General features: G+C 69.8%; 48 protein-coding genes and 2 tRNA genes (1 of these 50 running past the window's edge). 30 read left to right on the forward strand and 20 right to left on the reverse strand.

What is annotated here, in order from left to right:
* Positions 1-950 precede the first annotated feature (950 nt).
* Entirely contained in the window at positions 951-1,670 is a 720-nt protein-coding gene (locus HKK72_RS11250; RefSeq protein ID WP_187234254.1) for a zinc ribbon domain-containing protein, read from the forward strand.
* On the opposite strand, the gene HKK72_RS11255 is transcribed toward HKK72_RS11250, so the two are convergent.
* A tRNA-Leu gene (locus tag HKK72_RS11255) sits at positions 1,652-1,737 on the reverse strand. The genes HKK72_RS11250 and HKK72_RS11255 overlap by 19 nt on opposite strands.
* Positions 1,738-1,871: 134 nt before the next feature.
* Between HKK72_RS11255 and HKK72_RS11260 the strand changes: the two genes are divergently transcribed.
* The 3 genes from HKK72_RS11260 to HKK72_RS11270 all read left to right on the forward strand — a co-directional run bounded on the left by HKK72_RS11260 (position 1,872) and on the right by HKK72_RS11270 (position 6,065).
* Positions 1,872-3,179 (forward strand): M20/M25/M40 family metallo-hydrolase, encoded by a 1,308-nt coding sequence (locus HKK72_RS11260; RefSeq protein ID WP_410050295.1) that lies wholly within the window; start codon positions 1,872-1,874, stop codon positions 3,177-3,179.
* 254 nt (positions 3,180-3,433) lie between these two features.
* A complete protein-coding gene (locus tag HKK72_RS11265; RefSeq protein WP_187234256.1) occupies positions 3,434-4,279 on the forward strand; it encodes a hypothetical protein in 846 nt (281 codons plus the stop codon).
* 136 nt (positions 4,280-4,415) lie between these two features.
* Entirely contained in the window at positions 4,416-6,065 is a 1,650-nt protein-coding gene (locus HKK72_RS11270; RefSeq protein WP_187234257.1) for a chaplin family protein, read from the forward strand.
* Between the two features lie 296 nt (positions 6,066-6,361).
* Here the strand turns inward: HKK72_RS11270 and HKK72_RS39805 are convergent, their stop codons facing one another.
* A complete protein-coding gene (locus HKK72_RS39805) occupies positions 6,362-6,547 on the reverse strand; it encodes a DUF5703 family protein (protein ID WP_222720580.1) in 186 nt (61 codons plus the stop codon).
* 216 nt (positions 6,548-6,763) lie between these two features.
* Between HKK72_RS39805 and topA the strand changes: the two genes are divergently transcribed.
* From topA to HKK72_RS11310, 8 genes are all read left to right on the forward strand, one after another.
* Positions 6,764-9,466, forward strand: a complete 2,703-nt coding sequence (topA, locus tag HKK72_RS11275; protein WP_187234258.1) for a type I DNA topoisomerase — start codon at positions 6,764-6,766, stop codon at positions 9,464-9,466.
* Between the two features lie 27 nt (positions 9,467-9,493).
* A complete protein-coding gene (tmk, locus tag HKK72_RS11280; protein ID WP_187234259.1) occupies positions 9,494-11,539 on the forward strand; it encodes a dTMP kinase in 2,046 nt (681 codons plus the stop codon).
* A 250-nt stretch (positions 11,540-11,789) separates the two neighbouring features.
* Positions 11,790-12,956: a DNA polymerase III subunit delta' gene (locus tag HKK72_RS11285; RefSeq protein WP_187234260.1), complete on the forward strand. Its 1,167-nt coding sequence runs from the start codon at positions 11,790-11,792 to the stop codon at positions 12,954-12,956.
* A gap of 204 nt (positions 12,957-13,160) precedes the next feature.
* Complete coding sequence (locus tag HKK72_RS11290; protein ID WP_187234261.1) at positions 13,161-14,876, forward strand: S8 family peptidase; 1,716 nt, start codon at positions 13,161-13,163, stop codon at positions 14,874-14,876.
* 175 nt (positions 14,877-15,051) lie between these two features.
* Positions 15,052-15,546: a low molecular weight protein-tyrosine-phosphatase gene (locus tag HKK72_RS11295; protein ID WP_187234262.1), complete on the forward strand. Its 495-nt coding sequence runs from the start codon at positions 15,052-15,054 to the stop codon at positions 15,544-15,546.
* The gene (locus tag HKK72_RS11300; RefSeq protein WP_261986721.1) at positions 15,543-16,400 is read left to right on the forward strand and encodes a fructosamine kinase family protein; all 858 of its coding nucleotides are present in this window, start codon (positions 15,543-15,545) and stop codon (positions 16,398-16,400) included. Before HKK72_RS11295 ends, HKK72_RS11300 begins: the two co-directional genes overlap by 4 nt.
* Before the next feature lie 153 nt (positions 16,401-16,553).
* Positions 16,554-17,597, forward strand: a complete 1,044-nt coding sequence (locus tag HKK72_RS11305; protein WP_187234263.1) for a hypothetical protein — start codon at positions 16,554-16,556, stop codon at positions 17,595-17,597.
* A gap of 80 nt (positions 17,598-17,677) precedes the next feature.
* On the forward strand, positions 17,678-18,511 hold the full coding sequence (locus tag HKK72_RS11310; protein ID WP_187234295.1) for a stage 0 sporulation family protein: 834 nt from the start codon (positions 17,678-17,680) through the stop codon (positions 18,509-18,511).
* 88 nt (positions 18,512-18,599) lie between these two features.
* Here the strand turns inward: HKK72_RS11310 and HKK72_RS11315 are convergent, their stop codons facing one another.
* Positions 18,600-19,499 (reverse strand): LysR family transcriptional regulator, encoded by a 900-nt coding sequence (locus tag HKK72_RS11315; protein ID WP_187234264.1) that lies wholly within the window; start codon positions 19,497-19,499, stop codon positions 18,600-18,602.
* A 76-nt stretch (positions 19,500-19,575) separates the two neighbouring features.
* Here HKK72_RS11315 and HKK72_RS11320 point away from each other — a divergent pair, with 76 nt between their 5' ends.
* Positions 19,576-20,865: an aspartate aminotransferase family protein gene (locus HKK72_RS11320; RefSeq protein ID WP_187234265.1), complete on the forward strand. Its 1,290-nt coding sequence runs from the start codon at positions 19,576-19,578 to the stop codon at positions 20,863-20,865.
* Positions 20,866-21,047: 182 nt separating this feature from the next.
* Positions 21,048-21,617 carry a hypothetical protein gene (locus tag HKK72_RS11325; RefSeq protein ID WP_187234266.1) on the forward strand — a complete coding sequence of 190 codons (570 nt, stop codon included), beginning with the start codon at positions 21,048-21,050 and terminating at the stop codon, positions 21,615-21,617.
* A gap of 11 nt (positions 21,618-21,628) precedes the next feature.
* Here the strand turns inward: HKK72_RS11325 and HKK72_RS11330 are convergent, their stop codons facing one another.
* The gene (locus tag HKK72_RS11330; RefSeq protein ID WP_187234267.1) at positions 21,629-22,405 is read right to left on the reverse strand and encodes an alpha/beta fold hydrolase; all 777 of its coding nucleotides are present in this window, start codon (positions 22,403-22,405) and stop codon (positions 21,629-21,631) included.
* Positions 22,406-22,557: 152 nt separating this feature from the next.
* Here HKK72_RS11330 and kynU point away from each other — a divergent pair, with 152 nt between their 5' ends.
* Both kynU and HKK72_RS11340 read left to right on the forward strand, forming a co-directional pair.
* The gene (gene kynU, locus HKK72_RS11335; protein WP_187234268.1) at positions 22,558-23,766 is read left to right on the forward strand and encodes a kynureninase; all 1,209 of its coding nucleotides are present in this window, start codon (positions 22,558-22,560) and stop codon (positions 23,764-23,766) included.
* On the forward strand, positions 23,763-24,506 hold the full coding sequence (locus HKK72_RS11340; protein WP_187234269.1) for an SDR family NAD(P)-dependent oxidoreductase: 744 nt from the start codon (positions 23,763-23,765) through the stop codon (positions 24,504-24,506). Before kynU ends, HKK72_RS11340 begins: the two co-directional genes overlap by 4 nt.
* 34 nt (positions 24,507-24,540) lie before the next feature.
* Here HKK72_RS11340 and HKK72_RS11345 read toward each other — a convergent pair whose 3' ends face one another.
* The gene (locus HKK72_RS11345) at positions 24,541-25,314 is read right to left on the reverse strand and encodes a hypothetical protein (RefSeq protein ID WP_187234270.1); all 774 of its coding nucleotides are present in this window, start codon (positions 25,312-25,314) and stop codon (positions 24,541-24,543) included.
* A complete protein-coding gene (locus HKK72_RS42100; RefSeq protein WP_187234271.1) occupies positions 25,311-25,994 on the reverse strand; it encodes a SigE family RNA polymerase sigma factor in 684 nt (227 codons plus the stop codon). Before HKK72_RS42100 ends, HKK72_RS11345 begins: the two co-directional genes overlap by 4 nt.
* A gap of 555 nt (positions 25,995-26,549) precedes the next feature.
* Here HKK72_RS42100 and HKK72_RS11355 point away from each other — a divergent pair.
* From HKK72_RS11355 to HKK72_RS42105, 5 genes are all read left to right on the forward strand, one after another.
* Positions 26,550-27,320 carry a GH12 family glycosyl hydrolase domain-containing protein gene (locus HKK72_RS11355; protein ID WP_187234272.1) on the forward strand — a complete coding sequence of 257 codons (771 nt, stop codon included), beginning with the start codon at positions 26,550-26,552 and terminating at the stop codon, positions 27,318-27,320.
* 120 nt (positions 27,321-27,440) lie between these two features.
* Positions 27,441-28,640: an efflux RND transporter periplasmic adaptor subunit gene (locus HKK72_RS11360; protein WP_187234273.1), complete on the forward strand. Its 1,200-nt coding sequence runs from the start codon at positions 27,441-27,443 to the stop codon at positions 28,638-28,640.
* On the forward strand, positions 28,637-29,383 hold the full coding sequence (locus HKK72_RS11365) for an ABC transporter ATP-binding protein (RefSeq protein WP_187234274.1): 747 nt from the start codon (positions 28,637-28,639) through the stop codon (positions 29,381-29,383). The genes HKK72_RS11360 and HKK72_RS11365 overlap by 4 nt, the downstream gene beginning before the upstream one ends.
* Entirely contained in the window at positions 29,380-30,687 is a 1,308-nt protein-coding gene (locus tag HKK72_RS11370; protein ID WP_187234275.1) for an ABC transporter permease, read from the forward strand. The genes HKK72_RS11365 and HKK72_RS11370 overlap by 4 nt, the downstream gene beginning before the upstream one ends.
* A gap of 129 nt (positions 30,688-30,816) precedes the next feature.
* Positions 30,817-31,515: a DUF5666 domain-containing protein gene (locus HKK72_RS42105; protein WP_187234276.1), complete on the forward strand. Its 699-nt coding sequence runs from the start codon at positions 30,817-30,819 to the stop codon at positions 31,513-31,515.
* 39 nt (positions 31,516-31,554) lie between these two features.
* Here the strand turns inward: HKK72_RS42105 and HKK72_RS11380 are convergent, their stop codons facing one another.
* Entirely contained in the window at positions 31,555-32,937 is a 1,383-nt protein-coding gene (locus tag HKK72_RS11380) for a sensor histidine kinase (RefSeq protein WP_187234277.1), read from the reverse strand.
* Entirely contained in the window at positions 32,934-33,686 is a 753-nt protein-coding gene (locus tag HKK72_RS11385; RefSeq protein WP_187234278.1) for a response regulator transcription factor, read from the reverse strand. Before HKK72_RS11385 ends, HKK72_RS11380 begins: the two co-directional genes overlap by 4 nt.
* 268 nt (positions 33,687-33,954) lie before the next feature.
* Here HKK72_RS11385 and HKK72_RS11390 point away from each other — a divergent pair, with 268 nt between their 5' ends.
* Positions 33,955-35,469: an alpha/beta hydrolase gene (locus HKK72_RS11390; protein WP_315987187.1), complete on the forward strand. Its 1,515-nt coding sequence runs from the start codon at positions 33,955-33,957 to the stop codon at positions 35,467-35,469.
* A gap of 59 nt (positions 35,470-35,528) precedes the next feature.
* Positions 35,529-35,601, forward strand: a tRNA-Thr gene (locus HKK72_RS11395).
* A 71-nt stretch (positions 35,602-35,672) separates the two neighbouring features.
* Here the strand turns inward: HKK72_RS11395 and HKK72_RS11400 are convergent.
* The 3 genes from HKK72_RS11400 to HKK72_RS39815 all read right to left on the reverse strand — a co-directional run bounded on the left by HKK72_RS11400 (position 35,673) and on the right by HKK72_RS39815 (position 37,724).
* Positions 35,673-36,257, reverse strand: coding sequence for a site-specific integrase (locus HKK72_RS11400; protein ID WP_187234279.1), 585 nt, complete (start codon positions 36,255-36,257; stop codon positions 35,673-35,675).
* A gap of 291 nt (positions 36,258-36,548) precedes the next feature.
* Positions 36,549-37,304 (reverse strand): hypothetical protein, encoded by a 756-nt coding sequence (locus tag HKK72_RS11405; protein ID WP_187234280.1) that lies wholly within the window; start codon positions 37,302-37,304, stop codon positions 36,549-36,551.
* Positions 37,305-37,595: 291 nt separating this feature from the next.
* The gene (locus tag HKK72_RS39815; protein ID WP_222720583.1) at positions 37,596-37,724 is read right to left on the reverse strand and encodes a DUF4259 domain-containing protein; all 129 of its coding nucleotides are present in this window, start codon (positions 37,722-37,724) and stop codon (positions 37,596-37,598) included.
* A gap of 663 nt (positions 37,725-38,387) precedes the next feature.
* On the opposite strand from HKK72_RS39815, the gene HKK72_RS11415 reads away from it, so the two are divergent.
* Positions 38,388-38,966 (forward strand): dihydrofolate reductase family protein, encoded by a 579-nt coding sequence (locus HKK72_RS11415; protein WP_187234281.1) that lies wholly within the window; start codon positions 38,388-38,390, stop codon positions 38,964-38,966.
* A 350-nt stretch (positions 38,967-39,316) separates the two neighbouring features.
* Here the strand turns inward: HKK72_RS11415 and HKK72_RS11420 are convergent, their stop codons facing one another.
* A complete protein-coding gene (locus tag HKK72_RS11420; protein ID WP_187234282.1) occupies positions 39,317-40,177 on the reverse strand; it encodes a hypothetical protein in 861 nt (286 codons plus the stop codon).
* 510 nt (positions 40,178-40,687) lie between these two features.
* On the opposite strand from HKK72_RS11420, the gene HKK72_RS11425 reads away from it, so the two are divergent.
* Positions 40,688-41,386: a hypothetical protein gene (locus tag HKK72_RS11425; RefSeq protein WP_187234283.1), complete on the forward strand. Its 699-nt coding sequence runs from the start codon at positions 40,688-40,690 to the stop codon at positions 41,384-41,386.
* 141 nt (positions 41,387-41,527) lie between these two features.
* Here the strand turns inward: HKK72_RS11425 and HKK72_RS11430 are convergent, their stop codons facing one another.
* Positions 41,528-41,992, reverse strand: a complete 465-nt coding sequence (locus tag HKK72_RS11430) for a MerR family transcriptional regulator (protein WP_315987188.1) — start codon at positions 41,990-41,992, stop codon at positions 41,528-41,530.
* Positions 41,993-42,017: 25 nt separating this feature from the next.
* On the opposite strand from HKK72_RS11430, the gene HKK72_RS11435 reads away from it, so the two are divergent.
* Positions 42,018-43,502 carry an MFS transporter gene (locus HKK72_RS11435; RefSeq protein ID WP_187234284.1) on the forward strand — a complete coding sequence of 495 codons (1,485 nt, stop codon included), beginning with the start codon at positions 42,018-42,020 and terminating at the stop codon, positions 43,500-43,502.
* Positions 43,503-43,554: 52 nt separating this feature from the next.
* On the opposite strand, the gene HKK72_RS11440 is transcribed toward HKK72_RS11435, so the two are convergent.
* The 3 genes from HKK72_RS11440 to HKK72_RS11450 all read right to left on the reverse strand — a co-directional run bounded on the left by HKK72_RS11440 (position 43,555) and on the right by HKK72_RS11450 (position 47,704).
* Entirely contained in the window at positions 43,555-44,631 is a 1,077-nt protein-coding gene (locus HKK72_RS11440) for a WxL protein peptidoglycan domain-containing protein (protein WP_187234285.1), read from the reverse strand.
* A gap of 146 nt (positions 44,632-44,777) precedes the next feature.
* On the reverse strand, positions 44,778-46,289 hold the full coding sequence (locus HKK72_RS11445; protein WP_222720584.1) for a purple acid phosphatase family protein: 1,512 nt from the start codon (positions 46,287-46,289) through the stop codon (positions 44,778-44,780).
* Between the two features lie 194 nt (positions 46,290-46,483).
* Positions 46,484-47,704 (reverse strand): HupE/UreJ family protein, encoded by a 1,221-nt coding sequence (locus HKK72_RS11450; protein ID WP_187234287.1) that lies wholly within the window; start codon positions 47,702-47,704, stop codon positions 46,484-46,486.
* 175 nt (positions 47,705-47,879) lie between these two features.
* Between HKK72_RS11450 and HKK72_RS11455 the strand changes: the two genes are divergently transcribed.
* Positions 47,880-48,554, forward strand: a complete 675-nt coding sequence (locus HKK72_RS11455; RefSeq protein ID WP_222720585.1) for a hypothetical protein — start codon at positions 47,880-47,882, stop codon at positions 48,552-48,554.
* 101 nt (positions 48,555-48,655) lie between these two features.
* Here HKK72_RS11455 and HKK72_RS11460 read toward each other — a convergent pair whose 3' ends face one another.
* Positions 48,656-51,997, reverse strand: coding sequence for a hypothetical protein (locus HKK72_RS11460; RefSeq protein ID WP_187234288.1), 3,342 nt, complete (start codon positions 51,995-51,997; stop codon positions 48,656-48,658).
* Positions 51,998-52,100: 103 nt separating this feature from the next.
* Between HKK72_RS11460 and HKK72_RS11465 the strand changes: the two genes are divergently transcribed.
* From HKK72_RS11465 to HKK72_RS11475, 3 genes are all read left to right on the forward strand, one after another.
* A complete protein-coding gene (locus HKK72_RS11465) occupies positions 52,101-52,694 on the forward strand; it encodes a dihydrofolate reductase family protein (protein ID WP_187234289.1) in 594 nt (197 codons plus the stop codon).
* A 234-nt stretch (positions 52,695-52,928) separates the two neighbouring features.
* Positions 52,929-54,086 (forward strand): hypothetical protein, encoded by a 1,158-nt coding sequence (locus HKK72_RS11470; protein ID WP_187234290.1) that lies wholly within the window; start codon positions 52,929-52,931, stop codon positions 54,084-54,086.
* Between the two features lie 370 nt (positions 54,087-54,456).
* Positions 54,457-55,659: a PQQ-dependent sugar dehydrogenase gene (locus HKK72_RS11475; protein ID WP_187234291.1), complete on the forward strand. Its 1,203-nt coding sequence runs from the start codon at positions 54,457-54,459 to the stop codon at positions 55,657-55,659.
* Positions 55,660-55,723: 64 nt separating this feature from the next.
* Here the strand turns inward: HKK72_RS11475 and HKK72_RS11480 are convergent, their stop codons facing one another.
* The 3 genes from HKK72_RS11480 to HKK72_RS11490 all read right to left on the reverse strand — a co-directional run.
* A complete protein-coding gene (locus HKK72_RS11480) occupies positions 55,724-56,071 on the reverse strand; it encodes a hypothetical protein (RefSeq protein ID WP_187234292.1) in 348 nt (115 codons plus the stop codon).
* Positions 56,072-56,172: 101 nt separating this feature from the next.
* The gene (locus HKK72_RS11485; protein WP_187234293.1) at positions 56,173-56,541 is read right to left on the reverse strand and encodes a hypothetical protein; all 369 of its coding nucleotides are present in this window, start codon (positions 56,539-56,541) and stop codon (positions 56,173-56,175) included.
* A 164-nt stretch (positions 56,542-56,705) separates the two neighbouring features.
* Positions 56,706-57,671 carry the end of a VIT domain-containing protein gene (locus HKK72_RS11490; protein WP_315987189.1) on the reverse strand. It continues 1,485 nt past the right edge of the window, so the window shows 966 of its 2,451 coding nt (coding positions 1,486-2,451); the start codon falls outside the window, past its right edge; the stop codon is at positions 56,706-56,708.

Below are 57,671 nucleotides of genomic sequence, written 5' to 3' on the forward strand. Positions count from 1 at the left end.
GGCGCGTTAATGAGCAGCAGTCCTCCTCCTGTTATCAAGGCCAGACCGAGTCCCATGGCGAGCTTGAGCTGGTTAGGCAGGCGCAGCGAGCCGGGCACCGATTCCGCGATGACCGCACATCATGGTTCGAGTTCTGATGCCAAAGCGGCTTTCGCGCCCCGGCTCAACATCGCAGGAGGCGTCTGGAAGGGAAGCCCGTCGGACTGATTTTCTCCTTGGCGGCCGTGGTAGAGCGATGTCGCGAACGAGAAGGCCAGACGGTACAAAGGCAGGGCGATTTCAAGGTCACCCGTCTGAGGTATTCGTCGCCTGATGTCCGGATCGATCGTGACTACGTAGCGTGATGTCGAAACGGAGATGACCTTCCGTCCGTGATCACGTAGTTTCTACGCTGCACGATCACGAACGAGAAGGTCATCGGTGCCAGTTTCGCATGCCCAGGTTGAGGCCACGTCGTTGCTGGAGATGCTGGCGGGCGTCACTGATCCGCGTGACCCGCGGGGGGGGTCCGGCATCGGTTGCTGACGGTGCTGAGAGTCGCGGGTGGTGGCGACGTTGGCCGGGGCGGCCAACTACCGGGAGCTGGGGTCGGTCGCGGCCGATCTGCCGCAGCGGCTGCTACGCATACTGGGAGCCCGCTGGGATCAGGCCTGCCGTGGGTTCACGGCACCGAGCGCGGGAACGCTGCGGCGGGTGCTGATCGGGCTGGAGGCCGACGAACTGGACGCGGCGGTGGGGGCATGGCTAGCCCGGTCACGTGCACGCCGAACGCGGCCACGGACGGATCAACCGCTGGGCCGCTTGGGCCGCCGACACCGATGCCGGCCTCGGCCTGCCGCACGCGGCACGGCTCGTGATCGCGACAACGCGATCACCGCTCCGCGTCGGCCTTGAACTCCTCGGCGTAGACCTTCATCGCCACACAGGACCCCTCTCACCCCCAGATCTCCATGATCCAGGGAGCTCAGGGTGTCCACACCTCGGGGGGAGGGGCCCGCCACCGCCACCCGTACGTGCTGCGCGGGATTCTCTACTGCGGGATCTGCCACCGTCGGATACAGGGCCAGCGCAACCACGGAGCCGCCTACTACCGGTGCCGGTTTCCCGAGGAGTACGCCCTGGCCAACCGGGTTCATCATCCCCGCAACGTCTACCTGCGCGAGGACGCGCTGCTGCCTGCTTTGGACCGCTGGGTGGGCCGCAACTTCGCCCCGCATCGCCGGGCCGACACCATCGCGGCCATCGCCGCCGCCCAAGGCGGAGACGGCGAGGACACCGTTGCGGTCCTGGCACGCCACACCATCGCCGAATGCGACCGTAAACTCGCCCGCTACCGCGCCGCTCTGGAAGCCCTGGACGAGGACACCGACCCGGCCGCCATAGCTGGATGGATCATCGGAATCCAACAGCAGCGTGCCGGTGCTGAAGCCCAACTACGCCAAACCCCTCGGCACGTCCACATGACCCACGATCAGATCGCGAATCTGGTCGACCAATTCGGCGACCACGCACAAGCCATCGCCGCCGCCGACCCCTCCCGTAAGGCCGACCTGTACGCCAAGCTCGGCCTGCGCCTGACCTACCACCCCGGAAACGAGACAGTGCGGGCCGAGGCCCACCTCGATACCCGCACTGCGTGGGAAATGGTTCGTGTCCGAGGGGGGACTTGAACCCCCATGCCCCGTGAAGGGCACTAGCACCTCAAGCTAGCGCGTCTGCCTATTCCGCCACCCGGACTCGGCCGCGGGCGCCTCAGCGCGTCGCGGCCGCATCACCATACCAAAGCTCCCGACTCGCGGCGAAGTCGAGCGCGCGGCACGATGGGGTTCATACACACCCACGTTAACCCGCAGGCGCAGGGGGAGATAGTGATCGTTCAGCCCGCCGCAGAGGACGAGGTCGTCCAGCTGTGCCAAGAGCTCATCCGCATCGATACCAGCAACCCTGGTGATCACTCTGGCCCCGGTGAGCGCGCCGCCGCCGAGTACGTCGCCGAGAAGCTCGCCGACGTCGGCCTGGAACCGCGGATCCTGGAGTCCCATCCCAAGCGCACGAGCGTCGTCGCGCGGGTCGAGGGCGAGGACTCCTCGCGCGACACACTGCTCTTGCACGGCCACCTCGACGTCGTACCGGCGCAGAAGAGCGACTGGACGCGCGACCCGTTCGCCGGAGAGATCGCCGACGACTGCGTGTGGGGGCGGGGCGCCGTCGACATGAAGGACATGGACGCGATGATCCTCGCCGTCGTACGGCAGCGGCTGCGGGAGGGCCGCAGGCCGCCGCGCGACGTGGTCCTGGCATTCACCGCCGATGAGGAGGCCGGCGGCGCGTGGGGCGCCCAGTGGCTCGTGAACGAGCATCCGGAGCTGTTCGAGGGATGCACCGAGGCGGTGGGCGAGGTCGGCGGCTTCAGCCTCACGGTCCCCGGCGACCGGCGGCTGTACCTGATCGAGACCGCGGAGAAGGGCATCGCCTGGATGCGGCTCTCCGCTCGGGGCACGGCGGGCCACGGCTCGATGGTCCATCGCGACAACGCGATCACCGCTCTGTCGGCGGCCGTCGGCCGGCTGGGTGCGCACGAGTTCCCGATCCGCCTCACCAAGACCGTACGGGCCTTCCTCGAGCGGGCGTGCGCGGCGTACGGGGTCGACTTCGACCCGGATGATCCGGAGAAGTCGCTCGTGGAACTCGGCCCATTGGCGCGGATGATCGGGGCCACGCTCAGAAACACCCTCAATCCGACGATGTTGGACGCCGGTTACAAGGTGAACGTCATTCCGCAAGAGGCGAGGGCACAGGTCGACGGCAGATTCCTGCCGGGACACGAGCAGGAGTTCCTCGCGACGGTGGACGAACTGCTCGGCCCGGACGTCGTACGGGACTTCGTGCACCACGACGACGCCATCGAGACCGACTATGAGGGCGCTCTCGTCACGGCCATGGAGGAGGCGCTGATCTCGCAGGATCCCGGGGCGCTGCCGGTGCCCTACTGCCTGTCCGCGGGGACCGATGCCAAGGCGTTCGCCCGGCTGGGCATGCGCTGTTTCGGGTTCGCGCCGCTGCGGCTTCCCGCGGAGTTGGACTTTTCCGGAATGTTCCATGGCATCGACGAACGGGTGCCGGTAGACGGATTGCGGTTCGGCGTCCGGGTTCTCGACGAATTCCTTGATCGCGCCTAGCCGGTCCATTCCTAGATCGCTTATTTGATTTTGCCTCGGCGTTCGGTGAATTGCCGACGCGGCTGCGAAGCGTGGTGCTACGGTCACCATCCGTAGGGAGCGGCTTTACGCTCCCGCAGGCCGGATGAACGGACGCTGAAGCCGTCCACAGGGCCTGTGCGGAAGATGACGACGGCCGAGGAGGGCTCGTGGCGCGCGACCGGAGGCGGATACGGACGGTAGTCGTTCGGCTGCGCCGCGTCGTGCTTCGAGTCGTGTCCGCGAGTGCCCGTGGCCCGATCGCGCGCCGCCTGCTGGTGGTCGCCGGTATCGCGGCGGCCGGGTGGCTTCTCGGCGCCGCCGGGCCGGCCCACGCCGACACCTCGGCCGGACCTGCGGGCATGGCGCCGGGCATGGAGCGGCCGGTGCTCGGCACGGTGTCGGATGTCGCCGCGACGACCCCCGCCCCGGCCGTCGAGCGCCCGGAGGCCGGGTCTTCCGGCCGCCGTTTCGGTACGACCCCGGACCTCATCCTCGTACCGGCTCTCGAGACCGGGGCGCCGTTCGCCCCGGCGACCGCGGAGGCCTCGGTGCCGGGTGCGTCTTCGCTGCGCAAGGTGAGCGGCGGTCTCGCGGGATCTCTGCGCGAGGCAGAGCGAGCTCTGCCCGTCCACCCCTCGACGGTTCTCGACGCGCCGGGCCTCGCCCGGGCGGTCGATATCGACCTCGCGTCGATCGGACCGTGGCCAGGTAGTGCGGGCGCCGATCTCTCTTGGACTCCACGGCATCGCCATGGTGCGAAGGCCGGAACTGGCGATCGGACCGGGGTGCGCACGCCCGGACCGCTTGCCGTGTCGGGGGCGTCCAAGGGCGGTCGAGCGACCTTCGGCGCGGCGTTCTCGTACCCGGCACCCATCCCCGGTGCGGAGCTTCCACAGCCCCTGGCGGCCCCGGCGCACGTGCGGCCGTCGGTCGGCCCGACCCTGACGGGTGCGGGGATCGCCCATCTCGCCGGACCCGGGGCCTTGGCACGGCCGTCGCGCGTGCCCGCGCCACCGTCGTGCGTCGTCGCTCCGGCCGTCCACTCGGCTGCGGATGAGCCGTCCTGCTCGCCTGACTGATCAAAGCCTCGGCCCTGGAGAAGGCCGGGGCTGGGACGCGCCGTCGAGCGGCGGCACGTCATACGCGGAACATTACAAAACACCCTTCAAGCATCTATTTCGTACGAAAACCTTCCATTCCGACTCAGGAGCATCCATGCGTACGTGGACCAAGGGCACCACACGTGCCGCGCTGTTCACCGCAAGCTTCGTCGCTGTGGGCGCAGGCGCCATCTCCTCCCCCCTCGGAGCCTCCGCCGACACCACGAGCGGCGACTACAGCGTGCTCGGCGGCAACCAGATCAACGCACCCGTCTCACTGCCGATCAATGTGAGCGGCAACTCGGTCGCCGTCGTCGGCGACGCCGTCTCGCACTCCAAGGGCGGTGCGAGCGTGATCGACAGCGGACCCCGTGGTGGCTCACGAGGGCAGCGGACGTCCGGCCACGAGAGCGTGGGCGGCGGCAACCAGATCAACGCGCCGGTCAAGGCGCCGATCAATGTCTGCGGCAACGCCGTCGCGGTCGTCGGCGAGGCCCTGGCGAACTGCAAGGGCGGCGCAAAGGTCGCCGACGGCCGGGGCCAGGGGAACGGCGGTCAGCGGACCTCCGGCCGCCGCTCGATACTCGGCGGCAACCAGGTGTTCGCGCCGATCAGCCTCCCGGTGAACGTCTGCGGCAACGCGATCGCCATCCTCGGAGGCGCCCTGGCCGGGTGCGAGGGTGGCGCGAAGGTCGCCGATGGCGGGGACCAGGGGCGCGACGGCGGTCAGCGGACCTCCGGGCGGGGCTCGATACTGGGCGGCAACCAGGTGTTCGCGCCGATCAGTGTGCCGGTGAACGTCTGCGGCAACGCTGTGGGCAACGCCGTGGCCGGGTGCAGGGGAGGCGCTTCCGTCAAGACCCCTCGGCCCCGCCGCGGGGCCGCTGACAGCACCTCCGGGTGGCACAGCGTGGGCGGTGGCAACCAGATCCACCTCCCGATCAAGGCGCCGGTGAACGTCTGCGGCAACGCCGCTGCGGTGCTCGGTGACGCGATCGCGGGTTGCGCGGGCGGTGCGGGAGGCCATGCCGGCCACGGCGGATACGAGCACGGTGGCGGGTACGGGCACGGGCACGGCTACCGGACCTCGCACGGCCCGGTTCACAGCGCGGCGGTGACTCGAACGCTGCCGACGCTGCCGAACCAGACCAGGGCGCTTCCGCTGAGCCCCGGCGCCGCGCTGCCCACCCTGCCCGAGCTGCCCACGCAGGTGCCCGCCGGTGCCCCGGCCACCTACTCCGCCGCCCAGAGCACCCTGCCCATCGACGATCCCACGGTGCCGCCGAACCTGCCGGTACGGCCACCGGCGCTGCCCGACCTGCCCGTCATGGCACCGGACGGCCTTTCGCGGCTCCCCGTACAGACCGAGCAACTCACGACGGCACTGCCGTCGTCGGGGACGCGCAGGGCCGCAGTCGCCAAGGACGACACCATCCCGGGACTCCTGCCGGCCAAGCCGAAGCTGCCCGTTCGGCCGCCGGTCGTGCCCGGCGACGCACGCTCCAAGGCTCTGCCGATCCCGGCTGGCGACCTGCCCGAACTGCCGGCCGTCGACAAGGTCGACGCCCCGCGGGTCGGCGGCGTGCACGATCAGCTCGGCACGGCGCGCAAGCCGGTGACCGGACTCGTCCCGATGGCGGCCAGCGACCTGCTCACCGGTGGGGTGACCGGTGGATCTGCCTATGTCCTGGTCGTCGGGGCGCTGCTGGCGGCCGCCGCCGCGGTGATGTCCCTCACCCGCCGTGTCCGCCTCGGTCGTCGGTAGGCGCAGGCCGACGACCGGTTAGACGCTTTGCCCGTGTTTGGGTGGTGTGCGGCGTTCGGGCCGCTCGGCACCTTCCACCGGTGAAGATGAGACGCTTTGCCCGTGTTTGGGTGGTGTGCGGCGTTCGGGCCACTCGGCACCTTCCACCGGTGAAGATGAGACGCTTTGCCCGTCCCGGGGGCGCGGCCTGGGGCGGGCAAAGCCCTGTTCAGGGAACAAGAAGTACGCTCGTGGGTGCGGCATTTCGATGTCGCGCCGCATTGGCTTGAGCATTCAACTATTCAACGCGGCGGAGATCACAGTGTCCTGGTTTGTCGGATGACTTTTCGCCGAAGTTGGATTCTGCGGCTACCGTCGGGGTAGAGCCGCAGACGGTCGAGTTCCCATCCGCCGTACTCTGCGTGCTCGGTCATCAACCGCCGGGCGGCGTCTCTCGAGGTACCACGCGGCAGGCGCAGGATGAGATAGGTGTACTCCACCATTACCGACATTATGACTTGGGGGAACGTGATGGGGGGAGTCTCGCACAAGGTCCCGTTCCACAGCGGTCCCGGCGGCATGTCATCCTGTCGTGGGTCTGCGGCGACGGGAACTCTCGGCTACAGGAGTACCGTCATTCCACGTTGAGAGGACCGGACGGGGCCGAAGCGTCCGGTAAGCGACGAAGTGCGAAACAGGACAGCGAGGTTCGAGCGACCGTGCCAGCCAAGAACGGCACAACCAAGCGTGGCCAGGATGGATCTGGCGCCGGCGGCACCCGACTGGTGATCGTCGAGTCCCCCGCGAAGGCAAAGACGATCGCGGGTTATCTCGGCGGCAACTACGTGGTGGAGTCCAGCATCGGTCACATCCGGGACCTGCCGTCGAAGGCCGCCGACATCCCGCCGAAGTACAAGGGCGAGGCGTGGGCCAAGCTGGGCGTTGACGTCGATCATGATTTCGAGCCGCTCTATGTGATCAACACTGACAAGAAGCAGCAGGTCACGAAGCTCAAGAAGCTGCTCCAGGACGCTGACGAGCTCTTCCTCGCGACGGACGAGGACCGCGAGGGCGAGGCGATCGCCTGGCACCTGCGCGAGGTGCTGCGGCCCAAGGTCCCGGTCCGGCGGATGGTCTTCCACGAGATCACCCGCGATGCCATCAGGGCCGCCGTGGAGAGCCCGCGGGATCTCAACCTGCGTCTCGTCGACGCTCAGGAGACCCGTCGCATCCTCGACCGCCTGTACGGCTACGAGGTGAGCCCGGTCCTGTGGAAGAAGGTCATGCCGAAACTGTCGGCGGGCCGGGTGCAGTCCGTCGCCACCAGGCTGGTCGTCGAGCGGGAACGGGAGCGCATCGCCTTCGTCTCGGCGAGCTACTGGGACATCCTCGCGGACTTCCTCGCGCCCCTCCGGGACGGCGAGGGCGACGCGCCGCGTGACTTCCAGGCCCGTCTCGTCTCGGTCGACGGCAAGCGCATCGCCCAGGGGCGTGACTTCACCGCCCAGGGCGTCCTGCGCGGCGACCTGCGGCACCTCGACGAGGAGTCGGCGCGTGGCCTGGCCGATCGGCTGACCGGCCGGCCCTTCGCGGTCAGTTCGATCGAGCGCAAGCCCTACACCCGCAAGCCGTACCCGCCGTTCCGTACGACCACGCTGCAGCAGGAGGCCAGCCGCAAGCTGGGCTTCTCGGCCAAGCACACGATGTCGGTCGCGCAGAAGCTGTACGAGAACGGCTTCATCACCTACATGCGGACCGACAGTGTCACGCTGTCCGAGACCGCGATCGCGGCGGCACGGTCCCAGGCGGCGGCGCTGTACGGCGCGGAGTACGTGCCGGCCAAGCCGCGGGTCTACCAGACCAAGGTCAAGAACGCGCAGGAGGCGCACGAGGCGATCAGGCCTGCCGGTGAGACCTTCCGCACACCTGGTGAGACCGGCCTGTCCAGTGACCAGTTCCGGCTGTACGAGCTGATCTGGAAGCGGACGATCGCCAGCCAGATGAAGGACGCCACCGGTCAGTCGGTGTCCGTGCGCATCACGGGCACGTCGACCGGCGGCGAGCAGGCGGAGTTCGCCGCCACCGGCAAGATCATCACTTTCTATGGCTTCCTCAAGGCGTACGTCGAGGGCCTCGACGACCCGGACGCCGACCGCGACGACCGCGAGCGGCGGCTGCCGAAGCTCGAGGAGGACGACTCGGTCACCGCCACCAGCGTTGACGCCGAGGGGCACAGCACCCGCCCGCCGGCCAGGTACACCGAGGCGAGCCTGGTCAAGGAACTGGAAGATCGCGAGATCGGGCGGCCGTCGACGTACGCCTCGATCATGGGCACGATCCTCGACCGCGGCTATGTCTTCAAGAAGGGCACCGCACTGGTGCCGGCGTTCCTGGCGTTCGCCGTGGTGCAGCTGCTGGAGCGGCACTTCGCCAACCTGGTCGACTACGACTTCACGGCCCGCATGGAGGACTGTCTCGACTCGATCGCACGGGGCGAGGCCGAGCGGGTCCTTTGGCTGCGCCGCTTCTACTTCGGCGGGAACGGTGACGAGGGTCTCAAGGAGCTCGTCAGTGATCTCGACGAGATCGACGCCAAGGCGGTGAGCTCGTTCCCGATCAAGGGCACCGACATCATGGTGCGGGTCGGGCGCTACGGTCCTTATCTCGACCGGGACGGCGAGCGGGTGAACATTCCCGAGGACCTCGCCCCCGACGAGCTCACCGCGGAGAAGGCCGAAGAGCTCTTCAACCAGATGAGCACCGACCGCGAGCTCGGCAAGGACCCCGAGACGGGCCACACGATCGTGGCGAAGGCCGGCCGGTTCGGCCCCTACGTCACCGAGATCCTGCCCGAGGAGCCCGCGGACACCGACAAGAAGCGCACGAAGAAGGCCGCGCCCAAGCCGCGCACGGCGTCGCTGCTCAAGAGCATGTCGCTCGAGATGGTGACCATCGAGGACGCGCTCAAGCTGCTCTCGCTGCCGCGGGTGCTCGGTGAGATCGACGGCGAGGTGGTCACCGCGCAGAACGGCCGGTACGGCCCGTACGTCAAGAAGGGCACGGACAGCCGCTCCCTGCAGAGCGAAGAGGAACTCTTCACGATCACGCTCGAGCAGGCCAAGGAGCTGTTCGCGCAGCCCAAGCAGCGCGGAAGAGGCCGTGCGGCGGCCGCGCCGCCGCTGCGTGAACTGGGCGCGGATCCGGTCAGTGGCAAGCCGGTCGTCGTGAAGGAGGGACGTTTCGGGCCGTATGTCACGGACGGTGAGACCAATGCCAGTCTCCGTAGGGAAGACCAGGTAGAGTCGATCACCATCGAGCGGGCGGCCGCGCTGCTCGCCGAGCGCCGGGAGAAGGTCGCCTCAGGTGGCGGCGGCAAGCCCAAGACGCCGGCGAGACGTCGTACGGCAAAGTCACGCTCCTAGGACAGCGACGCCGATACGCTGACAAGCATGAGCAGAACGGGCGTGGCCGAACCTCGTGGGGTCCTGTCCATCAGATCGTTCCGGCGGCTGTGGATCGCTCTGTCGCTGTCCAGCCTCGGTGACTGGCTGAGCATTCTCGCGCTGACCGCGCTGGCGAGCTCGATCACCACGGGCTCGGGCTACCAGGCGCAGTCGTACGCCGTCGGCGGTGTGCTCATCGTCAAGATGCTGCCGGCCGTGATCTTGGGGCCGCTGGCCGGCGCCGTGGCGGACCGGTTCGACCGGCGCATGACCATGGTGATCGCGGACGTGCTGCGGTTCGCCCTGTTCTTGTCGATCCCCTTGGTGGGCCGGCTGGACTGGCTGTTCATCGCGACGTTCCTGATCGAGTGCGTGACGCTGTTCTGGATCCCGGCCAAGGAGGCCACGGTCCCGAACCTGGTGCCCAGGGACCAGCTCGAGAGGGCCAACCAGTTCAGCCTGCTGACGACGTACGGCTCCGCGCCGGTCGCGGCGGCCCTGTTCTCCGTGCTGGCCCTGGTGTCCAGAGCGTTCTTCGACCAGAGCCAGCAGGCCGACCTCGCGCTCTACATCAACGCGGTCACTTTCCTGATCTCCGCTATCACGATCTTCACCTTGAGGGACATCCCGTCCCGTGGCGCCGAGCACGTGTCGGTGCCCTCGGTGCTGAAGCAGATCGGCGAGGGGTGGAAGTTCGCGGGCTCGACCCCGTTGGTCCGCGGGCTCATCGTCGGCATCGTCGGCGCCTTCGCGGCCGGTGGCGCGGTCATCGGCATCGCCAAGGTCTACGTCGAGGCGCTCAAGGGCGGCGACGCGGCCTACGGCGCGGTGTTCGGCGCGGTGTTCCTCGGGATGGCGTTCGGCATGTTCCTCGGGCCGCGCATGCTGCGCGACCTCAGCCGCCGCCGGCTCTTCGGCCTGGCGATCATCGGCGCCGGCCTCACGCTGATCCTGATCGCCCTGATCCCGAACCTCGTCGTCGTGGTGTTCCTCACCACTCTGCTCGGCGCCTGCGCGGGAGTCGGGTGGGTCACCGGATACACGTTGATCGGCCTGGAGGTCGAGGACGACCTGCGCGGGCGTACGTTCGCGTTCCTCCAGTCGCTGGTCCGCGTCGTTCTGCTGCTGGTCCTCGCGGTCGTCCCGCTGCTGGCCGGTGTGATCGGCGCCCACCGGCTCGAGCTGGCCGAGGTCACGTACCGGTTCGACGGCACCAACGCGGTGCTGTTGATCGCCGCCGTCGTGGCGATGATCTTCGGTGTGTTCGCGTACCGCCAGATGGACGACCGCCGGGGCATTCCGCTCGTCCGCGATGTGATCGGCGCGCTGCGCGGCGTTCCGTACATCCCCGAGTCCGAGGAGCACAGGCCCGCCACCGGCCGCGGGGTGCTGATCGCCTTCGAGGGGGGCGAGGGCGCGGGCAAGACCACCCAGGCCCGGCTCGCCGCGATCTGGCTGCGCGATCACGGCTATGACGTCGTCACGACCCAGGAGCCCGGCGCCACCAAGATCGGTATGCGGCTGCGGGCCATCCTGCTCGACAAGGAGAGCACGGGTCTGTCGTCGCGAGCCGAGACGCTGCTGTACGCGGCGGACCGCGCCGACCACGTCGCCACCGTGATCGAGCCCGCGCTGCGGCGCGGCGCGATCATCATCACCGACCGTTACGTCGACTCCACGCTGGCCTACCAGGGGTACGGCCGGAAGCTGCCCGCCGACGAGATCGCCAAGATCAACACGTGGGCCACCGGTGGTCTCGTGCCCGATCTGACCATCCTGCTGGACGTGCCGTCGGATGTCGGCCTCGGCCGGTTCGCCTCCCCGGCCGACCGCATCGAGTCCGAGCCCCAGGAGTTCCACGAGCGGGTCCGCAGAGGGTTCCGGGTGCTCGCCGAGGCCGAGCCGCAGCGCTACCTGGTGGTCGACGCCCGCCAGCCACAGGCGGAGATCACCCGGCAGATCCAGGACCGCGTCCGCGAGATCCTCCCCGACCCGATCCCGCAGGGCACCGAGGACATCACCAGCACCTTCCCGGCCATCACCGACGCGTGATCGCGGCGCAGCCGCAAACCCCCGTGATCATGCAGTTGTGCGCGGCTCGGCCCAGAACGAGCGCGAACAACTGCATGATCACGACGGGGAATGCGTGATCCTCGATCCTCTCCCGTGATCATGCAGTTGTGCGCACGAGGACGCTCTCGCCGGCGATGGACACGCGAACAAGTGCATGATCACGGCGGGGGGCCGCGCACAAGTGCATGATCACGACGTGAGGGGGGCGGCTAGCCTCTAGCCTTGGCGCATGACGGTGTACGACGACGTGGTGGGGCAGGAGCGGGTCGTCGCAGCGCTGCGTTCGGCGGCCGACGCCGCCAGAGCGGTGCTCGCCGGTGTCGGCGGTGGTGGGATGACGCACGCCTGGCTGTTCACCGGGCCGCCCGGATCGGGCCGGTCGGTGGCCGCACGGGCCTTCGCCGCCGCGTTGCAGTGCACCGACCCGATGCCGGGCTGCGGGCAGTGCGCCGGCTGCCACCAGGTGCACCAGGGCACGCACGCCGACGTCGAGGTCGTCCGCCCCGCCGGGTTGTCCTACAGCGTGAAGGAGACCCGCGAGCTCGTGCTCCGCGCGGCCTCCTCGCCCAGCGGCGGCCGATGGCAGGTCGTGCTGTTCGAGGACGCCGACCGGGCCACCGAGGCGGCCGCCAACGCGCTGCTCAAGGCGATCGAGGAGCCGCCGCCGCGCACGGTCTGGCTGCTGTGCGCGCCGTCGCCCGACGACCTGGTGACGACCATCCGCTCCCGGTGCCGTCTGGTGACCTTGCGCACGCCGTCGGCCGGGGCCGTCGCCGACGTGCTCCGCCTGCGGGACGGCATCGACGAGCAGGTCGCGCAGGCCGCCGCTCGGGCGGCGCAGGGACACATCGGGCGCGCCAGGCGGCTGGCGACCGACGGGCAGGCTCGGCAGCGGCGCGGCGACGTTCTCGAGGTGCCCTCGCGGCTGACCGGGCTCGGGCCCGCGATCAATGCCGCGGCCGCCCTGGTAGCGGCGGCCGAGGCGGAGGCCAAGGCGACCACAGAGGAGCCGAACGAGTCCGAGACCGCGGCGATGCGGCAGGCCCTCGGCGAGAGCGCCAAGGGACGGATGCCCCGTGGCACGGCCGGCGCCCTCAAGGAGCTGGAGGACCGGCAGAAGTCCCGCGCGACCCGGGTGAAGCGCGACTCGCTGGACCGCGCGCTGCTGGATCTGGCGTCGTACTACCGGGACGTGCTCGTCGTACAGCTCGGGTCGGGCATCGACCTGGTCAACGACGACCGCGGCAGGGAACTGCACGAGATGGCGGCCAAGGGGACCCCGGAGGCCACGCTGCGGCGGCTTGAGGCGATCATGCAGTGCCGTGAGCGGCTCGAAGCCAACGTCAATCCGCTCCTGGCCGTCGAGGCCATGGCCCTGGCGCTCAGGCCCAGTTGATCATTCCGCTGGGCGGAATAGTGCCGGAGTGACTCGCTACGGTGTGTATGTCGAATGGCGTGTCATTGTGACAAAACGCGCATACTTGCACAACGGCAACCGTTTCGTTATATGTCGGCCGGGCCCCGTCCAACCTACAAATCAGTAGCATCCCCTGGTTAGTTCCCGAATCCGGGCATTTTTTCCTCTTACCAGGAGGTGTGCATGCGGCGCGCCATCATCACTGCGGTCGCCCTAGCGGCGGTCACCGCGGCGGTCGCGGTCCCCGCGCAAGCGGTACCTGCGAGCCCGCAGTCAACAGGCCAGGCTGCGCAGTACGTCGTCCTCTACAAGGAAGGCGCCTCCCTCGAGAAGGCGCGCGCCGCGGTCAAGGCCGCCGGCGGCACCATCGTGAAGGAGAACACCGCCGTCGGTGTGGCCACGGTCGAGTCGACGAACACGCAGTTCGTCGCCAACGCGGGCCGCCAGGGCTCGCTCGACGGCGCCGCCACCAACCGCACGATCGGCCAGGCGCCGAGGACCGGCAAGGGCGCGGAGAAGCGTGCCGCCGTCGAGAAGGCCGGCCGCGAGGTCGCCAGGGTCGCCGCGAAGGCCGCCAAGAAGAAGGGCGCCGAACCGCTCGCGGATCTGCAGTGGGACATGAAGCAGATCCACGCGACCGAGCAGGGCTCGTACAAGAAGCAGCCCGGCAAGAAGGAAGTGCTCGTCGGTGTGCTCGACACCGGCATCGAGGCGGCGCACCCGGACATCGCCCCGAACTTCAACAAGAAGCTCAGCCGCAACTTCACCACGGACATCCCGTTCGACGCCAACGGCGACGAGATCGACGGTCCGTGCGAGTACGTCACCTGTGTCGACCCGGCGACCGAGGACGACAACGACCACGGCACCCACGTGGCGTCGACCATCGCCTCGCCCCGCAACGGGCTCGGCATGGCCGGTGTCGCGCCGAAGGTCTCCCTGGTCAACCTGCGGGCCGGTCAGGACTCGGGTTACTTCTTCCTGCAGCCGTCGATCGACGCGCTGACCTACGCCGGCGACCACGGCATCGACGTGGTCAACATGAGCTACTACATCGACCCGTGGCTGTTCAACTGCGTGGACAACCCGGCCGACTCCGCGGCCGACCGGGCCGAGCAGCGGACCATCATCAACGCCACCCAGCGGGCGCTCACCTACGCCCGCAGCCACGGCGTGACGCTGATCGCGGCGGCGGGCAACGAGGCCGCCGACTACACCAAGACCTTCATCGACTCCACCAGCCCGGACTTCGCGTCCGAGCCCGATGAGGCCCCCTACACCCGCACCGTGCCACCGAGCTGCATCTCGATGCCGTCCGAGGGCAAGGGCGTCATCCCGGTCTCCTCGACCGGCATCAGCACCCGCAAGTCGTACTACTCCAGCTTCGGCAACGGCTACGTCGCGGTCGCGGCGCCCGGTGGCGACACCTACGACACCCCGGACGGCAAGGCCAACGTCAACCGGGGCATCTGGGCCGCCTACCCGGAGCGGCTGGCCCGGGAGCGGGGCGAGCTGAACCCCGATGGCACGCCCAAGAGCGCCGCCATCATCCGTGACTGCGCGGGCGGCAAGTGCGCCTACTACCAGTCCATCCAGGGCACCTCGATGGCCTCGCCGCACGCCGTCGGCGTCGCAGCGCTGATCATCAGCAAGTACGGCAAGAAGGACAAGGTGCACGGCGGGCTGACCCTCGACCCGCGGGTCACCGAGGCCTACCTCCGGTCCACCGCGACCGAGCACGCCTGCCCGTCGGGCGGTTCGTACACCTACGTGCGCTACGTGCTCCAGCCTGACGGTACGTACCTCAAGGTGGTCGCCACGCACAAGTGCGAGGGCGGCAAGAGCAACAACGGCTTCTACGGAAGCGGCATCGTCGACGCGCTGAGCGCCGTCAAGTAACACCGCGGTAAGCACCGCTTCACCGTGAGGCCCCCACCCCGTGTGGGGGCCTCACTCGTCCGCGTACGTGGGTCCGCCCGCCGGCCCGGGCAACGGGGTCGGCATCGGCCCGGGCGCCGCCGGGCACGCCCACCCGTGGCGCGGGAACCCACGGCGCTCAGGCAGGATGGGTCACATGCCGGAGCCTTACCGCGTCACGTTCGTCTGCACGGGCAACATCTGCCGCTCGCCGATGGCCGAGCAGGTCCTTCGCCACCATGCGGAGGAGGAGGGACTGGATGTTGAGATCGACAGCTCGGGCACCGGCGGGTGGCACATCGGCGACGGCGCCGACCACCGGGCCGTACGCACCCTGACCGACGGCGGATACCGATCGGCGCACTCCGCGCGGCAGTTCGAGCCGCTCTGGTTCGGCCGCTACGACCTGATCGTGGCCCTCGACCAGAGCCATCTGGAGGCGCTGCGGTCCATGGCGCCCGACGCCGACGCGCTGGCCAGGGTACGGCTGCTGCGCGAGTTCGACCCCGACGCCGAGGCCGGCGGCGACCTGGACGTGCCCGACCCCTACTTCGGCGACGACGACGGCTTCGTCCATGTCCTGGGGCTGATCGAGGCCGCCGTCCCCGGGCTCCTCGAGACGATCCGCGAGGGGCTCAAGGAGCGGCGTTGAACGCCGGCGGTGCGGCGCTGCCGACGCGGCTCGGCCGGCTGCTCGGCGTCGAGGTCGATCGGGTCGTCGATCTGGGCGACGGCCATGAGTGGACGCTGCACCGCGCGACCCTGGCCGACGGCCGGGAGGTGTTCGTCAAGGACACCTCGAGCGGGCCTGAGATCTTCGCCGCCGAGGCGGCCGGTCTGCGCTGGCTCGGAGAGGCCGGCAACGGGCTCGCGGTGCCCGTGCTCGCGGTCGACGAACGGACGCTCGTGCTGCCGTGGCTGGACAGCGAGCCGCCGGATCCGGCCGCGGCCGAGCGGTTCGGCCGGGAGCTCGCCGCGCTGCACGCCGCCGGTGCGTCGTCGTACGGCGCCGCCCGGCCGGGTTTCATCGCCCGGCTGCCGCTCGACAACACGCCCGGCGACTCCTGGCCCGGGTGGTACGCCGAGCGCAGGATCGAGCCGTTCCTTCGCATGGCCGGGGCAGATCTCGGCGCGTCGGGCGTACGGCTGGTCGAGCAGGTCGTGCGGCGCATCGGCGAGCTGGCCGGCCCGGCCGAGCCGCCCAGCCGCATCCACGGCGACCTGTGGTCGGGCAACGTGCTCTGGTCGGGCGGACGCGGGCGCCTGATCGACCCAGCGGCGCACGGCGGTCACCGTGAGACCGATCTGGCGATGCTCGCGCTGTTCGGCGCTCCACGACTGGACCGGATCATCGCGGGCTACCAGGAGGTGGCGCCGCTCGCGGACGGCTGGCGCGAGCGGGTGCCGCTGCACCAGTTGCACCCGCTGCTCGTCCACGTCGCGCTGTTCGGCTCCTCCTACACGTCAGCGGTGGTCAGCGCCGCCCGCGCGTCGCTCCGCCCGTGACGGCGGGCTCGTTGCGACCGGGCGGTGAGGGATGATCAGCAGGGGGCGGGCATGTCGCAAGCGGCAAACCGGTAAAAACATGATCATGTGCGGCACGCATGAGGTAGACCTGTGGGCACCTGCGTGCGGAGAGGTTGGTTCGGCGACATTTCCATGGACGCTAAACACAAGAACGAAGGCTCACCATCAGCTCTGGCCGCCGCGTGGCGGGAGTGGATCGCTCCCGTGGCGGTGGCCGGGGTCGTCGCTCTCGCCGTCGCCGGAACGGTCGAGCTGGCCGACCGCGGCGACGGGAAGCCGGCGAAGAAGGAGAACTCCGCCAAGCAGACCATGCTGGCCGCACGGCAGAAGTCCGCGCCGCGCTTCGTCGTCGCCGTCCGGAGCCCCGGCACCGCGGTGGTCGTACGGGATCTGCGCACGGGCAAGATCGTCGACGAGACCATGCCGCCGCCTCAGGGCCGGCGCTACCACCAGGTGGCCTCCGCCCCCGACGGCACGTACATCGTGTCCAGCTTCGGCCGGCAGCGGGTCGGCTTCCACCGGCTGCGCCTCGCCGCCGACGGGCACGCGACCGAGTTCACCACCCTGCCCCGCGCGATAGCGGGCGTCTCGGCGGCCTGGTCGGACATGGCGGTCAGCGGCGACGGCGACCGGATCGGCTATGTGACCTACCGCGGGACCAGGGCGCGGCTCGACGTCCTCTCACTGAAGACCGGGGCGCTCCGCAGCTGGACCACCTCGCTGAACGGCCGGGTCGGTGACCTGTCGTGGGCGGGTGACACCCTGTCGTTCGTGTGGGCGCCGACGCCGGTACCGGGCGGCAAGGCCGCGGTGCGGCAGGTCCGGACCATCGACACCACCGGGGCGGCCAGCGACCTGCGCGCCAGCCGCGCGGTGCTGGCCCTCCCCAAGGGCAGCGACTCCGCCGTCCTCAGTCGCGACGGCAAGACCGTCGTGACGGGGGTGAGCGACGAATCCGGGCTCGGGCTGACCGCCTTCTCGGCCGCCGACGGACGGCAGACGCGCGTGCTGCGACGGTTCCCCGGTGCCGCCGGACTGGAGCGGATCCTCACCGACCGCACCGGCCGTTACCTGCTCACCATCAGCGGCGACGGTCACGTGTACGCCGACTCGACGCGTGATGTCCATACGGTCTTCGGCACCGGCAAGGCCGGCGTCGCCGACGTCGCGTGGTGAGCAGTCGGCCGATGTCGGGCGTAGCGCGACATAGGGTGGGCTGACAGGCACGTACGCGCCGGAAGGAGCGATCCGTGAGCATGGTCATGGCTGTCAGCTTCACGCGGTACGGACGGCTCTATTATCTCGATCCGGGCGCGCATTCGCCGAAGGTCGGCGACAGGGTGCTGGTGCCGACCGACGGCGGTCCCGAGGTCGCCGAATGCGTGTGGGCGCCGCAGTGGGTCTCCGAGGAGATCGGCGGGCTTCCGGTCTGCGAGGGCCCGGCGACCGACGAGAACGTCGCCCGCGACGAGGCCAACCGGCGGCGGCGGGCCGAGGGCCGTGGCATCGCCAAGCGCCTGATCCGCAAGCACGAGCTGCCCATGAAGGTCATCGGGGTCGACTATCTCGACCAGGAGAACGTCTTCAAGATCTACTTCTCCGCTCCGCAGCGGGTCGACTTCCGGGCGCTCGTACGAGATCTGGCCAGGAACATGAAGGCGCGGGTCGAGCTGCGCCAGATCGGCCCGCGCGACGAGGCCAGGCTGCAGGGCGGCATCGGCCCGTGCGGGCGCGACCTGTGCTGCGCCACGTTCCTCAAGGACTTCGAGCCGGTGTCGGTGCGGATGGCCAAGGAGCAGGACCTCCCGGTCAACCCGCTGCGCATCGCCGGCGCGTGCGGGCGGCTGATGTGCTGCCTGAAGTACGAGCACCCGCTCTACCAGGAGTTCAAGGCCAAGGCGCCGCGCCTCGGCTCCAAGGTCGAGACGCCCGAGGGCGACGGCACGGTCGTCGGCTACAACGTGCCGGGCGACCGCATCAACGTGAAGGTCGGCTCACGCCGCTGCTCGTGCCCGTCGGCATCGGTGTGCTCGCCGCGTCAGCAGCACGAGGAGCGGTACGGCGACGACTCCGAACCGGGCGCCGGCTGACCGCCGGTTCGCCTGCGTCATCCGCTCTCGCGCGACACGGCGACGTCCGGTCGGGTGAGGCCGCGCAGGGGAGCACGGACCACGAGGTCTACTCGGGAGTGTTCCGCCCTATGCCCTCTGCGGTATCGCGCAGTGCCGTGCGTACGGCGGAGATGGCCGGCCGCGGCAGGCTGTCGGCTCTGACGATCACGAAGATTCGTCGCAGGATCTCGAGCGGATGGACGGTCACGCCGGGGTCCCGCTCCGGCCGCGCCAGGTCGGGCAGGAGCGTGACGGCCTGACCCGCGCCGACCAGTGAGAGCAGGACGAGCAGGTCGGTCGCCCGGTGGCGCAGGTCCGGCGTGAAGCCGCCGATCGTGGTGCAGGCGTCGATGACCAGCCGCTCGTGGCTGGTGCCGGGCTGCCCGCCCGCCCACGGCGCGTCGGCGAGGTCACGCAGCCCCGTCGCGGGATGACTGCGCGGCAGCACCAGGTGCACGCGTTCGGCGAAGAGCTCCTCGGACACGAGTCCCCGCGGCCACTGCCGGGGCGGGGTGCCGTAGTCGTCGCAGACGGCGACGTCGCACTCCCTGCGCAGCAGCGCGTCGAGCGCGGCGCCGGGCTCGGCCTCGGTGACCTCGGCCCGCAGCGCCGGGTGGCGTTCCCGCAGCCTGCCGAGTGCGGGGGCGACCAGGGTGATGGCGGCCGTCTGGAACGCCACGACGCGCACGACCCCCGCGACCGTACGGGCGGCGGCGGCCATCTCGGCCTCAGCTCGCTCGACCCGGGCGAAGAGCGCGTCCGCGTGGCGGACCAGCACGTGCGCGGCCTCGGTGAGCCGCAGCCTGCGGCCGTCCCGTACGAACAATGTCACGCCGACCTCGCGCTGCAGCTCGGCGAGCTGGTGGGACACCGTCGACGGGCTGTAGGACAGCGCTTCGGCGGCCGCGGCCACGGTGCCCCGCGCGTGCAGCTCCCGCAGCAGCCGCAGTCTTCGGAGATCTAGCATCGTTCGGATTCATCCCTCGATATCCGTCGAAAATGTTCGCTGGACCCGCCGGTTCGCCGCGAGTGACGATCGCGGTATGGACCCACGTGCATCGCTCCTGATCCGCCCCGCCGGCGAGTTCGCACCCGACGTGATCGCCAGGGCCTCCGGCTCCTGGCTCGAGACCGTCGACGGCCGTCGCGTCCTGGACTTCACCTCCGGCCAGATCTGCGCCACGATCGGCCACAACCATCCCCGCATCGCCGAGGCGATCCGGCGCTCGCTCGACGACGTCTCCCACCTCAACTCCCGGCTGCTGTCCGAGCCGGTTCTGGCCCTCGCGGAACGGCTCGCCGACCTGATGCCGGCCGGGCTCGACCGGTCACTGTTCCTGAGCACCGGCGGCGAGGTCAACGAGGCGGCCGTACGGATGGCCAAGCTCGCCACCGGCGGCTTCGAGGTCGTCGGGCTGACCCACAGCTGGCACGGGATGACGTCGGGCAGCCAGGCCGTCACGTTCTCGGCCGGCCGGCGCGGCCACGGCCCGACGGCTCCCGGGATCTTCGCGCTGCCCGCGCCGTACGCCTACCGGTGTCCCGTACGGCACTGTGCGGGTACGTGCGACCAGACCTGTCTGGAGGTGGGGTTCGAGCTCTACGACCAGCAGTCCGTCGGCGCCCCGGCGGCGGTCATCGCCGAGCCGGTGCTGTCGGCCGGAGGCGTCCTGGTGCCGCCGCCCGGTTACTTCAGCCGGCTCATCGAGCTCGCCCACGAGCGCGGGATGCTGTTCATCCTCGACGAGGCCCAGACGGGATTCGGCCGGCTCGGGGCGATGTTCGGCATGGACGTCTACGACATCGTGCCCGACTTCGTGACCCTGTCGAAGACGCTCGGCGGCGGCATCCCGGTCGGGGCCGTCGGCACCACGGCGGAGATCGAGCAGGCCGCCTACGACAGAGGGTTCATGTACCTCACCTCGCACCAGGCCGACCCGCTTCCGGCGGCCGCCGCGCTGGCGGTGCTGGACGTGGTGGCGGAGGAGGATCTCGTGCGGCGGGCCGCCGCCCGGGGGGAGCGGCTCGGCCGGCATCTTCGCGAACTGTGCGAACGCCACGAGGTCATCGGCGACGTGCGCGGCATGGGCCTGCTGTGGGGCGTCGAGCTCGTCGCGGACCGGGACACCAGGCGGCCGGCGCTGGAGTTCGGCGACGCGGTGACCGACGCCTGTCACGGCTGCGGCCTGTCGCTCAACATCACCCGTGGCCGTTCGGGCGGCGCGACGGCCTGCCTGCGCATCGCGCCGCCGCTCACCGTGACCGACGACGAGATCGACACCGCGGCGGAGATTCTCGACCAGGCCCTGACCAGCACGCCCGCCCCGTCGTGATCTCTCAACACCGGCTGGCGCGCGGCCCGGCACCGACAAGATCGATATTGGTACATTTGCCCCCACATTCGTAGGAGCAGTGGCCGGTGCCCGGTCGTTGCCGGTCAGAGGCCGCCTTCCCGGCACCACCGAACCAGGGGGCTGTCGTGGTGAGGCGCCGTAGTCGTGGTGTAAAGATCATCTTGTCGCTTGTACTGACGGTGGTCGTCGTGATCGCGGCGCTCGGGGCCTTCGTGGGTGGCAGGACCGGGCTGGCCTACTGGCAGGGTCGCGGCGACTACGAGCTGGTCCCGGACGCCGTCTCGGTGCCGAAGTCCGGTGACGACGATGTGCATCGCCGGGTCGCCGCGATGCCTCTGCAGGTCAAGAGCGGTTACCTGCCGAGAGGCGGCGGATTCGACAGCAGCTCGTGGGCGATGTGGTCGCACGACCGGGTGGGCAGCGTGGACATCAAGTTCGCCAGGCACCGGGCCACGGCGCTGCGATCCGGGGCGGACGTCGCTGCGGACGAGCTGCGCAGGTCGCGCGCCCACAGTGCCGCCTACGTCCAAGTAACCCCTCTCTCCGGGCTGGGCGACGAGGCGTTCGAGGTGTTCGCCAATGGTGGGATCACGGTGAACGTCCGGATGCGCAACATCGTCTTGTTCATCGAGTTCACCGCGCGGACGGACCGAGCCGAGCTCCGGCGCGTCACCGGCACGCTCATGAAGACCTCGATCGGGATGGTCGAGAAGATCAACGCCCAGGCCTGACCGGAGCGTCGTCAGCGCAGGAAGCCTCGCACGAGGTCGACGAGTTCGTCGGGCCGTTCGAACAGCGCCAGGTGGCCGCTGTCGAGTTCGGCGTAGCGGCTGCCGGGGATGGCCTCGTGCAGCAGCCGGGCCCGTTCGACCGGCACGATCTGGTCCCGGGTCAGGCCGATCACGAGCGTGGGGGCCGTGATGGACGGCAGGAGGGCGGTGAGGTCGGCGCGCAGGTCCAGATCCACCTGCCGGGCGACTCCGGGCCCGCCCTGCACCGCGCCGAGTGCGAAGGCGACTCCCTCGTCACCGAGTGCACTGAGGTACGAAGGGCTCAGAGCCTGGTGCAGCGCCAGCCGCGCGAACAGGTCCGGATCGGCGCGCAGAACGTCCCTCCACAGCCCGAAGGTCAGGCGGTGGCGGGCGTCGTCCCCGTGCGGCCAGCCGGCGAGCAGCACGAGCCGGCCGACCAGCCCCGGTTCGCGGGCGGCGGTGGCGGCGGCCACGACCGCTCCGAGCGAGAAGCCGAGCACGTCCACCGGCCCGGTCACCGCGGCGCGGGCCGCGCCCGCGACCTGGTCGGCGAGGCCCTCGACGGTCAGGTCACCGCCGCCGTCGGTGGTCTCGCCGCTGCCGCTGTAGTCCGGCATGACCACCGTACGGTCGGCGGCGAACCGGTCGACGAGATGGCCGAAGTTCGTCTCGCCGCTGCTCGCGGTGCCGTGAACGAGCATGAGCCCCGGGCCCGAGCCGTCGACGCTGTAGTGGACCTCGGCGTCGGCGACGAGGACGCTCGGCATGGTGGCCTCCCACGGTGTCGGACGTGAACATCCCTGCGATCATCCGCGCGGCCGCCGGCGACCGCAAGATCACTGCGGATCCGACCGGGGGGCGGCTTGGCAGGGCCGGACGGGATGGTCGATCATCGATCTGTGCAACGAGGATTCTCAGCGTGATCGACCGGTCCGAGGCCGTGCTGCTCGACGAGCGGGATCCGCTTGCCGCCTTTCGCGATCGCTACATCGCCGGTGACCCGGGTCTGATCTATCTCGACGACAGCTCACTGGCCCGGCCGCTCAAGGCGACCCGGCGGCTGCTCGGCCAGGTTCTCGAGGACGAGTGGGCCGGCGGGCTCGTACGCTCGTGGACGCACTGGATCGACCTGGCACAGCGCATGGGCGACCGTCTCGGCGACGGGCTGCTCGGCGCCGCGCCCGGGCAGGTGGTGTTCTGCGACTCCACGACCGTCAACCTCTACAAGCTGTCCATGGCCGCGCTCACGGCGAAACCCGGGCGCCGGGTGATCGTCACCGACGACGGCAACTTCGCCACCGACCGCTACGTGGCCGAGGGCATCGCCGCCCGGACCGACACCGAGCTGCGGCTGGTCCGCTCCGATCCCGACACCGGCGTGGACCTGCGGGTGCTGCGGGACGCTCTGGACGACGACGTGGCCGTCGTCAGCCTGTCCCTCGTCGGCTACCGCTCCGGCGCGCTGCTGGACATGGCGGCCGTCAACGACATCGTGCACCGCGCCGGCGCGTACATGATCTGGGACCTCAGCCACGCGGCCGGGGTGGTGCCGATCGATCTCGACGGCAGCGGGGCCGACCTGGCTGTGGGGTGCACCTACAAGTACCTCGGCGGCGGCCCCGGTGCCCCCGCCTACCTCTACGTACGGCGCGAGCTGCAAGAGACGCTGCGGCAGCCGATCTGGGGCTGGTTCGGCCAGCGCGACCAGTTCACGATGGGGCCCGGGTACGACCCGGTGCCGGGCATCGAGCGGTTCCTGTGCGGCTGCCCGCCGATCATCTCCATGACCGCCGCCCAGCCCGGCATCGACGTGCTCGCCGAGGCCGGGATCGGCGCGGTGCGCGCCAAGAGCCTGCGGCTCACCGAGCTCATCCTCGAGCTGGCCGCCGACCGGCTGCCCGAGCTGCGGCCCGCCTCGCCGGTCGAGGGATCGCTGCGCGGGGCACACGTCACCTTCGAGCACCCGCAGGCCAGGCGGATGGTCGCCGAACTGGCCGATCGGCAGGTCGTCATCGACCATCTCGAGCCAAGCCGGCTCCGGTTCGGCCCGGGGCCGCTGTTCACCCGCTACGTCGACGTGTGGGACGCTCTCGACCGGCTGCACGCGATCGCGAAGGAGATCAGTTGAGGGCTGTACTCGTCACCGGGGCCTCGGGCGGCATCGGCGCCGCGATCGCGCACGCCTTCGCCGAGTCGGGCGATCGCGTCGCGGTGCACTACTCCTCGCGCCGCGAGGCCGCCGAGCGCGTGGTGGCCGAACTGCCGGGGGAGGGGCATGTCGCGATCGGCGCCGACATCGCCGATCCCGCACAGGCGAAGGAACTGGTCGACCGCTCGGCGAAGGCACTGGGCGGGCTCGACGTGCTCGTCAACAACGCCGGCGTGGAACGTCCGCACCCCGTCCTCGACGTGTCGTACGAGGAGTGGCAGCACGCCTGGGCGCACATCATCTCGATCAACCTGATCGGCCCGGCCAACGTCGCGTTCTGCGCCGTCCAGCACATGCGCGACCACGGCGGCCGGATCATCAACGTGTCGTCCCGCAGCGCGTCCAGGGGCGAGCCGGACCAGATCGCCTACGCAGCGGCCAAGGCCGGCCTGAACGCCATGGGCCAGTCGCTCGCGAAGGCGGTGGGCGGTCGCGGCATCGCGGTGACCACGGTCGCGCCCGGCTTCGTCGACGCGGGCATGGCGGACCCCATCATGGCGGGCCCGGAGGGCGACGAGATCCGGGCGCAGAGCCCGCTCGGACGGGTGGCGACCGCGGAAGAGGTCGCTCAGGCGGTGCTCTACTTCGCCTCGCCGGCCGCCGAGTTCGCCAGCGGCGCGATCCTGGACCTCTTCGGCGCCTCCCACCTGCGCAGCTGAGCGACCCCGCCCGACGCGCAGCCGAGAGGCGGGTTCAGAAACCGCCGTGCACGTTCGCCGTGTCACCGCGCTCGGCGGTGGCGGTGGCGGTGAAGGTGTCGAGGCTCCCGTCGCGGGTGCCGGGCGCGTGGTCGTACTGCACCGCGAAGGTGTACTTACCGGGTGGGACGGCCCGGCCGTGCTTCAGGACGAACCCGTAGACCACCGCCTCGGGCTCCTCGCGGACGGTGAGCTCGAAGTCCTCGCGCGGCAGGTCGTGCCACGAACCGGTCGATCTGACCGAATCGGTCCTGGCGACCCGTACCGACACCGCCAGCTCGACGAGCCGCCGCTTCGACCTGAGCGTGAGATTCTCCTGCGTCCAGTAGGCGTTGGGGTTCGGGGTCACCGCCCCCGACACGGTCAGGAACCGGTGCGTCGCTGACGAGCGCGGCGTCGCCGGAGAGGCCGAACCGGTCCGCGGCGCCGGAACGCCGGACGCGGCCGAGCCGCTCTCGCCGGTGCGCACGGTCGCCGCATGCGGTGCCGGTGACGTCGACGCGGAGCCGCCGGCGACCGACCCGGGCGGCGTGGAATCCCTGTGCCCGAGCCCCGAGAGGCCCTGCCAGGTGACGACCGTGATCGCCACGACGGTGCCGGCCGCGGCGAGTGAGGTCGCGGCCGTACGCAGCCGGGCACGCCCGCTGCGCGGACGCCCGGCGGCCTCGATCATGGCGCGCATCCGGGCGCTGTCGGGCTCGTGCCGGCCGGCTTCCCGCCGCAGGGCCGAGCCGAGCCACTCGGGGGTCTGGTCGCCGGAACGCATCATGACTCCCTTCCGTGGCCGGGGCCTGACGTGGTGTTCGCCGAACTCGGAGGCGAAGAGGCGGTTCTCGATGAAGTCGACCCAGGCGGGTCGAAAGGTTGCCGCCCGCCGGTGGCCGGGTCCGAAGCGGCTTGGCCTTCGGCGCCGGACGCCTCGTGCTCGGCGCGCAGCACCCTCTCCAGCTCCGCGACTCCCTTGGACGTCTGGCTCTTCACCGTACCGACGGAGATGCCGAGCAGCCGGGCCGTCTCCTGCTCCGACAGGTCGAAGGCGTGCCGCAACACGACGCACGCCCGCTTGCGCGCCGGGAGCCGCTGCAACGCCGCTCGCACGTCGATCGCCGTGGGCACGTCCGGTGCGTCGGTCCGCTCCTGCGCCATGGCTCTGACGACGCTGAGCTTCCTGCGTTCCCGGATCAGCCTGCGGACCCGGCTGCCGGCGAGGTTGATCACGATCTTGCGTACGTAGGCGATGGGCTGATCCGCGGACCTGACCCGGTCCCAGCGGCGCCAGGCCGCAGCGAGAGCGTCGGCCGCCAGATCGTCAGCGGCGTCGGCGTCCCCGGAAAGCAGATACGCCAGCCGGGCGAGTTCTCGATGATGCTGTTCGAAGAACCGGTTGAACTCTTCCTGAGCACTGTGGTCCTGAGCACCGTGGGCTTCAGCGCCGTCGTCGGATCTCACCAAGCGCACTCCTTGCGCGGTGTCTCCAGCGGCGGCGCCATGAGCAGGGCAAGTGGGACACGGGCGGCGCCACCGGACGGTGAGCGTAGCAGCACTCTTCGGCAGCAATGGGGCTGGACACAGTGCGTATGCGGCAGTGCCGGTTATTTCCAAGGTTTCTTGGGATTCAGGGCGACCGCTACCGGGTGTCGGCCCGTCCTGTCCCGCCCGTCCCCCGCCGCGAACCGCCCGAGAACCCGCCGCGCGCCCCGGGGCCGTCCTTCCGGCAAGGCCCCTGTGACGAGGTGATCGCGGGCCCGTCGGCCGACGCCCCGGGCGGCCGCCCGTCTGTTCCGGTCGCCGGACGAACCGTATGGTGAGAGGACGTGGACGAGGCGGCGAGGGCTCCATCGGGCTCCGTCTCCCTCGGCCCCGGCCGGCCCCGCGACCCAGCGGGCCGTGGTCTTCGAGAACAGCACCGTCACCGCGCCGGGTCGGCGCGTGCCGGGAACGGCGCACGGCGATCACCGCCGCCACCGGGCCCGGGTCGGCACTCACAGCCAGGGGGGCGCGCCCATGCGACTTCGTCGACTCCTGACCCGGGTGGCGCTGGCCGGGCCTCTCGCACTCAGCCCGCTGCTCGTGCCCGCGCCCCTGAGGGCGACCACCACCTGCGAGCGCGACGGCGCAATCGTCATGGGCAGGTACTGGCTCAACAACGACATCGAGGCGCCGGCCGGTTCAGGCTGGCAGTGCCTCTGGGACAACTGGCGTACGCGTACCGCGATCGGCTGGGGCACGAGCTGGAGCTGGAGCGGCCGGCCCGACACGGTGAAGGCCTTCGCGAGCAGCGTGCTCGGCTGGCGCTGGGGGTGGAAGGCCTCGACCGGTGGGCTGCCGACCCGGCTGTCGGACGACCAGGACGTCAAGACCGCGTGGCGATATCAGGCGCCCCGCTCCGGCTCCTTCGCCGTCGCCTACGACCTGTGGCTGCACGACGTGGCCAAGCCCGGCGCCGACTCGACGCCGACCGACGAGGTCCTGGTCTGGACCTACCGGTCGGGCGGCGCCGAGCCACTGGGCACCAAGGTCGGCACGGTGAGCGTCGGCGGAGACGGCTGGGACCTCTACGAGGGCGAAAAAGGCTGGCAGATCTACACCTTCGTCCGCACGACGAACACGTCCTCGGTAAAGCTCGACCTCGGAGACTTCCTCGACTATCTCCGGTCCAACCTCGGCCTGAGCCCCGCCAAATACCTCAGCGGCGTGGCGGCGGGTGCCGAGGTGTTCACCGGCTCGGGCCAGTTGAACACGACGTCCTACTTCACCAGCATCGCGCGGCGGTGAGCCGCGGCGGCGGGGCGCGGCGGTGAGCCGCGGTGATCAGCCGCGGCGGGGCCGAGATCTCATAGAACTCTCATGAAGCCATCACCGTTACCCAAGCGGCGACCCCCACGCTCAGGTGACATGAAATTCCAATACAAGCGCCGAAATGTGCTGGTCAATGGCACATTGGGCGTCTTGCTGGCCGCAGGGGTCGGCATCGCCTATGTGACCCTCGCCGGTGACGGCGACAGCGCCGACGCGGCGACGCGGTCGACGCAGGTCACGCGGGGCACAGTGGAGCAGTCGGTCTCGGCCGCGGGGGCGGTCGAGAGCGCCGAGACGCGATCACTGAGCTTCGGGGCCTCCGGGACGGTGAGCAGGGTCAGCGTCAAGCCGGGGCAGAAGGTCGCCAAGGGCAAGGAGCTCGCGCGGCTCGACCGCACCGAGGCACTGGAGAACCTCGCGGCCGCCAAGGCCAACCTGGTCGTCGCCGAGGACGCCGACACCTCCACCGCGCAGGGTTACTCCGCGTACGTGTCGGCGAAGAACGCCTACAACAGCGCTGTGCGCCAAGTCGACGGCACGGTGCTCAAGGCGCCGTTCTCCGGCACGGTGACGGCGGTCAACGGGACGGTGGGCGGCTCGTCCGGCGGCTCCGGCTCCTCGACCTCCGGTTCCACCGCGTCGGGCGGCTCGGGCACGAGCGCCGGAAGCTCGTCTTCCTCCTCCGGCTCGTCCTCGGGTTCATCCTCGAGCGGCTCCACCGGCACCGGCTTCATCGAGCTGGCGAACACCTCCAAGCTGCAGATCGAGGGCAGCTTCACCGAGGCCGACACCACCAAGCTGAAGGCGGGCCAGGCGGCGACGGTCTCCTTCGACGCGCTGACCGGGGTCACCGCCGAGGGCAAGGTGACCGCGATCGACCCGGCTCCGACGACCACCGACAACGTCGTGCGGTACGGCGCGACGATCACGCTGACCGGCACCCTTCCGAAGGTGCGCCTCGGCCAGACGGCGAGCATCCAGATCGTCGTCGCCCACGCCGAGAACGTGCTGTACGTCCCGTCCGCCGCGGTGCGCACCGCGGGCGGCCAGAGCACCGTGACGGTACGGGAGAACGGCCGTCCGGTGGTCAAGACGGTCGAGATCGGGGTTGCGGGCGCCCAGGGCACGGAGATCAGATCCGGGCTGGCCGAAGGCGAGCAGGTCGTCATCCCCATCACCACGGGCAGTACGGGCGGCGGCTTCCCGGCGGGCGGCGGCGTGCTTCGCGGAGGCGGTCAGGGCCGTCTGCTCGGTGGCGGTGGCGGTGGCGCCGGTGGCGGCGGAGGACGCCCATGAGCGCGGCCGCGCCGCCGGTCCTGGACGTACGGCAGGTGACCAAGGTGTACGGCGCGGGCGACACGGCCGTGCACGCGCTGCGGGGCGTTTCGCTGGTCGTGGAGCGGGGCGACTACGTGGCGATCATGGGGGCCTCGGGGTCGGGCAAGTCGACCCTGATGAACATCCTCGGCTGCCTGGACGTGCCGACCACCGGCCGCTACCGCCTGGACGGCACCGATGTCGGCCGCCTCGACGAACACCGGCTGTCGATCCTGCGCAACCGCAGGATCGGCTTCATCTTCCAGTCGTTCAACCTGATCCCCCGGATGAGCGCGCTCGCGAACGTGGAGCTGCCGCTGGCGTACGGCGGAGTGGCGAAGCAGCCCCGGCGTCGGCGCGCGCTCGTGGCGCTCGAGCAGGTCGGGCTGGCGGACCGGGTCGATCATGAGCCGAACGAGCTGTCGGGCGGACAGCAGCAGCGCGTGGCCGTGGCGCGGGCACTGGTGACCGCGCCCGCCCTGTTGCTGGCCGACGAGCCGACCGGCAACCTCGATACGACGTCGACCGTCGAGGTGCTGCGGATCCTCGACCGGCTCAGCCTGGCCGGGCGCACCATCGTGATCATCACGCACGAGAACGATGTCGCCGCCCACGCCAAACGGATCATCCGCCTCGTGGACGGCCGGATCGTCGAGGATCGGCGGCAGACGCCCGTCGCCGGCGACCCGCCCCGGCCGGCCTATGCGGAGAGCGCTCGATGAGCGCGGTGGAGGTGCTGCGGTTCGCGCTGCGCGGCCTCTCGGCCAACAAACTGCGCAGCGCCCTCACCACCCTCGGGATCCTGATCGGCGTCGGGGCGGTGATCCTGCTGGTCGCGGTCGGCAACGGCTCGTCGGTGCAGATCAAGGAGAGCATCCAGCGCCTGGGCGCCAACTCGCTGACCATCACGAAGTCCACCACGGGCGGCGGCTTCGGTGGTCTCGGCGGGCGCGCCGGCCGCTTCGGAGGCGCCCGTGGCGCCGGTGGAGCCGGAGGTGCGGCGGGGCAGCAGCAGAGCAGCGGTCCCCGTACTCAGGCGCACGATCTCACCCTCGCCGACGCCCAGGCCCTCGCCTCGGGTGGGGAGGCACCGTCGGTGAAGAGCGCATCGCCGGTGGTGAACGCCCAGGGCGCGACCGCCACGTACGCCGGAACGAGCGCCACCATCAACCAGTTCGTCGGCACGTACCCGACCTACTTCACCGCGGCCAACAAGACGATCGCGCGCGGCTCCTCCTTCACCACCGACGACGTGGCGAGCGGGCGCAAGGTCGCGGTGATCGGCAGCAGCCTGGCCGACGACCTCTTCGGGACCGTCGACCCGCTCGGCAAGCAGATCAACGTCGGTGGCATCCAGTTCGTGGTCACCGGGGTGCTCGAGGAGTCCGGCTCCTCGTCGTCCAGTTTCCAGGACGCCGACAGCGTCGCGATCGCGCCGCTGCCCGCCGTACAGCAGAGCCTGACCGGGTACGGAGGCCTCGACCAGATCGTGGTCGAGGCCAAGACCTCCGAGGTCGTCGACGCGGCCCAGAGCGAGGTGACCGCGATCCTCCAGCAGCGTCACGACATCACCGGCGCGGCGGCGGACGACTTCCAGGTCATGAACCAGGCGAGCGTCCAGTCTGCGGTCGGCGAGGCGAGCCGGACCTTCACCGTGCTGCTCGGAGCGGTGGCGGCGATCAGCCTGCTGGTGGGCGGCATCGGCATCACGAACATCATGCTGGTGACGGTCACGGAGCGGACCCGCGAGATCGGCGTCCGCAAGGCGATCGGCGCGCCCAAGGGCGCGATCCTCGGCCAGTTCATCGCCGAGGCGACCGTTCTGAGCCTGGTGGGCGGGCTGGCCGGCGTGGCCGCCGGGGTGATCGGCGCCCAGTTCACCATCGTCGGCGTCACACCGGTGATCGTGCCGTCGTCGATCCTGCTGGCCCTCGGCGTCTCGGTCGCGATCGGGCTGTTCTTCGGCAGCTATCCCGCGAGCCGCGCGGCCGGCCTGCGCCCGATCGAGGCCCTGCGGCATGAGTGATCCGCCCACCTGCGACCCGACTGATCCATCCCCGTACGACGCGTACGACCCGACCGACACCGGCCCAGGAGCCGTCAGAGCCGCCGGTGCGTCAGCGGACGACCCGACCCGACCGAGGAGAACGACGACGTGAGCACCAAGAGGCACAACCCGGAGCCGGACCGGGAGCCGGACCGACCGGCGTCCGCCGAGCATGGCAACCCGGCCGAGACGGCCGGTCCACGCGACCTGGACGTACTGGCCACCTCCCCGTTCGACGACGATCTCGAGGACGAACTGGCGGCCCGGCCGCGGCGAGCCAGGCCACCGGGGTTGACGCTCTGCCTCGGCGCCGCGCTCGTGGCGGTCGCCGGGTTCGTCGCAGGCATCCAGGCGAACCGGATGTGGGGCGACGACTCCTCCCGATCACAGGTGGGCGCGGTCGCCGGTGCGCCGCAGGGGCAGGCGGGCGGTCAGGGCGGGCAGACCGGCCGGCGGTTCGGCGGCCAAGGCGGCCAAGGTGGCCAGGGAGGTCAGGGCGGCTTCGGCGGTCAGCCCGGAGGGCAGGGCGGCCCCGGCGGGATCACCGCCGGCACCGTGCAGAAGGTGAGCGGTGACACGATCTACCTGCGCACCGCGAACGGGCAGGACGTGAAGGTCACGACGAGCGGATCGACCACGGTTCGGGTGACCAAGGACGGTTCCCTCCAGGACCTGAAGTCCGGGGCGACCGTCGTCGTACAGGGCACTCCCGGCCAGGACGGCGCGGTGACCGCCACGAACATCACCGAGGGCGGCGCGCTCGGCGGCTTCCGGCAGCGGATGGGCGGCGGCGGGGGCACCCCGTGACGGCCGGTACCTGATCACAGCCGTGCCCGGGGTGGCCGATCAGGCGGACGGCGACGTCTGATCGGCCGTCTCGGGCAGGCGCATGCGGGCGAGCGTCCCGCCGCCAGGGGCGGGCTCCAGTGAGATCCGGCCGCCGGCCTCGCGCACGACGAGGGCGACGATGGACAGCCCGAGGCCCGAGCCCGGCAGGCTGCGGGCCGAGGGCGAGCGCCAGAACCGGTCGAAGACGTGCGGAAGGTCATCGGGGGCGATGCCCGGCCCGTGGTCGCGTACCGTCAGCTCGCCGTTCCGCAGGCGCACATCCACCACGCCGCCGGGCGGGCTGAACTTGACGGCGTTGTCGAGCAGGTTCATCACGGCCCGTTCCAGCTGGCCCGCGTCGCCCCGTACCCGCCATGATTCGACCGAGGCGTCGATCCGCAGGCCGAGGCCGCGCAACCTGGCCCGCTCGACCGCATGGCCGACCACCTCGTGCAGCTCCACCACCTCGGTCGGCCGTGCCGTCTCGGCCGGCCTGGCCAGTTCGAGCAGGTCGCCGACCAGGCTGGACAGCTCATGGAGCTGTGCCTTGACGCTGATCAGCAGCCGGTGCTTGGCGTCGGCGGGAAGGTCGCGGCCGGCCGCCTCGCTCCGCAGCAGCAGGTCGATGTTGGTCCGCAGGCTGGTCAGCGGCGTGCGCAGCTCGTGGCCCGCGTCCGCGATGAGCGCGCGCTGCCGGTCCCGCGAGGCAGCGAGCGCACGGGTCATCGTGTTGAACGAACTGCCCAGCCGGGTGATCTCGTCCTTGCCGTCGACCGGGATGAACGTGTCCAGGTCCTCGGTACGGGCGATGTGCTCGACGACGTCGGTGAACTCGTCCACCGGCCGCAGGCCCGCGCGGGCGATCAGCAGCCCGGCCGTCGCCGCGCCGAGCACGCCGAGCAGCGAGACGGGGATGAGCAGCAGGGCGAGGTTGTTCAGCGAGCTGCGCACCTCGCGCAGGGGCAGCGCGATGGAGATCGTGACGCCGCCCAGCGTGCGGCGGGTCAGGATGCGCATGGGGGCGCCCTCGGTCGTGACGCCGTTGCGGAAGACCTCCGCTCGTTCGCCGGTCGCGACCTGGACGTCGGCGTGACGGACGACGAGCGCCTGCGGAGAGCCGGGGATGGTGCACCGGGTGCCGTCGGGCCGTACCAGCTGCGCGGTGTAGCGCAGCGGGTTTGGCCGGATGCCCTCAGTGGTGCTCGGGCTGCAGTGGCGGATGGCGCTCACGATGTCGTCTGGACGCCCTGCCGGGGTCTGGGTGAGGGTCTGGTCGAGCTGCCGGTAGAGCTGCCCGCGGGTGAGCAGCCAGCTGACCGCCGCGCAGGAGGCCACGGCGACCGCGACCGCCACCGCCGTGAGCAGGGTCAGGCGCGCGCGGAGCGTCAGCCGGCGGGTCATGGAGTGGCTGCCGCACGCAGGACATAGCCGATGCCCCGCACCGTGTGGATCAGCCGGGGCAGCCCGTCGACCTCGGTCTTGCGGCGCAGGTACATCACGTACACGTCGAGGGAGTTGGAGGCCGGCTCGAACTCGAACCCCCACACCGTCTGGAGGATCTGCTCCCTGGTGAGGACCTGGCGCGGGTGGAGCAGCAGCATCTCCAGCAGCGTGTACTCCGTGCGGGTGAGGTGCAGGCGCAGGCCGGCCCGGGTGATCTCGCGGGTCACGGTGTTCATCCGCAGATCCTCGAAGGCGAGGACCTCGCCTTGATCGGCGTCGGAGGCGTCCCGGGAGGCCGCCGCCGCGCTGCGCCGCAGCAGCGCCCTGATGCGCGCCAGCAGCTCGTCGAGCTCGAACGGCTTGCCCAGGTAATCGTCCGCGCCCGCGTCGAGCCCGGTGACACGGTCGCCGACCATGTCGCGGGCGGTCAGCATGAGCACGGGCGAGGTGCGGCCCTGCGCCCGCAACCGGCGGCAGGCCGTCAGCCCGTCCATGCGCGGCATCAGCACGTCGAGCACGATGATGTCCGGCTCCTGGCGCTCGATCTGCTCCAGAGCGGCCACGCCGTCGCTCGCCTCGACGACCTCGTAGCCCTCGAACACCAGGCTGCTGGTCAGCGATTCGCGTACGGCCGGCTCATCGTCGACCACCAGCACCCGGGCACGCCGCTCCGGCTCGCCCGAGGCGCCGGCCTTCCGGGTATCCATGGAATACCAAGCTAACCGGGCGATTCGCCTATTCGGTCCACTGGTGGGAGAGCAGGTGGCTTTTCATCGAAGTCTCATGAACTATTGACGGAACCCTCAGCCGCTCGCTCGCCCGACGGGCGGGTGGTGTGCGTATCCGGCCGGGGTGGCGACCGAGCCGGCGGTCAGGACGGGAAAGGTTCGGTCCGCGATTCGGCTGGATGTTCGGAGACTACGGTACGAGTATGAATAATCACAGAGAGAACACGCCCGGTTGAGGGGGAGTCTGGTGAAGTCACTTCGTAGGATGGTCGTCGCGGTGATCGCAGCGATGACGGCGAGCGCATGTACCGCCACGGGTGGTGCCACACCGGTGGCGTCGCCGCCGTTGGAATCGTCTCCGGGCCTGCGGCAGTTCTACGAACAGAAGTTGTCGTGGTCGGACTGCAAGGACGGGTTCCAGTGCGCGACGCTGAAGGTGCCCAAGGACTACGGCAACGCCGGTGACGGCCAGTTGGGCATCTCGATCATCCGGATGCCCGCCCATGACAAGCGCCAACGGATCGGGTCGCTGGTGACCAACCCGGGCGGCCCCGGCGGCTCCGGGGTGAAGTTCGTGCGCGAGTCGGGACAGGCGTTCGGCAAGGCACTGCGGGACCGTTTCGACATCATCGGGTTCGACCCTCGCGGGGTGGGCGAGAGCGACCCGGTGCGCTGCCTCGATCCCAAGGAGCTCGATCGGTACTTCGCCACGGACTCCTCGCCCGACAACAGCGAGGAGGAGGCCGCCCTCGTCACGGTCGGCAAGCGGTTCGCACAAGGTTGCGAGACCAAGGCCGGCAGCACCCTCCCGCACGTCGGCACGGTCGATGCCGCCCGGGACATGGACGTGCTCCGCGCCGCGCTCGGTGACGAGCGGCTGTCGTTCCTCGGCTTCTCGTACGGCACCTATCTGGGGGCCTTCTACGCCGACCAGTTCCCCAAGAACGTGCGGGCCCTGGTCCTGGACGGCGCCGTGGATCCGAAGCTGTCCTCCGACGACATCAACCTCGAGCAGGCCAAGGGCTTCGAGACCGCCCTGCGCGCCTTCGCAGCCGACTGTGTGAAGACCCCGAACTGCCCGCTCGGCACCGGCAGCACGGACGAGGCCCTCAGAAAGGTCACCGCCCTGCAGCAGCAGGCCGACCGTAAACCGTTGAAGAACACCACGGGAGACGGCCGCCAGGTCACCGAGGCCCTGGCCACCTTGGGGATCGCCACGGCGCTCTACAACAAGCAGAGCTGGCCGGCGCTGCGGGTGGCTCTGAAGCAGGCCATGAACGGCGACGGCAGCATGCTCCTCAGGCTCGGCGATCTCCTGGTGGAGCGCAGCGAGGACGGCCGTTACACGAACCAGACCGAGTCCAACATGGCGATCAACTGCGTCGACAAGCCGTACCCCGCCAACCTCAAGGCGGCCCAGAAGGTGGCCGAGGAATCCAAGAAGATCGCGCCGCGCTTCGGCCCGTTCGTGGTCTGGGGCAGCCTGCCGTGTACCTACTGGCCGGCCAAGACCACCCAGGAGCCCAAGGCGCTGGCCGCGAAGGGAGCCGCCCCGATCGTGGTCGTCGGCACGACCCGCGATCCGGCCACTCCGTACAAGTGGGCCGAGAACCTGGCGAGCGAACTGAGCTCCGGCCGGCTGCTCACGCTGGACGGCGACGGGCACACCGCCTACCTCCAGGGGAACGACTGCATCAGCCGGGCGGTCGAGAACTACCTGATCAAGGAACAGGCCCCTCGGGAGGGGGCGGTCTGCCGATAACCCATGTGTGGAGCGCCGCCCGGAACCGGTAGACTCTTGCCGCTGTCCGAGGACGGCGTGCCGCCTTAGCTCAGTCGGCAGAGCGATTCACTCGTAATGAATAGGTCATCGGTTCGATTCCGATAGGCGGCTCCGCACCGCGAAGGCCCCTTCCGATCTTCGGGAGGGGCCTTCTGCTACCGAGTGAGTGACCAACTGAGTGACTAGGGCTCCGAGAGCTCCTGAGGAAAGATCTCGTCCATCGCTTCGGCGGCGGCCAGGAGGACGGGCCGGATCTGCTTTCGGTAGACCTTCTCCGTAACGGTCGTTCCGGTGTGACCGACCAGGCGGGAGATGTCCTCTAGTAAAACACCTGAGTCCCAGAGCAGCGAGACGAAGCTGTGGCGCATCTCGCGGGGAGTCCATGCCGTAACGTCAAGGTCGGTCTTGCTCAAGACGTTCCGGAAGGCTCGGAGCACGTTGTTCGGGTTGCGCTCAGTGCCCACCCGTGAGGCGAAGACGAGATCATGATCCTGCCATCGTGTGCCTGCGGCCTTTTGGTGGAGCTCCTGGAGCTGACGATGGAGTTTCAGCGCCTCCACGCATCGCGCGGGCATCGCCAGTGTGCGCCGGGATTTCTTGGTCTTGGTGTCCCCGCCGGTCCGTACCGAGTGCCACACCATGATGGACGGCGGAACGGGTGGTTTGGCATCGGGCCTGCCGTCGAGATCCACGTGCGACCAGGTGAGCGCGCGAAGCTCCTCAGTACACGTGCCGATGAGCAGCGACAAGACGATGTAGGCATACATCGACGTCCCCTCGGCCGCAGCTGGAACGGCCGCCGAGGGCGGGGTTGCGTGGGTTGCGAATGTGCGGGTGATTGCCCCCGCTGCATAATTGTCCGCGTCGGTCAGGAGCTGCCAAGGGCGCCTACGGCGTCGCTACGCGATCTCCGACCCTTGACAGAACCTGCCCGAAAGTCGCGGAGTCTGCAGCTATCGAGGGCAGGGAGGGATCCGGGGCTGATCGCCGTGCCAGGTGGGCAACTGCGGGCGGCTGTGTGCTGAGCCGCTCGGGCCGAGCCGGATCAGATCGCGTCATCAGGCCTTCCACGTGCCGAGAGCCTGAGCCAGGTGGTCGCTCTGCGTTCGGGTGATGCCTTGTGCGAGACGCATGCCGCAGCGGGGGCTCATGACACCGTCGCACAGGAGAATGTCCGCGAACGGCGGCTCGGCTCCGCTCAGCGGTGACTCGCCTGGGACGGCCCAGTGGGCCGGTTCCCACATGGGGTTGTCAAGCAGCAGTTCCGCCGTGCGTGGGGCTGTGGCCGCAGGCGCGCCCGCCGCGATGAGCGCGGAGGCGATCGTGGCTACGGCGTTCGTGGGCAGGTCCGCGTCGCCGAGGGCGGGCAGCAGGAGCAGTAGACGGGCGGATGGCTCATGGACGCCCTCTCCGGACGGTCCGGGGGTGTTGGCGATGTGGATCAGCTCCTGCCAGGACAGTCCCGGACCCGCCTGATGTCCGTCGATGGTGGCCAGGTAGCCGAGCCGGCCCCAGTCGGGGTGAGTGATGAAGTACTCGGTGCCCCAGTCGTCGGGGAAGTTGCGTTGCACCACCACAGCGGTATGTCCTCCCCCGAAGGGGACGCGAAACACCGGCCAGTTTTCCTCATCGTTCAGGGCTTCGTAGGCAGCGCCGGCATCGGCTGCGTCCGCGCCGAACCACTCCTCATCTGGTTTCTCGAACTCGTCGTCCTTGCCGGTCAGCCACATCAGGTAGGCGGCCCAGAAGCCCGGGTGCGAGAGCAGGTGCTCTCCAGCAACCAGTGAGTCGTCGTCGTATCCGTTGATCAGCACGGCGCCAGAATGCCAGCCCGCTCCGACAATGCGACAGGCAGGATGGTTCTGCGCGAGATTCGCGCCACCTCCCGTGCCACAGCCGTGCCAGATAGGCCAGCGATCCACGGGGACTCACGGGGAGCTGGGGATCAAAAAATGAGACAGCTGATCGAGTGCCTGGACGGCGAGCAGTTGCAGGTCGGCGGGCAACTGTTGCAGAGGTTTGTCGGGCCGTAGATTGGGTCGCTCGGCTCGCCGTTGGGGCATTGGGCAGCGACAAGCGCGGCGGCGGCGACCGCGGTCTCGCTGTCAGCTGTCAGCTGTCAGCAAGGCTTCTCGTATGGCCACTGGCCGTTCGTCTTCGGTGAGGTCGTCCAAATTGCCAGCGAAGTCCGCAGCCGTGTCGTTGTCGAATGGACCGATACCCCAGGTGCCCATGTTTGCTTCCTTGTCTGATTGTGATCAGTGTATTGGGCCGCATGACTGGCACCACCTGGGGGCTGGCGTTTCGCGTGGGCCGAGTGACGAACTGGGTGACAATCGTGGCTGACGAACGTGGACTCTCGCGGACAGTCAGGGACGGTATGGCCAGGCAGACATGAGGACTGCACTGGGTCGCTGTCTTCCCGATCTTCCCTCGTAATGAATAGGTCATCGGTTCGATTCCGATAGGCGGCTCCGCACTGCGAAGGCCCAGGTCAGGGTGCTGACCTGGGCCTTCTTCTTGACGGCTGTGACCTCAGCCCACACCTGCCGCAGACCGGCAACTTGAACGCCCGAAGGGACATCTCCCGGCCCTCGCCCTGGTCGACTGGCGGTGCCACGGGTCCGACAAAGCGTTGCATCCCGCGACGCGCCGTCCCCAGCCGCTGGCTCGACGCCGCCGGCGCGTGATCGGGCCGTGAACCGCTCGCCCAGCGTCCAGCGAGGGGAGTGGTGTGCCCGGCGGGTCGATCGCATCTCCGTACGAAAGCCCAGGTCGGCGGTCCGCTGTCATCGACAACTTGAGATTTCTTGACAAATTTAATTTTCGGTGAGAGAGTTCAGTCATCGCCAAGCCGCCAGGCAGAACGGCGGTCGACACTAGGAAGAGGCATCGACATGCGCACTCTGATCTACACCGCGTTCGTCTCGCTCGACGGCGTCGTCGACTCCCCCGGGGGCGGAGGCGCTGAGACCCACCGCAGTGCCGGCTGGACATTCAAGGACATCGAGTTTGTGGCGGATGCCTACGAGATCAAGGGCCGGGAGCAGGAGGAGGCCACGGCCATGATGCTGGGCCGGGCCAGCTACGAAGCCTTCAGTCCCGTCTGGCCGGGCGTGGCCGAGTTCGCCGACTACAAGGTGATGCCGAAGTACGTCGTTTCCACCACGCTCGGCGAAGCCGACCTCGTCGACAACTGGGGCGAGACCACGATCTTGCGCTCACCCGACGAGGTCGCGAAGCTCAAAGAGACCGACGGCGGTCCGATCATCATCCACGGCAGCGCCACTCTCTGCCGGAACCTCTCCGACGCGGGGCTGATCGACCGCTACCACCTGCTGGTCTTCCCAGTGCTCCTCGGCGCCGGAAAGCGCATGTTCAGCGCCACCGACAAGAGCCTGCAGAAGCTCAAGGTCATCGAGAGCGAGACCTACCGCAACGGCATTCAGAAACTCGTCTACGACGTGGTCCGCTGAGGGTCGCACCGCAGCGCCGCACACTCCAAGCGGTACTGGTGCGCGGACTCAAGAAACAGACTCAAGGCGGATTGACGGCACCGCCTGCGCCGCCCCGGAAGGGATGCCGGAGACCTCGTCCGGGAACTATGAACTCGGGCAGGTACGCCCGGCCATCCAGAGATCCATCACGATCGCTCGGATACGTGGTGGATCTTTGGATGGCCGGGCTACGTGCATTGGCAGAGCGAGTGGGCTTCATCCGCTGGCTGCGTAGAGAAGGTCGCACAGCCCGGGGAGTTCCTCCCGATCGCCACACCAGACGAGCCGCAGGTTCAGGTCAGCACTGGCCGTGAACCTCTTGCTCGGCCTCAGCGTCCCTTCAGGGCAAGAGGCGACCAGCGTTGGGCGAGAATCTGGATCTTCCCTTTGCCCTTTGGCGGAACGTAGGCGAGGATCTCCTCTCGCTCCAGGCCGGTGTACGACTTGCTGATCAGGAGCTTGCCGAGGAAGGCCCTGGCCTGATCGCCGTACGACGCGACGGTGAAGGTGATCTTCCGGTTTCCCTGATTGCGGGCCGCGGTGGCGAAGTCGACGGCGCACCAGACCAGCGCACCTCCTGACGTGGTGCGGACGGCGTAGGTGGGGTGGGCCGACGCCCGCGGCCGGTAGTAGCCCTTCCAGTTGAGCTTGGGGAGCACCTCGCGGTTCGTGCGGACGTATCGAAAACGTGCGGTCAGCAGCCCTGAGAGCCGGAATTGCCTGGCATTGGCGCTGCGAGTGCCGCGGGAGAGGACATCGGCGTACGAGGACGCCAGCCGGTCGGGGGGTAGCACAAGCCCGGCGTCGCCCGGCGGCACCACGTCGGGTACGTCCGCGACGCGGATGCTCTTCCCGAGAGCAAAGGTCGAGCCGGCGGCCAGCGGCACGTAGGCGGCCTGCCAGGGAGCTCCCGCACTTTTCTGGACGAATACCGGTACGTCCCGGCTGACCGGGCCGGAGCCGCGGAAGGCGAGCGCGGCGAAGAACCAACGGGGATAGCCGGTGAACGCCGGAGTCGCGCCCGAAGGGGCGGTGTACCGGCGAGGTTGGATCGGCCACTTGTTGGCCCGGTAGTACGTGTACTGGGCGGACCGCATCTGCAGTGCCGATGCCGTCTCCGCCAGCGTCGCCCGCCTGCGATCAAAACGCCGGTTCGCCAGGTTCATCGTCGTCGCATAACGGGTGATCACCTGCTTCGCCTCGGGCGCTGACAGGGCGCGGACCGGGGTCGGCCGCGGCGACGTTGCGGCGGGCGACCGGGTCGGTTCGTCCCGGCTACATGCGGCCAGACCGGACACCACCAACGCGGAACATACTGTTATGCCAAGAAATTGGCGAAGTAGCCCATCTGAAGGCAGATATTTAATCATTGGGGGAGTTTGTCATATCCAGCCACGTGCATCAGCACAACGGCCGACCACGGCCTCAGGGAGCAGCCTCAGCGGTGTTCCGCTCGAATATTCGGTTTCATGCTGTGAATGGGGTTTCGCTGCGGAATCAACCCGGGTTCGTCAGTGACCGTAACTCGCTGATTACTCGTCTGATTTGCCCATGTTCGCCCCTCGGGCGAGGGGTGGAGCCTTCGCGTGTCGCAGCAGCGCGTGGCGCGTGGGAGAGCGCTTGTGGATACGCGGGGGGGTAGGGGACAATTCGGCCTTGTGTGGTGGGACACCAGAGGGGACCGTCAGTGGTGGCGGGTGATGTCCGGTCTGCTGGTCGCCGTCGTGGTGACGCTCATATCCGTATCTGCGATCCGCGCGGGATCGCGTGCCGACCAGGAACGCGAGCGGATGCGCGCTGAGGGTGTGCAGATCATCGCCTGGGTGGCCAAGGTGTCCGGCGGGACCGTGAAGGGCTCGTACCAATTCGCCGGCCGGTCGTGGACGCTTGACTTGGGCATCTGCGGGGGCCGGACGGGCAGGGACTGTCCTGCCGTCGGTACGACCACCAGGATCTGGGTCGATCCCCAAGCGCCTGGGCACACGATGACCGGCGAGGGATCTCTCGATGACCTCGGTCAGCAAGGAGGCGGCCCCGGGCAGAAGATCCTGGTGGTTGCGGTGAGTTCGCTGACAGGCTTCCTATTGTGGTTCTTGCTGGCCGGGGGACGCTCCCGGGATCAACAAGGTTGGGATGCCGACCGGGTGGCGCGGCTGTCCCCGAAGCGCCGGGCGCAGTTCGAGAACTTTTTCGAAGAAGACCCGGTTCCGCCGATGTTCGCCATCGGCTTGCGTGGCTATGACCGGTACCAGGTGGACCAATTTTTCCGCCGTTTCGAGGAACTGCTCGGCGACCAGGACCTGCCTCCGCTACCGCGCCCGGTTTTCGACCTGGCGTTGCGCGGCTATGACCGGAGCCAAGTGGATGGATTCGTGCACTCTCTGTACGACGCTCCATAGCGTGGCCAGCAGGGCCATGGCATGTCCGTCGGTGGTCCACTTGCCCTATAGGCGGTATCACACCGCGAAGGTGCCCAGGTCAGCGACGGATCTGGGTCTTCTGCTCGTCCGAGTCGCCTTGGCACAGGCCGGGCGCGCGGGCTACAGATCCGCTCGGCGGTTGGGCGCCCATAGTCGGTCGGCGTCGCCGGCTGCGAGCCGGCCTCGGTAGACGTCGATCTTGTGGTCGATGAGCTTGAGGTTCTCCTGTATCTCAGCGAGCTTGGCGGCCACGTCGGCGCGGTGGGCCTCCATGAGGGCAAGCCGCTCCTGCTCGTTGCCGTGCCCGGCGGATACGAGTTCGGCGTAGCGTCGGATGGTCTTGATGGGCATGCCGGTGGCCCGCAGCTTGGTGCAGACGATGATCCAGTCCAGGTCCAGCTGCCGGTAGCGCCGCCGGCCGCCGGCGGTGCGGTCGACGGTGGTGACGACCAGGCCGGCGCGTTCGTAGTAGCGCAGGGTGTGTGCGCTGACCCCGGTGCGGCGGGCGGCCTCGGCGATGCTCATGCCCTCTTGGGGGTCGGAGCGAGCGGGCTCGGGTACCGGCTGCGGCTTGACTTCGAGCACGCTCTAAATCCTAGCGTCCGTGGTCATGAGTGATTCAACGCCCCAGACCACGGCCGGCGAACTCAGCCGACGCCGCCGATTTCTGGTTCTCTCGGTCTGCTGCGCCAGCATGGTCGTCGTGGTGATGGACATCTCCATCGTCAACGTCGCGCTGCCGGAGATTCGTCGCGATCTGCACGCCTCGGTGTCAGGCCTGCAGTGGACGGTCGACGCGTACACCCTGGTGCTGGCCGGCTTCCTGTTGCTGGCCGGGTCCACCGCCGACCGGGTGGGCCGTCGGCGGATCTTCCAGGTCGGCCTCGCCGTCTTCGGGCTGGGCTCGTTGCTGTGCGGCCTGGCACCGAGCATCGGTTGGCTGACCGCGGCGCGTGCGCTACAGGCCGTCGGTGCCGCGATGCTCAACCCGGTGGCGATGGCGATCATCGCCACCACGTTCTCCGACCGGGCCGAGCGGGCCAGGGCCATCGGCGTGTTCGGTTCGATGTCCGGCCTGTCGCTGGGGCTGGGTCCGATCCTCGGCGGCGCCCTCGTCGACGGCTTCGGCTGGCGCTCCATCTTCTGGATCAACGTGCCGATCGTGGTCGTCGCGATCGTGTGCACCGCGCTGTTCGTGCCCGAGTCCCGCGCCGCCCGGGCGCGCCGGTTCGACCCGGTGGGCCAGACCCTGGTGGTCCTGGTGCTGGGCAGCGTCGTCTACGCGATCATCGAGTCCACCAGGTTGGGCTGGACCTCGCCGGTCATCCTCGGCCTGCTCGCCGCCGCCGTGACCGGCGCGCTGGGCATCCTCGGCTACGAACCGCGTCGTGTCGACCCGCTGCTGGAGCTGCGTTTGTTCCGCAGCGTGCCGTTCAGCGCGGCGATCCTGATCGCGCTCTGGGCCCTGTGCGCGTTCGGCGCGTTCCTGTTCGTCACAACCACGTACCTGCAGGACGTGCGCGGCATGTCGGCGCTGACGGCCGGGCTGTGCCTGCTCCCGGTCGGGGTGCTGATCGTGGTGCTCGCCCCGCTCACCGGCCGACTGGTCGGCGGGCGTGGTCCTCGACTGCCGCTGGTGGTCTCCGGGGCCGCGCTGGCACTGGGCGGCGGCGCGTCGATCTGGCTCGGACCGGCCACCCCGCTGCCGGCCGTACTCGCGATCTATCTGCTGTTCGGCATCGCCCAGGGCACCATCAACCCGCCGATCACCAACACGGCCGTCTCCGGAATGCCCCGCTCGATGGCCGGGGTGGCCGCCTCGTTGGCCTCGACGGGCCGGCAGACCGGCACCACCCTGGGCGTCGCGATCTCCGGAACCATCGTGGGATCGGCCGCGTCCCGCGGCGGGATGGCGTTCACCAGCGCGGAGCACGACGTGTGGTGGCTGGTGCTCGGGCTCGGCGTCGGCATCCTGGTCCTGGGGCTGATCAGTACCGGGCGCTGGGCCTTGGACACCGCCGGGCGGGCGGCGGCGCTGTTCGAGGGGATGGACCGGGGCGCGGAGCTGCGGACCGCCGCCCTGCACCGCCGGTGATCGGCGGCGGGCCGCTGACCTCGGTGTTGCGCCACCCGTCGGATCCGAACGGCTAATGGTCAGAGGTCTCCGGCTGGGGCAGCGCCTGCTCGACATCCTCCTGGACGCGAGCATCCTCGCGGAGCTCGGCCTGCCGGCGGCGGCGCCGGGCAGCCGGAACCGCGATGACGAGTCCGCAACCGGCGACGAGGAGAAGCAGCAGTGCCCAGGGGAGGGTCCAGCTGTGCGTCGTGGTCTTGCCGACGGCGAGCGGGGCGACCGAGCCCGACGCGTCGGTGAGCAACGGGACGAGGGCGACCGTCCCCGTCAGTCTCAGGGCGGCAGCCACTCCGTGCACCGGCACGGAGACCTTCCAGGTGTCGCCCGGGAGCAGCTGGGGCGAGTCGTCGATCCGCCCCGCGCGGACGCCCAAGCGCCCGAAGGGGCCGGAGACGGACACCGTTTGCCGAGCGGTGAGGATGGCGTTGCCCGTGTTGTGGATCGTGTACGTGACGGTGGCGTCACCCTTTCCGAACGGATTGGGCGTACCCGAGTAGCGCACGTTCAGGTGCTCTACCGACAGGCTCGGCTTGAGCGCTCCACCCACGCGCAGACGGATGCGGATGCCGAGACGCCGGCCCGCATCGCTCCCGTCCGTTTCACCGGCCTGCGTCAGCGAGGTGACGATGCCGCCCATGTATTCGCCGGGCGCGGCGTCGCCAGGAAGAGTGACCGTGAACGGCACCTCGACCGATTCGCCGGGCCGAACCGTCACGTCGGGTCGGGCGGCGTGGACCCACGCGCCCACCCGTGTCGACTTCGCGCCCTTGGCGACCAGGTCGAGCCGGCCCTTCTCGGTGGTGAACCCGTCGGCGGCGTACACGGCCAGGTGGAGCGGCGCGGTGCCGTGGTTGACGACCACGAGACCGTCCTCGAGCCGCCCGCCCGGGTCGAGGGTGTAGCTGTAGTTCTGCCGGTCGGGCCCGAAGTCGCCTGCGGCCGTACTGATCGCCCAAGAGACGTCATCGGCCGCCGCCGCAGCGGGTCCGGCGCCCATTGCGAGGCAGGCGAGCGCGGCGAGCAGTACCACGACGATGGCCTTGGCGAGGGTTCCGACCGCTGTGGTCGTACGCGCTCTGAGCGGGTGCATCTGATGATCCTCGGGCAGTCTGGGAGTGGCGGGATGGAAGACGTGCGATGGGGTGGGCGCCCGACGGTGCCCACCCCATCAGGTGGAGCGGGCCGGATCAGCTCAGCGCGGTGAGCGTGAGAGTCCCCGGCACCACCCTCGGTCGTCTACTGAAGCCAGGCGGACTCGTCCAGGGTCGGCGTGGACACGTCGGCCCGGTAGTCGTGGCCGTTTCCGTGGCCGTTGTCGTGACCGTTCCCATGGCCGTGGTCGTTGCCGCGGTACGGGAGGATCGTCACCTTGTCGACGGTGGAGCCGACCGGCTGAGCGGCGCTGGCGCCGCTGTTCGGGCCGCACCACGACTCCTGGCCCAGCTCCACCGCGGCGTTGGGGGCGGCGCAGGTGCCGCTGCGGAGGTTCTCGACGACGAGCTTGTCGCCCCGCACCTCGACCTTCACGTAGGTACGGACGTGCTCCTGGTTCTCGACCGAGTTGGCCCAGTGGCTCTTGGGGTTCAGCGGGTCGGGGCCGTAGTTCGGGTCCTTGGTCGTGTCCGGAGCGGTGAGGTTGTAGTACTTCGAGCCCGACGCGGAGTTCGCCGTCACGTAGATGACGCCGCCCGGACCCTGGGCCACCTTGGCGGCACCGGGCTTCTCGCTCGGGTTCGCCTTCTTACCGTTCTTGATTTCGTAGCTGCGGGAGTAGCTGTGGTCGTGACCCTGCAGGACCAGGTCGACGCCGAGATTCGAGAAGGCGGTCGGGAAGTCCTGACGGCGCAGTCGGTTGTCGCCGTCGTTCGCGTGTGAGGCCGGCGAGTAGATCGAGTGATGGTAGACGAGCACCGTGTACTTGGCGTCGGCGCCGTGCTTCTTGACGACGTCGGTGACGTAGCCGATGTGCGCCGCGTCGGAGCCGGCGGCGTAGGCGTTGCTGTTGAGGTCGATGAACAGGACGCCTTTGTACTTGTACCAGTAGTCACCGCCCGACCGGATGGCCGCGTCGCCGTTGTAGTACGGCGCGGAACGGTCGGTGTTCGGAGTCCAGAAGTGCTGTTCGTACGCCTTGCCGCCGACGTCGTGGTTACCGATGGTGGCGGCCCACGGGTACTGGCGCAGTTTGTCGGGCGCGAGGAACGCGTCCCACTGCGTCTCGGTGTTGGCGGTCTCGACCTGGTCACCGCCCGAGACCAGCAGCTCGGCGCGCGGGTTGGCGGCGAGGGAGACGTTCAGGGTGTCCTGCCACCCTGCACCGTCCTTCGCCACATCGCCGGAGGAGCCGATCTGCGGGTCGCCGTAGAACAGGAAGTCGAAGTCGCCCTTGAAATCCTGCGTCTTGAAGGAGTACGTCCGGGACCAGCCGCCCTCGGTGCCGACGCGGTAGGAGTACGCGGTGTGCTCCTTCAGGCTGTCGAGCGTGGCGTGACCGTTGTAGCCGCCGTTGACGGTGTTCGCGGCGACCGTGGCCGGGAAGGTGACGCTGTTCTTCGGGAACCTGCCCTTTTTGATCTTGGAAGTCGGCGCGACCTGCACCACCTGCGCGGTGCCGGCCGAGGTGTACCAGGACACGACGCGCTGCGTCTCCTTGGCGCCCACGCCGAGGACGATGCCGGTGGGCGTCGCGCCATCGGCAGCGTGGGCCGCGGCCGTCAGGCCGCTGCCGAGCAGTGCGGTGGCACCCATGACCGCCGCGGTGGCGCCAACAGCCACTCGGCGTCGGGCAACGCCGGAGCCCGGTGTCCAGTTGTCGAACTTCATCAGCTTCCGTCCGTTTTAGGGATAAATGATGAGCCTTGTGAAGATTTCGAAAGTGGGTGTCTTCGAGGTGAACTTGGGGAAGGCGCATCGTTGCGTTTGCCGGAAGTCGTGATCACGTCTCAGATTCCGAGAACTCGCTGCACGAACCACACCAGGCCCATCACGGACACACCCGCTGCGATCGCCCCGGTCGTCCACAGCCCCGCGACCGGTCGGCGGTGGCGCAGCAGGGCGAGCAGCGGGAAGACGACGATGACGATCGCCAGCTGGACGACCTCGATGCCCACGTTGAAGACGAGCAGCGACCACAGAAGCGTCCACGACCAGGCCTGGTCGATCCCCAGTGCCGAGGCGAAGCCGAGCCCGTGCACGAGGCCGAAGCAGAAGACCACCGCGAGCCGCGTCCAGCCCGCGCGGTCCAGGCTGAGGTGACCGCGACCGACCGTCTCGAGATCTGTGGCGTGCGACCGGCGTCGCCAGAGTCGCCACAGATGCCAGCCCGCGACGACCGCGATCGAGAGGGCGATGACAGGCTCGACGAACGACGCGGGCGCCCGCACGAGGCCGAGAGCGGCGAGGACGAAGGTCACCGAGTGGGCCAGCGTGAAGGTCGTCGCCGCCAGCACGATCTCGCGCAGGCGGCGTGACCCCGCGATGAGCGCCAGCAGGAACAGGATGTGGTCGATCCCGGTGAGCAGGTGCTCGGCTCCGAGCCGGAAGAACTCCCCGAACCGCTCGGTCCAGGACTGTTTCGTGGAGAACGACCGATGCTGAGCGTCGAGGGCGGCGCTTCCGGACGTCAGATCGAGGTCGTAGGTGACGATCGTCTTGGTGTCGCGCACATAGCTCTCGGAGTCCGGGAACAGACCGCTGCGCACCTCGTGCGCTCCAGCGGACTCCGGGCACCGATAGTCGAGAACCAGCAGCGCGTACGGGACACCCTCACGTCGCTCGATCCTGAAGTCGCCGTCCTGGACCGGGGTGCACGTCCCGCCCTCGGCCGTGACGCCGAAGCGGTGGGTCACGTACGCGACCACCGAGTCGGCGTGGGCGTCGAGCGCGGCGGCCTGCTTCGCCGCGTCGTCGGCCTTGAACGCCGCGTCGCCCGTACGGAAGAGCGGGTCATCCTTCTCGGAGTCGGCGGCGGAGACGACCAGCAGGTCGTACTCCAGCCCGAGCTCGGTGCGGACGTGCCCGGTCTCGGGCGAGGTCAGGTGGACGTACACGGTCGAGCTGAACCCGTGGGCGAGAGCGGGTAGGGCGGGCAGGGCACTGAGCAGAACGGCCACGGCTACCGCGGCGACGACGGCACAGGCACGACGCCGAGCGGCGTGGGACATGTGACTCCTCTTCGATGGCGAACGCAATCTGCTCGGCTCAGATGAACGAACGGCAGCCCGCGCGCGAACCGGCGAGGAACCAAGCCCGTCGGAAACGGCCCCTGGCATCGAAAACCGCAGGTGATGGGGTAGGAAGTTAGGCGCAACCCCCTGTCACCCCCGGAGGACGATCTTCTTGCGCTCTCGACTTCTGCCCGCCGGCACGCTGGCCGCGGCAGTTGCGACCGCCGTACTGGTCAGCGGATGCGGCTCCGGCGACGACTGGTCCCGGCCGCACGCGAAGCCCACCGCCGTCGGCGCCCTCGGCCCGGGGTACGTCGACCGGGCGGCACCGCCCGCCCCGGAGGCGACGATCACACCGCGACCCCGCTCCTGGGACGGGGTCCGTCCATCGAAGGGCTACCGCGTGGTGCTGCTCACCGCGGGGCGAGACCCCCAGACCAGGACGCTGGTGAGCGCCGTGGAGGAGTGGGCCCAGGCGGAGCACGTCAGCCTCAAGACCGTCACGGCCACGGAACCGGCACAGTTCATCGCGCGCATCAGCGAGGCGATGGACCTGGGACCCGACCTCATCATCAGCGCCGGCAACGACCTCGTCGACCCCCTGGCCATGGTCTCTCCCAACCACCTCGACCAGCAGTTCCTCGTGGTAGGCGCCGAACTGGCCGAGCCCACGGCGAACGTCACCGCCGCCGACTGGACCGGTGCGTCGTTCCGCGGCGAGGGGCTGGGCATGTCCTCGACGTACGATCCCGCCACCTTCACCCCCGAACGCGCCGGACGCGCCGTCCGGGCCGGTGTCGCGGCCGTACTGAGCGGCCTGACCGGCATCGTGATCTGGCTCGACTGAAGGCCCTGGCCCAGGCCGATTCTGACCTGGGCCTTCCGCTTGTCCTGGGTGCCGCGGTGATCAGTAGTGATCGTTCCGGTGCGCCCTGGAGAGCGGTCATCTTATGATCGCGGCACGCTCGATTTCTGCATTGGTTCCGCCTCGTCGAGGTGATCCTGTGCCGCGGCGATCACTGCCGAGGGAGCGACCCTCGCGAGCACCGGCAGTAGCGGCGTAGGTGAACCGCCGATCAAGACGGTTCCGAGAAGTGCGCAGGCTCGGTCGGGTGCAATGAGCGGTACAAGCGTCATCAGCGCCTGCGCTTGGGCGGAGGGGTGGGTGATGGATCGGGCGATGGTCTCGGCCCGGTCGAGGTCTCCCGCCCGGGCCACCGCTCCCACCAGCGCCGCCAGAACCTGTGCCAGGTCGAGGTCGGTGGTGGAGGCTGCGATGCTCTCCGCCCGCTCGGCCAGCGCGGTGGCCTGGTGCAGGCGTCCTGCCCGGGCCACCGGTCCCACCAGCTCCGCCAGGTCCGGTTCCTCCTCGTAGGGGTCGGCGAGGGAGCACGCGATGGCCTCGGCCCGCTCGGCCAGTGCGGCCGCCCGGTCGAGGTCGCCTGCCTGCACCACCGGCCCCATCAGCTCCGCCAAGGCCCCTTCTTGGGCGTAGAGGTTCGTGATGGAGCAGGCGATGGTCTCGGCTCGTTCGGCCAGTGCGGTCGCCCGGTCAAGGTCTCCCGTCTGAACCACCGCTCCGACCAGTGCCGCCAGAACCCACGCTTGGTCGTATCGGTCGGTAATGGAGCGGGCGATGGTCTCGGCCCGCTCGGCCAGTGCGGTCGCCCAGTCGAGGTCTCCCGCCTGGGCCACCGCTCCGACCAGTGCCGCCAGAACCTGCGCTCGGGCGCGGGGGCCGCTGGGGGAGTGGGCGATGGTCTCGGCCCGGTCGAAGTCTCCTGCCCGGGCCACCGCTTCCACCAGTGCCGCCAGAACCCGTGCTCGGGCGCGGGGATCGGTGACCGAGCGGGCGATCGCCTCGGCCCGGTCGAAGTCGCCGGCCTGGGCTACGGGGCCGACCAGCTCCGTCAGGGCCTGTGCCCGGTGGTAGGCGTTGAGAGAGCGGGCGATGGTCTCGGCCCGGTCGAACTCTCCTGCTTGAGCCACCGGCCCCACCAGCGTCGCCAGAACCTGCGCTCGGGCGTTGTGGTCGGTGATGGAGCGGGCGATGGTCTCGGCCCGCTCGGCCAGTGCGGTCGCTCGCTCGAGGTCGCCCGCCTGAGCCACCGCCTGCACCAGTGCCGCCAGGGCCAGCGCCCGGGCGTGGAGGTCGGTGGGGGTGCGAGCGATGGTCTCGGCCCGCTCGGCCAGTGCGGTGGCCCGCTCGAGGTCGCCCGTCTGGGCCACCGGGCCCACCATCGCCGTCAGGGCCTGGGCTCGGGCGTGGGGGTCGGTGGGGGAGTGGGCGATGGTCTCGGCCCGGCCGAAGTCGCCTGCCCGGGCCACCGCTTCCACCAGTGCCGTCCGGGCCTGCGCTTGGTCGCGGGGGACGGTGATGGAGCGGGCGAGGGCTTCGGCACGGTCGAGGTCTCCTGCCTTGGCCATCGGCCCGATCAGTGCCGTCAGGGCTCGTTCGTGGGTGCGAGCGTCGGTGATGGAGTCGGCGATGGTCTCGGCTCGGTGGAGATCTCCTGCCCGGGCAACCGGCCCCACCAGTGCCGCGAGGGCCCGTTCGTGGGCACGGGTGTCGGTCAGGGAGCCTGCGATGGTCTCGGCCCGTTCGAGGTCTCCTGCCAGAGCCACCGGCCCCACCAGGGCGGTCAAGGCCTCCCCCTGGTCGTAGCGGTCGGTGATGGAGCGGGCGATGGTCTCGGCCTGCTCGGCCAGTGCGGTCGCCCGGTCGAGGTCTCCCGCCTGAGCCACCGGCCTTACCAGCTCCGCCAGAACCTTCACCTGATGGTAGGGGTGAGCGAGGGAGCCTGCGATGGTCCGGGCCCGGTCGAGGTCTCCCGCCTGCGCCATCGGCCCCGCCAGCTTCGCCAGGGCCTGCGCCCGGTAGAAGGGGGTCGTGAGGGAACGGGCGATGGCCTCCGCCCGGTCGAGGTCGCCTGCCCGCGCCATCGCTCCCACCAGTTCCGCCACGGCCTGCGCCCGGTCAGAGGGGTCGGCGATGGAGTGGGCGAGCGCTTCGGCTCGGGTGGGATTGCCGAGGGCGGCCCAGGCGGCCGGGAGGTTGGTCGGGATGTTGCCGTCGCGTTGGGCGAGGTGTTCTCGGGCGAAGGCCAGACGGAGGCCGGCGGTCAGGTCGGGGACCGATCGGTCGCGGATGTACTCCTGCACGGTGTTGATGTCCGCGATCGCGGCGCCGCCATCGACATCGAGCATCCTGTCCCGCCGCGCGCGGTCGGTCGCGACCTCCGTCATCCGCGGCAGGTCACCGGTCTCCAGCAGCATCCGCAGATAACCGCGCAGCAGATACTCCGGCGTCCCCACCGGCCAGCCCCGTTCACGGTGGCCGTCAGCCCACGCGTGCAGACGCGCCCGCCATCCGGCCAGATCGTCATGCAGCCGGCGCAGAGCAGTCCGTTGCAGTTCCTCATGGGCCGGCACGAACAACGGGACCGGCTCGGGATGCCCCGTGCCGTCACGGGTGGTGAGGATCCGGCCGGCGACCGCCTGCAAGAGCCGCTCGATCTCCCACACCGACGCCCCGGTCAGTTCCGCCAGATCACTGCCGGACAGGCCCCCACCGGCCGCGGCCAGCAGGCCGAGCAGATCCCTGCCCAACCCACCGCCGTCCAGCAGGTGCACCAGTTCCCGCTCGACCTCCCGCTGCGCGGCCTGTGCCGCAGGCGACGGATCCAACAGCCGGACGACCCATGCGTCCTTGGGGCGCCAGGGCGGGACATCGGAGGGGACCGGCGGATCGGAACGCCCTGCGACCACCACCCGTGCCCCGGGGCGGGCGGCGTGGGACAGCAGCGCCGCGATGCCGTGTGCGTCGGGACCGGTCGTCGCCCCCCGGCCCTCATCCACCCCATCGACCAGCAACACCAGTCGGCCGCCCTCACGTGCGCACAAGTCGGCGGCCTCGTTCAGCAACCTGAGAAACCATTCCTGCCGATGCGCGTCGGTCAGCACAGCGGGCAACGACCTACCCGTGACCTCCGACAGTTGCGGCAGCACCGCTTCCAGGAACGCCGCCCACTCGCTTTGATCCGCCCAGCGCGGGGTGATGAAGAACGACACCACCCGCACCCCCGGCGGAGGAGCCAGCACGAACGAGGCCATCAACGCCGACTTGCCCGCCCATGCCTCGCCCTGCCACCACGCGTACGCCGGTCCCTCGGCCGCGGTGCAGAACGCCGCCAGCTCCGCCAGTTCCGCATCGCGCCCGACCAACACGTCGGGAGCAAGCCGCCTGACTCTGTGCAGATATCCCGACACGGCAACACGACGCTCGGCCATACCGCCATCATCCAATTGGTGTCGATTCCGCGCGACCTCGTTCGTGTAGGGGGTGAGAGGCCGGCCGGGTGCCGGCGAACACCACCGAGCACGGAGCACTGACATGGGCAGGATCGTGGCGAACATCTTCCTCACGCTGGACGGCGTGATGCAGGACCCGGGCGGCCCCGAGGAGGACGCGCATGACGGTTCCGAACTCAGCGGCTGGTCGACGCCCTACCAGGATCAGGTCATGGGCGAGGCGATGGGAAAGGGAATGGCCGGCGGCGGCGTCATGCTGCTCGGGCGGAAGACGTACGAGCACCTCGCGACGTACTGGCCGCACCAGCCGGACGACAACCCCTACGCCGCGGTGCTCAACAACCGCCAGAAGTACGTCGTGTCGAGGACGCTGCGGGAGCCGCTGCCCTGGAGGAACTCGACGCTCATCGACGGCGACGTGCCGGGAGCGGTGACCGAGCTCAGGGAGCAGCATGACAAGGACATCGCGGTACTCGGCAGCGGTGAACTGGTCCGATCGCTGATACCGCACCGCCTCATCGACGTGTGCGTCCTGCTGATCCATCCCGTGGTGCTGGGAAAGGGGCAGCGCCTGTTCACGGGCGACGGTACGTTCGCCGCGTTCCGGCTGGTCGACAGTACGACGACGACGACCGGTGTGATCATAGCGACCTACCAGCCCGACGTGTCCAAATGAGCGTGAATTCCAGGTCGGCGGTGTTCAGCCGCCACTACGGCTGATCGAAGCCTTGCTCGGGCTCGATTCGGGTCGCTTCGTTGCCCGAAACGCGGTGCTTCACCGGACTGAGGGATCTAGCCTCCAACGTGTGCCGGGGCGGCGGGACCGTCAGCACCGGGGCCTGAAGGAATGAGGAGGTCGGCGGTCGACCATGTCCGACCAGCAGATCGACGACACGCTGGGTCGCGAGCGATGAACCGGCGCGAGAAGAGCCTCGCGGCCACTCCGTACCCGGGGGCGCCGGTGGTGTCGTGGCCAGTCGGGGAGGCCGCCCCTGAGCTACCCGCCGGGAAGGCCGGGATCTCGGTGTGGATCCGGACCAGGGCGATTGATCCGCCCAGTTTCGTGGCGCCCAGGGCCGTCGGAGTCGACGACCGGCCGATGTGGCACGGGCTCGGCCGGATGGTCGTCGTGACCGAGCCCGGCGAGCACCTCGTCGAGGTCGGGGGATGGGTCTCCTCGGTAGAGACGGCGAGGCTGGTCCGGGTCCGCGCCGGCGAGATCGTGGAGTTGGAGTACTGGAAACCGGCGTCGTTCGGCAGTGTGGACGGGGTGCTCGTCCCGGCCCCGGCGCGGCGCCGTCTCGGGTCGGGCGGGTGGGGGGTCGTGGCCGGATTCCTTGCCTTGATGTGCGTCGCGTGGCTCGCCGAGGCGACCGAGGAGGCGAGTAAGGCCGTCTTCGCCGTCTTCACCGCTCTGTTCTTCGTAGCCCCGCTCGCGGTGGTGGTGCTGTGGAGCCTCGTCAAGCGCCGCATCGACCGCCGGTACCGCGTCGCCATGTCATATGAGGCCACCGCGGACACGCGGGCTGCGGACACCGGGATGTTCCTCGGCGACGGCGATGCCCCGGCCGGCCTCGCCGACGGGATCCACGGTGTCCTCGTCGTCACCGGGACGGCCGCGCGGAAGTACGTCTGGAACAGACTCACGCCTCCCGCGATGACCTTCCCGACCGCCGACCCGAACGCGTGGCTGCCGTGGCCGTCAATGATCATCGACGGTGTGGAGCGCCCGTTCTCCTGGCGCAGGTGGTGCTACCGGCTTCCGCCCGGCAAGCACGAGGTGACGGTGACCGTCAGGCCGCCACTGCTCGGCGAGGGCCAGGATCGCGGCGACAAGGATCGCGGCGACAAGGATCGCGGCGACAAGGATCGCGGCCGGTTCGGCGCCGAACCGGTCACGGTGACGGTGGACATCGCCGCCGGACGGGTCACCCGGCTGGACCTTCGGGTCAAGGCCACGACCGAGGTGGTGTCGACCACTCGGGACCGCAGGGGCCCGACCGAGCCGACCCGGTTCGAGGCGTCCGTCGAGATGCGGGCTTCGACTCCGATGACACCGGGGAAGTAGGCTCCCACTCGCTCATGAGCAGGTGACGCAGTACGTGGTCGGGACCGCGGCCGTACAGGGAGCGAAGCCGCGAGTTTCGGCCGTGATCTCGTACTCCGTGGCCGGCCGGCTTCGGCTGACGCGGTCGGCTGGGCCCGTTACCTTCACGGGATGGCGATCGGCGCGGAGACGTGGTTGCACGACGTCGTAACCGACATCGCTCCCGCACGGCGCCGAGGACGTCCGGTAGAGCGGCCTCCCGTCCGGTCGTGCAGCCTTTCCGCCCATTCGGCGGTTCACCCGGGTTCGATGATCGCGGCGTGGTTCGCTGATCCGATGCGGACCGGCCGGGGTCGGTGACCGGATGCGCCGACGCGGAGAGGATGTGCCCATGCAAGGGTTCCGGAGGATGTGCGCCGCGGTCGCCGTGACGGCCGCCGCGATGACCGGCTGCGGTGGATCGGACGCGGGCGAATCGACCGATGAACGGTCCGGCGGCCGGCCGGCGACCACGTCGGGCGGCACGCAGGCGCCGGTCGGCAAGGTCGAGCTGACCAAGGTGGCCGACCTGGACGCGCCGCTCGGAATGGCGGTGCGCAAGGGCGACCAGGCGCTCTATGTCATCGAACAGCCCGGACGGGTGAGAGCCATCCGCGACGGACGGCTCGATCCCCGGCCTGTCCTCGATCTGCGCGCCGACATCGCCAGCGGCGGTGAGCGGGGACTGCTCGGCATCGCCTTCTCGCCCGACGGGCGCTATGTCTATCTCGACTTCACCGACAAGAACGGGGACACCCGCGTCGCCGAATGGGCCGTGGGCCGCGACGGCAAGGTCGACCAGGGCTCCCGGCGTGAGGTGCTGTTCCAGAAGCAGCCGTACGCCAACCACAACGGCGGTCAGCTGGCGTTCGGGCCCGACGGCCACCTCTACATCGCCCTCGGAGACGGCGGCAGCGGAGGCGACCCGCAGGGCAACGGCCAGAACCTCGGCACCTGGCTGGGCAAGATCCTGCGCATCGCGCCACGTCCCGGTGGCGGCAACGCCTACACGGTGCCGCGCGACAACCCGTTCGTGGACCGGCAGGGCGCCAAGCCGGAGATCTGGGCCTACGGCCTGCGCAACCCCTGGCGGTTCTCGTTCGATCCCGTCACCGGTGACCTGTGGATCGGCGACGTGGGCCAGGACAAATGGGAAGAGGTCGACCGGCAGCCGGGTCGCTCGAAGGGCGGGGAGAACTACGGCTGGAGCGCGCGGGAAGGCCGGCACCGGTTCAAGGGCGACCGTCCGGCCGGCGCTGTCGATCCCGTCCTGGAGTACCCGCTGCACAAGGACAGCGCCTGCTCGGTGATCGGCGGCCATGTCTACCGCGGCAAGAAGCTGGCGGGCCTCACGGGCCACTACGTGTACGGCGACTTCTGCGCCGGATGGGTCAAGGAGGTCCCCGTCGGATCCTCGGGGCCCCAGAAGGGCGCCGACCCGCGGACCCTGCTCACCGGCGTCGCGCAGCTTTCGGCCTTCGGCGTGGACCAGGCCGGAGAGCTGTACGTCCTCAGCCTCAACGGACCTGTCTACCGCCTCGACCCGGCGACCTGAGCGGGGAGAGATCCGCCGACCGGCGGGCCCGACCGCGTGATCGCCGTGGACGAGGGCCGAGCGGTCACGGTTCGGTGGCGCGCAGGATCTGGAACCAGATCCGGACGAGCAGGCTTACGAGCGTGAGCAGCAGCCCGGCGACCACCACACCGCGCAGCACCAGCGTGTCGGGGATCGTGCCCGCCAGGACCAGAACGCAGACGCCGGTCTCGGCCAGCACGATCGTGGCGACGCTGATGGCGTAGACGCGCACCCTCGGCTTGGTCCAGAACAGCACGCCGTTCACGGGATCGTCACGGCGCAGTCGCCGCTGCTCGTTCGGCAGGTTCTCGAGGTAGCGGGACTCCCAGACCAACGCCAGCAACAGGACGGGCAGCACCTGCGCCATGGTCGAGTAGAAGTCCCGTGCCATCGGTGGCTCCTCGAGATCGCCGGAGTACGTGATTATCCGGTGACACGGCGATGGGGCCAAGCCCGTCACGGCTTGGCCCCATCTCTATGTGAACCCGTGGATCAGGTGGCGTTGGCGCAAATGGCGTAGACGCTGATGCCGACCGTGCTGAAGCCGTCCTGGCGGCCTAGGGCGATCCAGCCTCGGCCGTCGTCGGTGGGGAAACTGCCCACCAGGATGGCTCCGTTGCCCTGGGCCTCCCCGCCGCCGCCGACCGCCCGTTTCCCGCCGGGGCACCAGACCGTACGCCGGGTGAAGGCGGGAACGTTGGCGTTGGGCAGCTTGACGAGCTGGTAGCCGTCGAAGCCCGCCCGCTGCGCATTGACCGGCTTTCCGGCGGCCGCGGCGCCCTCCTCCTGCGTCGCGATGCCGGTGCCGACCACGGCTCCAAGAGCCAGGACCGCCCCTGTGGCCGTGTATCTACGTCGCATGTACACCCTCCCGGTTGTCACATGCCGAATCCACGACATGCGCTCTCTCTGACCGCGAGGTCTCCGTTCCACCGGCGGGGGGTCCGGTGAAGACCTCCACCTCGCATACGGAGTGTTACCTCATGGGCGCTGAGAGTAAACACCGGGTCTGCGGTCGTTCTGGTTCAGCCCGGCCGCTTCCAAAAGGCTCGCCTGGTCGGCGCGGGTGAACCGCTCCCGGCGAACTCCGTCAGCACGCGCACCGTGCGCTCCCAGAGATCGGTCATCCCCAGGGTGTGGACGGGTTCGTCGGCGTCCCTCAGGTCATGGAGCAGCGAGACCAGCGGGGCGACCACGTCCTCGGCCACGCCCGCGTCCTTGAGATGGACGACCAGCGCGTCGAGCCTCGTGCGCAGATCGGAGAGCAGCCGCCACCGCGTGTCGTCGGGCGCGCTCGCCGAGCCGGTCAGCAGTTCGATCTCCTGCCGCGCCTGCCGCCGGGCGAGCGAGAGGGCGTCGGGGCGCTGAACGCGCCGGGAGCCCGCCGACAGGGCGCCGCCGCCGGGTCGCGCTCGCGCCGTCATGCCTCGGTGGGGACCCCCTCCGCCCGGCCGGCCCATCGGCCCGGGCGGGACCGACCCGGCCGACATCGGCATGGGCGGTGCGCCCCGCTGCGCCATCGGCACGGCGGCGGCCGGCGCCGGCGGGGCGGCCATGGGCGCCCCGAAGGCGTCGGGTTGCGCGGTGGCCCAGCCGTCGGGCGTCTCGACCGGCTGTACGACGCGGTGTGGGTCCTGACCTGCGGTGACGACCCGGCTGTCGACGGCGACGAAGGCGGTGAACCTGCACAGGACGCCGAAGCGCAGCGAGGTGTCGACGATCCGCTTTTCGAGGCTCTCGGACCCGCTCGTGACATAGCGGTCCTCGAGCTCCCGCAGGTGCGCGCGGGCCCAGATCGCCGCGGCCGCCCGGTCATGGGCGACGGTGGCCGACGCGCCGCGCCGCCACTGCGCGCCGTCCGCCGTGACGCCTCGTACGGCCATCGCGCCGGCCGGGTCGCCGCGCCACCGGCCCGAGATGACGAGGGGCACTCCGGGGAACAGTGCGCCGAGCCGGGCGGGGGCGACCGTGTCGGGCACGATCTCGAGCCC

It is taken from the genome of Actinomadura sp. HBU206391 (genome assembly GCF_014323665.1).
In the GTDB taxonomy this organism is placed as follows: Bacteria; Actinomycetota; Actinomycetes; order Streptosporangiales; family Streptosporangiaceae; genus Actinomadura_C.

What these genes read in the sequence shown, in the direction of transcription:
- HKK72_RS11320 (WP_187234265.1), top strand. Translation starts at nt 19,576, where the DNA reads ATGGACCCACGTGCATCGCTCCTGATCCGCCCCGCCGGCGAGTTCGCA.
- HKK72_RS11285 (WP_187234260.1), top strand. Translation starts at nt 11,790, where the DNA reads ATGACGGTGTACGACGACGTGGTGGGGCAGGAGCGGGTCGTCGCAGCG.
- HKK72_RS11365 (WP_187234274.1), top strand. Translation starts at nt 28,637, where the DNA reads ATGAGCGCGGCCGCGCCGCCGGTCCTGGACGTACGGCAGGTGACCAAG.
- HKK72_RS11250 (WP_187234254.1), top strand. Translation starts at nt 951, where the DNA reads ATGATCCAGGGAGCTCAGGGTGTCCACACCTCGGGGGGAGGGGCCCGC.
- HKK72_RS11435 (WP_187234284.1), top strand. Translation starts at nt 42,018, where the DNA reads ATGAGTGATTCAACGCCCCAGACCACGGCCGGCGAACTCAGCCGACGC.
- HKK72_RS11355 (WP_187234272.1), top strand. Translation starts at nt 26,550, where the DNA reads ATGCGACTTCGTCGACTCCTGACCCGGGTGGCGCTGGCCGGGCCTCTC.
- HKK72_RS11290 (WP_187234261.1), top strand. Translation starts at nt 13,161, where the DNA reads ATGCGGCGCGCCATCATCACTGCGGTCGCCCTAGCGGCGGTCACCGCG.
- HKK72_RS11380 (WP_187234277.1), bottom strand. Translation starts at nt 32,937, where the DNA reads ATGACCCGCCGGCTGACGCTCCGCGCGCGCCTGACCCTGCTCACGGCG.
- HKK72_RS11425 (WP_187234283.1), top strand. Translation starts at nt 40,688, where the DNA reads ATGTCCGGTCTGCTGGTCGCCGTCGTGGTGACGCTCATATCCGTATCT.
- HKK72_RS11465 (WP_187234289.1), top strand. Translation starts at nt 52,101, where the DNA reads ATGGGCAGGATCGTGGCGAACATCTTCCTCACGCTGGACGGCGTGATG.
- HKK72_RS11400 (WP_187234279.1), bottom strand. Translation starts at nt 36,257, where the DNA reads ATGTATGCCTACATCGTCTTGTCGCTGCTCATCGGCACGTGTACTGAG.
- HKK72_RS11370 (WP_187234275.1), top strand. Translation starts at nt 29,380, where the DNA reads ATGAGCGCGGTGGAGGTGCTGCGGTTCGCGCTGCGCGGCCTCTCGGCC.
- HKK72_RS11445 (WP_222720584.1), bottom strand. Translation starts at nt 46,289, where the DNA reads ATGGGTGCCACCGCACTGCTCGGCAGCGGCCTGACGGCCGCGGCCCAC.
- HKK72_RS39815 (WP_222720583.1), bottom strand. Translation starts at nt 37,724, where the DNA reads ATGGGCACCTGGGGTATCGGTCCATTCGACAACGACACGGCTGCGGAC.
- HKK72_RS11470 (WP_187234290.1), top strand. Translation starts at nt 52,929, where the DNA reads ATGAACCGGCGCGAGAAGAGCCTCGCGGCCACTCCGTACCCGGGGGCG.
- HKK72_RS11415 (WP_187234281.1), top strand. Translation starts at nt 38,388, where the DNA reads ATGCGCACTCTGATCTACACCGCGTTCGTCTCGCTCGACGGCGTCGTC.
- HKK72_RS11460 (WP_187234288.1), bottom strand. Translation starts at nt 51,997, where the DNA reads ATGGCCGAGCGTCGTGTTGCCGTGTCGGGATATCTGCACAGAGTCAGG.
- HKK72_RS11385 (WP_187234278.1), bottom strand. Translation starts at nt 33,686, where the DNA reads ATGGATACCCGGAAGGCCGGCGCCTCGGGCGAGCCGGAGCGGCGTGCC.
- HKK72_RS11485 (WP_187234293.1), bottom strand. Translation starts at nt 56,541, where the DNA reads ATGCGACGTAGATACACGGCCACAGGGGCGGTCCTGGCTCTTGGAGCC.
- HKK72_RS11450 (WP_187234287.1), bottom strand. Translation starts at nt 47,704, where the DNA reads ATGTCCCACGCCGCTCGGCGTCGTGCCTGTGCCGTCGTCGCCGCGGTA.
- HKK72_RS11345 (WP_187234270.1), bottom strand. Translation starts at nt 25,314, where the DNA reads ATGATGCGTTCCGGCGACCAGACCCCCGAGTGGCTCGGCTCGGCCCTG.
- HKK72_RS11360 (WP_187234273.1), top strand. Translation starts at nt 27,441, where the DNA reads ATGAAATTCCAATACAAGCGCCGAAATGTGCTGGTCAATGGCACATTG.
- HKK72_RS11475 (WP_187234291.1), top strand. Translation starts at nt 54,457, where the DNA reads ATGCAAGGGTTCCGGAGGATGTGCGCCGCGGTCGCCGTGACGGCCGCC.
- HKK72_RS11295 (WP_187234262.1), top strand. Translation starts at nt 15,052, where the DNA reads ATGCCGGAGCCTTACCGCGTCACGTTCGTCTGCACGGGCAACATCTGC.
- HKK72_RS11330 (WP_187234267.1), bottom strand. Translation starts at nt 22,405, where the DNA reads ATGCCGAGCGTCCTCGTCGCCGACGCCGAGGTCCACTACAGCGTCGAC.
- HKK72_RS11270 (WP_187234257.1), top strand. Translation starts at nt 4,416, where the DNA reads ATGCGTACGTGGACCAAGGGCACCACACGTGCCGCGCTGTTCACCGCA.
- HKK72_RS39805 (WP_222720580.1), bottom strand. Translation starts at nt 6,547, where the DNA reads ATGGTGGAGTACACCTATCTCATCCTGCGCCTGCCGCGTGGTACCTCG.
- HKK72_RS11480 (WP_187234292.1), bottom strand. Translation starts at nt 56,071, where the DNA reads ATGGCACGGGACTTCTACTCGACCATGGCGCAGGTGCTGCCCGTCCTG.
- HKK72_RS11305 (WP_187234263.1), top strand. Translation starts at nt 16,554, where the DNA reads ATGGACGCTAAACACAAGAACGAAGGCTCACCATCAGCTCTGGCCGCC.
- HKK72_RS11315 (WP_187234264.1), bottom strand. Translation starts at nt 19,499, where the DNA reads ATGCTAGATCTCCGAAGACTGCGGCTGCTGCGGGAGCTGCACGCGCGG.
- HKK72_RS11440 (WP_187234285.1), bottom strand. Translation starts at nt 44,631, where the DNA reads ATGCACCCGCTCAGAGCGCGTACGACCACAGCGGTCGGAACCCTCGCC.
- HKK72_RS11310 (WP_187234295.1), top strand. Translation starts at nt 17,678, where the DNA reads ATGGTCATGGCTGTCAGCTTCACGCGGTACGGACGGCTCTATTATCTC.
- tmk (WP_187234259.1), top strand. Translation starts at nt 9,494, where the DNA reads ATGAGCAGAACGGGCGTGGCCGAACCTCGTGGGGTCCTGTCCATCAGA.